The organism is Microcoleus sp. Pol14D4 (genome assembly GCF_036701245.1).
Classification (GTDB): domain Bacteria; phylum Cyanobacteriota; class Cyanobacteriia; order Cyanobacteriales; family Microcoleaceae; genus Microcoleus.
Genome location: NZ_JAUBQM010000007.1, coordinates 57672 through 115342, shown reverse-complemented (window position 1 = coordinate 115342; position 57671 = coordinate 57672). Strand labels below are relative to the sequence as shown.

Below are 57671 nucleotides of genomic sequence, written 5' to 3'. Positions count from 1 at the left end.
CGAAATTTTAAGGCGATATACATCAGGAGAACTAGATTTTCAAGGTATGAATCTCCGAGGCGTATACCTGAGCGGTGCCGATTTAATTGGCGTCAATTTAAGCAGTGCTGACCTCTGCGGTGCAAACCTAGCGATGTCATATCTAAGCCGAATTAACCTTCAGCGCGCAAATTTAACTAAGGCAAAGCTGTGCGGTGCTAACTTAAATCAAGCCAACTTGAGCGGAGCAAATTTGTCCGATGCAGACTTCCACGGAGCGACTTTGCAAGGTGCAGACTTTCGCAAAGCCAACATATCTTTGGCAGTTTTTATTGATGCAAATTTGAGCGATGCAGATATGCGAGGTGTGAATTTGCAAGGTGCAGATTTGCGCGGTGCGTGCTTGCGGGGTGCAAATTTGCGGAAGGAGCTGCGGCTTTTTGAGGGTGCAAATTTGCGGGGTACAAATTTGCAAGGTGCAGATTTGCGGGGCGTCAATTTGCAAGGTGCAGATTTGACTAAAGCTAATCTGAGTCACGCTAATTTGACTGAAGCATTTCTGGGAGAAGCAAATCTGAGTCAGGCAAATTTGAGCGAAGCTATTTTAGATGGCGTATTTTTGACTGAAGCAACTTTGGTAGAAACAAATTTTTCCTGGGCTGTAATGGCCAATGCTAAGTTGGAAAGAGCTGTGTTACTTGATGCTGAATTGGCTGGCGCTAATTTGCGCGGTGCATTTATGACTGATGTTAAGTTGAGCAATGCTAATTTAATCATGGCTGACTTAAGTCGAGCTAATTTGGTGCGAGCTGATTTGAGTCGAGCTAATTTTAATCAGGCAAATTTGAGTGAAGCTGATATGACTGATGCTTACCTGGCTAGAACAGATTTGCGGGAGGCAATTTTGCACCGCACAACTTTGATTAGAGCAGATTTGAGCACTGCTAATTTATCAGGTGCTCAGTGGCGCGGTACAATTATGCCGAATGGAGAAATGCACGGGTAATTACTTCTAGTAGGAATTTAAGGCTGTCACTAAAAGAGTTAATCTCCGCCCCTGTGATTTAACAATTATGAGTAAAAATGAGCTGGGTAGGAGAGCAGTCATTAATTTAATAGTTAAGGCCATTTTGTAGCATTCACAACAGGAGGGCAATGCTGTGTTAGATACAGGAAAAATTTTACAAGAACGTTATCAATTGCAACAGCGTTTAGGACGCACAGCGGCCGGTCATCAAACTTGGCTAGCAGTGGATTTAGAGTCTCAAGAACAGGTGACGCTGAAAATGTTAGCTTTTAGCCCGGAAATGCACTGGGAAGAACTCAAGCTTTTTGAAAGAGAAGCACAAGTTTTGCAGGCGCTGAATCATCCCCGCATTCCTTGCTATCGAGATTATTTTTCCCTAGAGCGGGAAGCCGGAGCAGGATTGCCTTGGTTTGGATTAGTGCAAGATTATATTCCGGGATTTTCACTTCAGGAATTGTTAGAAAAAGGCCAGAGATTTTCAGAAAAACAAGTACGAAAAATTGCCACTGAAGTGCTGGAAATTTTAATTTATTTGCATGAATTAAGCCCCCCAGTTTTGCACCGAGATATTAAGCCGAGTAATTTAATTTTGGGGGAAGATCGGCACGTTTATCTAGTAGATTTTGGTGCGGTACAAGCTCAAGCGGCGGTGACAGGTGTAACGTTTACAGTGGTAGGAACGAGTGGCTATGCACCCTTAGAACAGTTTTGGGGGCGGGCGGTGGCGGCTTCGGATTTGTATGCTTTGGGAGCTACTTTAATTCATTTGTTAACGGGGATGACTCCTGCGGATTTGCCACAGAAAGATTCTCGGATTCAGTTTAGCGATCGCGTGAGTGTGAATCCCACTTTAGTAAGCTGGATTGAGAAGATGACGGAAATCGCGTTAGAAAAGCGTTTCAGTAATGCTAGAGAGGCTTTAGCAGCTTTGAAATCGGGAAAAATACAAGGGGCTAATCTTCAAATTCCGACTGTTTGGAAAATTGCTAAACCGCGTCACTGTCGCATTCAAGTTAGCAAATCAGCGATGGAGTTAAACATTAAAATTCCCTCTAGTTTAGTCAGAAAGCCTTTTTCAGTTGCTGTTGGAGGAATATTATTTTTACTGCTAACGGGGCCAATAATTTTAGTATTTTCTCTAACAGTAAATTTACCTATTGGATTAGGATTGTTTACGATTCTAGCAAGTTTCTTAGGTAAGATTTTGGGCAAGGGTAATAAAATTACATTTAATCGGAACTACTTTAAACTGGAACATCAGATATTTGGTTGGAGTTATTTACAACAAACTGGGGAAATTTCGGAAATTTTGGGTACTTTTATATATACCCTGGCTGAGGGAAATCAAATCAGGATTCGTTCAGGTAACGAGAGGGGAACTTACTTTTATACTTTAGCAACAAATGTGACAGAGGTTGAGGCGGCTTGGTTAGCGCAAGAAATTCAAGATTGGTTAAATTTAAGATAAATTTTTATAGGGCGAAGCCTTGGTGATTAATTTTTTTGTATAATAGACATCTCGCAACTAAAAATCGGTCACGCACTCACCTATAGGGGGTCTAAAATACAGCATATTCCAGGTTCATTAAGTACAGTAGCAACAGCTTGTAAACCTGACTGCTCGATCAAAAAAATGATTCTACTTTAAAAGAGTTATGCCAACGCTTTCAAAAAAAGACCCCAATCAAAGTCAGTATATCTTATTACGCGATCGCCCAAAAAACATTTAATTTTAATTAAAATTTATCCCTTCACAGGCAAAACGATCGCAAACTCAGTCCCCACTCCAGGCTCCGCATCCACCTCGATGCTTCCGCCATGTTTTTCTACCGCAATCTGATGGACAATTGCCAACCCCAATCCAGTTCCTTTGCCGACACCTTTCGTCGTGAACAAATGGTCGAATATCTGCTGTTTCACTTCCTCTTTCATCCCGATACCGTTATCAGCAATTTTAATTTTAATGTGTCCTTCGCCCAGTACATCAGTGCCAATCGTGATGCGGTTTGGATTTGCGACAACTTCACTAAAACTGCGTCCTAAATTTGACTCTTCTAAGGCATCAATCGCATTGGCGAGCAGGTTCATGAAAACTTGATTTAATTGACCCGGAAAACATTCGATTTTAGGGAGATTGCCGTATTTAGTTATTACTTCGATCTGCGGGCGGTGTTCGTTTGCTTTCAGGCGATGTTTCAAAATTAAAACAGCGCTATCAATGCCTTCGTGAATATTAAAAGGAACTTTGTAGTCTTTGTCGCCTCGGGAGAAGGTACGCAAACTGTTGCTGATGCTGCAAATGCGCTCGCAGCCCAGTTGCATTGAATCAATCATCTTCGGTAAATCTTCCAAAAGATAATCGAGGTCTATCTCTTCGGCGTGGTCTGCTATTTCCGATTGCGATGCAGCGGAGCGATACAATTCTAAGTGTTCTATAACATCTTCTAAACTTCTTTTACCTTCGCTCAAATTCCCAGAAATAAACCCTATCGGATTGTTGATTTCGTGGGCGACTCCGGCGACTAAATTGCCCAAAGCCGACATTTTTTCGTTTTGCACGAGTTGCAGTTGCGCTTGCTGTAAATCTTTTAAAGTTTGTTCTAGCTGTTGGTTTTGCTCTTGCAAAAGTTCCGCTGCTCGCTTGCGATCGGTGGCATCAACACCCAAACCAATAATCCCGATCGTCTCACCTTGGCAATTTTTTAGCTGCACTTTCGTGACTTCTAAATAGTGTAGTTTACCGTCAACAAATCTGAGAGATTCGCTGGAGTAATGCGGCAAATCTTGGGCAAGGCAGGCGGCATCTGAAAGCAGACACCCCGCTGCATCCTCTCCCAGTATATCTTTGTAATGATCGACAGCTAGGAAAGCGCTCACAGGCACGCCCACATTTTGAGAAAAGGTTTTGTTCAAAAACTGTACTTTACCACTGGGATTAACCATCCAAATCCAAATCGGAGCGACATCAAGAATTGCTTGGAGCATTTTTTTCTGATCGGCAAGCTGAGCTTCGGTTCGGCTAATTTGTACTAGCGATCGCTCTAATTGTTGGTTGTAATCCTGATATTTTTTATATAGCAGAGCATTTTGCAAACAGATGGCTGCCTGGGAACACAGGAGATTGAGAAGTTGGAGGCGATCGCGGGTAAAAACTTTTGCGGTTAAGCGATTTTCCAGATACAAAATGCCAACTAAGTTTCCTCTATCGAGAATCGGCCAACACAACAGGCTCTGAGGTTGGTATTTGAGGATGTAGGAGTCGGAATCCCAATCACGTTGTTGAGCGAGATCCCGAACAATCACAGGTTTCAATAAATTTTTAACGCAGTCAACAATTTTGAGGGGCAAGATATCGCTATTTTCATTGAGTGTTGCCGATGATAAGTCGATCGCCCACTCGACTCCCGAATTGTCGAGCGTGCTGGTAGCCGCGATTTCCCATTGATTGCCGTTTGGCAAAATCAGCGCTCCTCTGTTAGCTCCTGTATTTTTCATAGCCAGTTGCATCAGTTTGGCAATTAGTCGATCGAGTTCTCTTTCACTAGAGAGCGCTTGACAAGCTTTGAGCACTGTTGAAAAATTTCCGAAATCTGAGACGCTCGCCGAAACAGACGGATGAATGGAGGGATGAATGGATTGATGAAGCGATTGATTTTGCCCAGCAGGTGTTGAAAAATTTGCTAATGGATGTTCAGGGAGTTTTGCGGTTTCTAAAATCGGTTTTAATAATTGAGGATAACGTTTTTCTAAGTCATCAATTTTGGATCTATCTCCCCAACGGACATAGCAATCATAGGCATCTATCATGTAGAGTCGGGCAATTTTTTCCCTTCCTAATGACAGGTAAAACTTAGCAGCGAGTTCGCAAGCAAGAGCTTCTTCATTGATATATTCGTTAGCTTTAGCTCCGGTAATAGCTCGATCGTAAAGCTCCATGGCTTCTGCTGTCTGTCCCAAAACACCGAGCAATTCTGCCTCAACCAGATCGAACTTGTGTTGGTAATTGATCGGGGTATGGTGCGCGAATTCTTTGAGTTTTTTCTGACTAGCCCCAACGCGCTTCAAGATTTGTTGGCGCTCCGCCGGTGCGGCATCTGCATAGATTGCCAAATGTGCCAGTGCATCATAAAAGTCGTGCATCATCGTTACTAGCATCAAAACACTATTCCCAAAATAAGGTTTGCCTCCATTTCGCCTGTCGATAGGCTGCGGATTACGGCTCGAATATATCCCGAATCCGTGGCCTCTTTTTGCTAAAACTTATACACCTCCATCTAGCAGGTAACAGGTAAAATCAATTGAAAGATTGGAAGGTTTAAGGTATTTGTAAATAATCGGTCTGCGTTCGAGTTCGTCGAGAATGTCTGTTCGGTTGAGGACTATTTTTACCGATGCAATTAACGGTCGCTAATGCAACTTTTTGGGATTGTGGCAGAACCGCCTCCCGCAAATCCTCCGCCACAATAGCGCAGGTTTGAGAATTTCCGCGGCAGGTTGTCGGTCTTTGTCGCGCATGAACCTATCGATAGCCGATCGAGAATCTGTGTACGATTGAGCGATCGCGCGATAGCCCGGTATTACCGTATTCAAATCCACTGCATTTATTATTGTGTCCATATCGGCTGACCTCAACCCAGACATTAACTTGACAAAACTTAGTCTATATATCTTAGGGCATAAACAGCATAATTTTCGAGATGTAGATCAAAAAATCCCATTATCTGTTAAACAACAACATTTTATACTTTGTCGATCGCGATTAAAGCTTTTTACTTACGTATAAGTTTCTGTTGTTAATCTCAAATGCGATTAAATGAATGCGAAATCCCGTAAAAACACTGCCGTATTATGTCTTAAAAAATACACGTGCTAATTAATTAAATTTAATATAGCTCGATAGCCCAAGTTTCCGCGAAGCCGGTCAAAAAGTTATTATCTTAAAAAATCTAAATATAATGTATAGAAATTATAAAGAATCTGTCGTGAAAAAAGTGGCATTCCAGTCCCCGCTAGAAAAGGACAGGGCCGTTGCATTGTGGTGAAACCCTCCTCCACTCTACTTCCGGCCTAATAACCCTCCCAGGGGTTAAAACCCAATCAAATATTAATAGGCAGTAGTATTCACATGACCGAAAGTATCAAGGATGCAAGCCCCCGGATTCATTCCTTCGCAGACTCAGGACCCAGAAATAAAAAACCTGTATCCGATGAAACTTTCCCCCCGAATTTCTCCGTGGGGTCAAAGCTAAAATCTAAAATCTAAAATCTAAAATCGATTGACTTTACCTACATTCCGACAGGGGTTAAAACCCGTGTCGGAATGTAGCTTCCACAAAAGGAAACAGCGTTATTTGAGATTAGTCGTCTGTCGCTCTTTCTGCCGTTCGTTGAGTTCAGTCAATATCTAGATTCACTGTCTAGCAAATATTGTCTGAGGCATCTTGAGCGTTTTATCTTGCATCTCGTGCTGCATCATTGATATTTTCTTGGCCGCCGCTGGTACCATATCTCAGAGACTCTGTACCCTCTGCTGCTCTTTCTTTTGCTCCCTGCGTGGCTTCTTTAACAATATCTTTTGCTCCCTTCAAGCCTTCGCGAGTGTTTTCTTTAAGATTAGCAAAGCCTTGTTTGGTTTTGTCGCCAAAGTCATCAGCTTTGCGCTGGGCTGTGCGAGCATCGTCCTTCACCTTTTGGCCAACTTGGTCGAGTTTGTCAGGCGCGTCATCCGCTACCCGCCGTACATTTTCGCCTACATTGTTGCTAGATTTAGTGTCAATGCGTTGCTGCGCTTGCTCTTTGAGAAGCTGAGCTTTTGCTTCTGTTGTTGTCATCTTTTTGTTTCTAGGATCGACATCGCTGTAATCGTTCATGCCGCCTTTGTATTGGGAAGTTACAGCCCCGCTTGGTACTTCTTCTCTAACTTGATCGGCTGTTTTTCCTGCGATCATATCAGAACGGCTGCAGGCGGTACTCACTAATACTAAAATGCCTGCCAGAAACACTGTTAAGATTTGTACAGCTCGAATTTTTTTCACAAATGCAGTTAGTCTGTTCATAAAAATGCTCCTTTCTATTGTGAGATGCTCAAATGCCTTGTGGCTTTGTAGATGTCTAGCCTTACCAAATTAGGCACTTAAACACTTTTTTTAGTATACGAATAGAAACCGTAGCTTTTCATCTATCCCAAGTTACATTCCTTAAGTTATAGCAGAACGAAGAAGGAAGAAGGAAGAATAAAGAAGGAAGAATGAAGAAGGAAGAAGAACAAAGGGCAAAGGATAAAGCAATGGACAATCTTCCATCTTATATAAATTATTCAAAGTCGGGACACCCCGCGCCGGACAAGGCAAAGTCCTTTCCCTACATAGCTGTTTGGTTATCCATGCTCGCACTATGTTGAAATGTTTTGCGTGTTCGGCTCAAAAAAAACCTTCTAGTCAGGAACTAGAAGGAAGGTGGTGTATGATCTCAAGTACAACAAGGTCTTTAATCGCAATTGTGGCGGCACGTGCCGATCGCACACATCTGTCTAATGGCTGAAAGTATTTCTACAGTGGCTAAGCATTTTGAATCGCTGTTTTTAGACTCTTGCAGAATTCGCCGATCGCCTCTAAACCCTGTTCTGGAGTACCTTCTGCCAAGCGTTTGACAAAAGCACTGCCAACAATCGCAGCATCTGCACCCCATTCTTTCACTTGGCGAGCGTGTTCGGGTTGCGATATACCAAACCCGACGCCAATGGGTTTGTCGGTGACGGCGCGGAGTTCTTGCAGCAACTCTTTTGCTCTCGTTTCTAAGCCTTCGCGTACTCCCGTAACCCCCGTCACGCTGACTAAGTAAATAAATCCTTGAGACTGACGGGCGATCGCCTCTATACGACTTTTGGGGCTTGTCGGAGCAACTAATAATGTTAGTTCAATCCCTAATTTCTTGGCAGGTTGGATGAGACTGTCCGCTTCTTCTAAGGGCAAGTCTGGGACAACCAATCCCTGAACTCCGGCACTTTTGATTTGCTGCAAAAAGGTTTCTATACCTCGGTACAAAATCGGGTTGTAGTAGGTGAAGAGAATGATGGGCGATCGCAAATTCGGACTAACTTTCGATACCATTTCCAGCACCGAATCTAACCGCGTTCCCCGCTGTAGAGCCCTTGTAGCAGCGGCTTGAATTACCGGCCCGTCAGCTAGCGGGTCAGAATAGGGAACGCCAAGCTCGATCGCATCTGCACCGTTATCATCCAAAATTTGCAGTGCTTTAGCCGTTGTCTCCAAGTCTGGGTCGCCAGCAGTAATAAAAGGAATCAATGCACATTGGTTGCTTTTTCGCAACGTTTCAAAACAATTAGAAATAGTCATTAGTTATTGGGCATTGGGCATTGGGCATTGGTCAGTTGTTATTTGTTATTTGTTATTTGTTATTTGTTATTTGTTATTTGTTGGTTATCATAGCCAATAACTAATAACTAATAACTAATAACTAATAACTAATAACTAATTATCTTTTTCCTGCTCAATTTCGGCTTGAAGTTTGGCTAATTCTTCCGGAGTGAGTTCATCCAGTTGCTTCTGCAAGACAGCTTCTTTGTAGTCTTGCAATTGCTGGCTGTAGGTCATATTTTGAGTCAGCGCTCGAAATAAATAAGTCACCAGCCAGCCAATCAAGCCGGCGACCAAAAACAACTGACTCCAAATCCCTGCATTCATGCTGTCGAGTCCGGCAAATTGCAGTAGCAAGTAGACAAACCCACCTGCTACAAAAAAGCCGACACTGATTCCAATTACGTCAATACGTCGCATTTAGGCTTCTATCTGCCGCCGTTTGGGCCGAAAATTCAAAAATGGAGCTAGGAGAAACATACCTGGGAAGAAGAAGAACATCAAGAAGTACATGAAGCCGCGCTCAAAAGAGGTAGCGACATACCAGCGGCTGTTCAGGTAAGCGTAGGTGGCCGCAGGTACTACCAGGAGGTAGGTTCCTGCCAAGACGGCGTAAAGCAGTAAGGTAATATACATAGATTTGCTTTAGGGGAATAATAACACGGGTAAGTCGATTGACACGCTCTGTTAGCTGGTTAACTATTGTACCGCTTGGGGAGATCCAGCGCGACTTTTGGGAATTTTTTGATTAGGGGTTGCGTAAATTGGGGTTTTGGCTGTAGAATAAAAGGCTGTTGCTCTTAGTGGCTCAAAACCACAGCAGCTTGACCAAAGGGGGGCGTGGCGGAATGGTAGACGCTACGGACTTAAAATCCGTTGACCCGAAACGGTCGTGTGGGTTCAAGTCCCTCCGCCCCCATCCATTTCAATCATTTGTGATATCAATTCTGGTTGCACCGGAATGATTGTTGACTGTTGACTGTTGATATCGTTTCCGGTTGGACGAGCGACATGATATAGAGGACATGGCAGTGTCCTGTCCTCGGTATCATTCCGGTGCAACCGAAAACAATATGATTCAACGGTTTCAGATTTATTGTCACCAATCGTTGTGTTTTTCGCTCAATTTTCGGGCTAATGGTTTTCTAGTATTTCTCAAACCGCCTCTATATCTGCCAACTTCGCCCCGGACTTTTTACGTCAGGCTTTCAACTGGTTGAGCAAATCGGCTGGGTTGGGAAATTCTGCGACGGTGGGAACCGATTTTTTATCTTCATCCCGCCCCGCGTGATATTACGCAGCAACTGGCAAAGTAATCACAAATTCCGTGCCCTGTCCTATTTGAGAATTTACCTCTATTTTGCCTTGATGCTTGGCAAGGATTTGATAGGAAATAGCCAATCCCAATCCAGTACCTTTGCCGATCGACTTTGTAGTAAAAAATGGGTCAAATATCTGTTGGGCACTGGCGGAGGCAATTCCGGGCCCGTTATCCCGAATCTTGACGGTGACAGTATTGTCGGCTGTAAATTCCGTGCTAATCCAAATGGTTGGCGAATAGCCTTTGTCTGCCTTTTTCACTTCCTCCAGCGCATCTATTGCATTGCAAATAATATTCATAAATACTTGATTCAGTTGCGCGGGATAGCACTCAACCGCAGGCAAATTGCCGTATTGTTTAATAACTTGAATACCTTGTTTGAGGCGATGGTTGAGAATGACGAGGGTGCTATCAATTCCTTCGTGAATGTCGGCTAATTTCATTTTTCCGTCGTCCGATCGCGAAAAATTCCGCATGGATACGACAATTTCGCGAATGCGATCGGCTCCCATTTTCATCGAAGAGAGGGTTTTTGGCAAATCTTCTCTGAGAAATTCGAGTTCAATGTCTTCGATGCGTTCTAGAATGGCATCTGGTGGGTTTGGATAGTATTCTTGATAGAGAGTTACCAAACCTGCCAAATCTTCGATGTATTGGTTGGCATAGTCAATGTTGCCACCGATGAAGTTGACGGGATTGTTGATTTCGTGGGCTATCCCTGCAACCATTTGACCGAGAGATGACATTTTTTCGGTCTGAATTAATAGGGATTGAGTTTGTTTGAGTTCTTGTGTATACTCGCTAACTCGCTGAATCAATTGATTGAAAGAAGCGGCTAAAACTCCGATTTCGTCGTCTGTTGTGACAGGTACTTGCAGGTTAAAATTCGATTCGCGAGCAACTTGCTGAGCCACATTAGTAACGGTTTCGAGGGGTTGGGCGATCGCGCGGCTGGTTTTGTCCGCCAGTGTGGCGGCGATGAGTGCTGAAATTAGCATACTTCCGAGAATAATTCGGTTTCGCAAACTTCCAGCTTCTTCTAATGCTTGGGTTCCTTGCTGTTTGTAAATTTCTACTGTAGAAATTAGGTCAGTTAAACTTTGAGCAAGGTTATCTAGTACGATCGCCTCTTGGCCGCTGCTAGTCCTCAACATTTGTAGCTGTGCGGACTCAATGCTGTTGGGCGACAAGTTCCCAACTTCCGCTTCTTTTAACTGCAATTTAATTAGCTGAGCGTAGTAATCAATGACGAGGGCAGATTTCTTCAATATAGCGTGCAATGCTGCCTCTTCTGTCGCTAGTCTATCGGGATGTTCTCGTGCGAAAGATTCCATTTCTGAAATCAGGATTTTCGCCTGATGGATTTGCGCGAAAAACCGATCTTGTTCGTATTTCAGCGCCAAAGTGTTTCCCAAAACGACTGGCAATCTCGCCGCGCGCGATCGGGCTTCAAATACGGTATTTTGCAAATTTTGCAGCAGTTGCTGCTGCTGCCCAGCAACATTCACCTGAACTAAAGCTTGCTTGCGAAAGTAGTCTCCCAATCTCAGTCCCGCACCAGTTCCCAAAATCGCTATGCCGATAGCTAAAGCATAGCCATAGCTAATTTTTTGGCCGATCCGCAAATGGTTGCATTCTGCCTTTAGCCCAGTTAGATTAATAGTTGAAGTTTGTAACAAATGTTTTTGAGCATAGTGCTTTTGCTCTAGTTTGCTATTTTTGGACTGACTGTGGGTAAATAATAACATGGGAAGTTCCTCCCAAACAAATTAGGAGTAATTGAGCGAAGAAAAGCAGAATGCACTTATGCTGAAGGCGGAAAGCTGTTTTGATTGTTTAATTTTGAATTTGGAAATCTTTAACTCAAAACTTAACTCTTCCTCTAGTATCTCTGTTTTTAGACTAGAGTGTTTGTGATCTCTATCAACAATCTATGTGATTATACGCAAATTTACAAAACTTAGGGTTACAGCGATTAGTATTTTTAGTCAGTTGGGACACAAGGCCCAACTACCGGTTCTCCCCGTTTTTCTTTTTCTGCCAGTTCTAGGTTTAATTCCAGCACTTTTGCTAAAATATCGTCGCTGTCAGTAAATCCGTAAGCTTGCATTACTTGGCGATCGAGCTTAGCATGAAGTTTATAAAGTTGACTTGTTGGCTCTTCAAAAAATTTATTGTAAAGTTGAGTAATTCCCCACTGCTTTGCTGACATTTGTTGAGTGCGGTATTGATGCAATTCGACCGCCGTTGCCCGAATTTGCTCTACTGATTGACGAGTCGGTGTCTGGGGAAATGGGAAAGTTTCAAAGCAGGTATTGTGGGTGTAGCGAGTATCACCTTTCAGGGTAGAGCTTTGAGCTTTCACCCAAAGACGATGAACTTTAGATGAAAGAATGCCCAGAATGTAAAAGTCTTCTGAAGCAACAACTGTAGTTGAGTTTCCTGGGAGGCAGGTACAATCAACAGGAATAAAAATAAACCACTTGGAAACTTGCGAAGCATTAAAATAGCAGCAAGACAAAGATGCGATCGCCTTTCTCATTGCAGGTCGCTTTTCCCCATATCTCCACCAATTAACTTTAGTTACTAATCTCCGATTCTGATCCCGTTCTGGCTTTACATTAGCTTTTACGTATTCAAAAGGCAGCACGTATTCACTCGCTTCTTCAATGTTCATATCATTGAAGTCAATAATCCAACGTTCCGGTGTACCGTTAGGATTCTGTGATAAACTTTCCCCGCTTGAATAAAGTTTAAGCACCTCTTGATTTTTGACATTTGCTTTAACCCAATCCTCAACTTGTTGCTGAGTAACAATGAATCCTTTGCCAACAGGAATTACACCTTGAAAGCATTTATTTAAGTTCGCTGACAACCTAGCAGCTTGAGAAACATCAATCGTAGCTTGTAGCGAAGAGTTGATACTGGAAACCACGAGATTATCTAAATAATAAACTTTCGGCTTTTCCTTGCTCCAGTTAATCAAACTAACATGAACCTTAGCTTCCCCCGACCAAGGCTGAGTAGAAACGGCTGCATAAATGTGACCGCCATTTTGCGCCACATAATCTAAAGCAGCAGCACGACTTTTACCTTGACTAATTGAATTAGTAGCAACTAAACCTGCCCTGCCATTTAGTTCTAAATTATTGTGAGCTATGCGAAACCAATAAGCACAAAAATCAACCGAATCTTTCACATCAGGAAAGCGTTTAAACACGCGGTCAATATATTCATCTCCCAGGGCAATCCTCATGTGCTTTCCGCCTAAAAACGGAGGATTCCCGATAATCGCGTCAGCCTTCACCCAATCAGTAAATAAAGCATCCTTACAGACAATATTTTTATCCAAAGTATCTAAAGGCAGAGAAGGTTCTTTCAATCCCAAATTATCGATCGCCACCTTGCGGCCAATCATCAACGTCACCCGCGCCAACTCCACCGCAAACGAGTTAATATCCATGCCGTAAAATTGCTGCGGCGTGACTAAATTCATATAACCTCTTGTACCGTCGAACTCGTTTAGCTTATCTAAAAGTAACTTTTCAACTTGCTTGAGTTCCTGATAAGCTACATACAGAAAATTACCCGAACCGCAAGCCGGATCTAGGACCCGATAGCGACCTAATTCTTGGTGCAGATTTTGCAGTTTGGCTACAGTATTTGCAGCGTTAATTCGCTCTTCCCAGTAATAGCTAATTGTGGGCAGAACAATGCGGCGAATGTCTCCCTCTGTAGTAAAGTGAATCCCGTAAGCGCGGCGCTGTTTTTTATCTGTTTTCAAAGCCGATTCAAAGATATTTCCAAAAATAGAAGGGCGTACCTGACTCCAGTTTTGTTCGGCACAAACTTCTAATATTTTCAACTCTCCCTGTTGCAGTTCAATGGGGTGTATTTCCGAAAATAATCCGCCGTTGAAATACTCGACTCCTTCATAACGTCCTGCGGGCGTGACTCCCTGCTGATTCATTGCTTGAAATAAGCCGCCCAAGACATCGTAAGAACTTGCTCCTTCTAGGCAATCTTTGACGCAGCGAGTAAAGAGTGCCGGCGGCAAAAGTCCCCTATCTTCGGCAAACATTGCTAAGACGCACTGCAACACAAATCGCTGTGCCTGAAACTGATTAAATTTAGCAAATTTGCGCTCTTTGCCGCGATCGATTAGCATCTCCAGCAGCATCCCCATTCTGCTAGCAGCTTTTTCGGTAATCTCGACTTGGTTGTTTTTGAATATGGGGCGGCGGCTGGTAGATTCCATGAAGGCAAAAGCGGGCGATCGCGCGGGCAATTGCTTTAGGGATATAATGTCTACAGGCTGATCCGGCTGAAGGTCGAAATCGTAAATGTGAAACTCGTCAAAATTGCACATCATCACGTAGCGCGGGCGATCGTCTTTTTTGAGGCGAATATAATAGCGTTCTGTTTGGGTGCGGTGTTCTCTTTTAGTCAAGTCTTCACCGCGCTTTTTCATTTCAATCAAAACGTGCTTTTTCCACACCAAATCAGCAAATCCCATTTGACCTTTTTTGCTGCTTTTCTCTATGCGTTCCTCATAGGTTGCGCCTGCTTCTAATGCCCCATCGTGGCCGAAAGCCCGAAAGAAGCGGTCTAAAAATACCTGTGCTTGTCCTTTTTCATCGCCTGTAATGTGTTCTTGGCAGTAGGTAACAAATTTTTGGAGGCTTTCAGGGGTTGCTGGCATGGGAGGATTATTTAAAACGCATATTAATTAGTATAATCTGCTATCTTGTATTATTGTTATCTTTTGTCATAGGCCGCCAGGGAATGAATTCCCTGGCGGAATGTTGGGTAGCAAGTAGTAATACTACGTTTTTGATAATGTGTATTCTTGAATAGTAAAAATCTGTGATTCAAAATTCGACTGACATACCTACAAATAACATTCAAACTGGATGGCACGGTCACCTCAATTTAGTCTATGCCAACCGCACTGGCTCAACTCAAATCATTCACAATCAAATGCAAGCACCCCTCAAGGTGCAGCGCCCGTTTTATCCTGAAGGGCAAGACGTTTGTCACAGCGTCATCTTGCACACGGCTGGGGGAGTTGTCGGGGGCGATCGACTTTCCAGCCATTTTCACCTCCAACCCAACGCCAAAGCCTTGATTACCACGGCCGCCGCTGGTAAAATCTATCGCAGCAGCGGACTAAAATCACAACAAAATATTGACATTCAACTAGATATCGGTGCTAATTTAGAATGGCTGCCACAGGAAACAATAGTTTTTGACGGCGCAATATATCGGCAAAATTTGCGGGTAGAATTAGCACCAACAGCGAGGATTTTACTGTGGGAAATTACTAGGTTTGGACGCAGTGCTAGGGGCGAAAAGTTCTTGTCTGGAGAATGGCGATCGCACACCGAAGTCTGGCAACAAAACAGCCCTTTATGGATTGACAGACAATTGCTCAAAGGTGGAGAAAAAATGCTCGAAAGTCCTCACGGACTCGCAGGAAAACCCGTAGTCGCCACCCTCGCTTGGGTAGGCGAACCAGTCACCACAGAGTTCGTGGAAAAAGTGCGAGATTTGCCATCGGAGGCAACAATTTATCCAGGTAATTCCACCGTCGGCGTGACTCGTATTCCTAACGGTTTGCTGTGCCGATATCGCGGTACATCCACCACCGCAGCGAGAGACTGGTTCGTCAGCATTTGGTACTTGCTGCGCTTATCTTTTTCAGAACGCCCTTGCTGTTTGCCCAGAGTTTGGATAAAATAGGATGATCTTTGAGGTTCAATATATAGTTCCCCTCCTAACTAGATTATTCATCTCTCTCTTCTCTTCCTCTGCGCCCTCTGCGCCCTTTGCGGTTTAATCATTCAGAAACAACCGTAAACGATATCATAACCAAATAATGCGATCGCACTTACAAGAATAAAAATGCAACTCACCCCCCAAGAAAAAGACAAACTGCTAATTTTCACCGCCGCCCTGGTAGCAGAGCGCCGGAAACAAAGAGGTTTAAAATTAAACTATCCAGAAGCATTAGCCTACATTTCTGCAGCCATTTTAGAAGGAGCAAGAGATGGCCTCACCGTCGCCGATTTAATGAGTTATGGAACAACTCTCCTGACGCGAGAAGACGTGATGGAAGGGATACCAGAAATGGTGCATGAAGTCCAGGTAGAGGCGACGTTCCCCGACGGAACTAAGTTGGTAACAGTGCACGATCCGATCCGTTAAAAAAATCAACCACAGAGACTCATAGGAGGAAAAGATGATTCCAGGAGAAATGATTGTTTCAGCAGGCGAAATAGAATTAAATGCCGCTCGCTCTACGGTGCGGTTGCTGGTAGGAAATAAAGGCGATCGACCCATTCAAATTGGTTCACACTATCACTTTCATGAAGCCAACGAATCCTTAGAATTTAATCGAGAACAAGCAAAAGGAATGCGGTTGGATATCCCCGCAGGTACAGCAGTCAGGTTTGAACCGGGAGATGAAAGGGAAGTTCAATTAGTGCCGTTTGTTGGTAGTCGTCAAGTCTACGGATTTAATGGAAAAGTCAACGGTCATCTGGATGCTGAAGTATGAAGCCAGGAGGTAGTTCACGATGGTTGAGTTTTGAATTTGAAACTTTTAAATTTAAAAGTCCTACCAGTTTCTAAACAGAATGCAACTGTAAGCAATCTCCACACTATCATAGTGATCAGTCATCCCAATCCCAAATCCAAAATCGAAAATGGTGTCACTTCCAGCCCTAGGCCGGGAGAGTGATAAAGTAAGCTCGAACCTTTTTCTCTGCCTTCTGTATAACTGCCTTCGGGCTTTTTTTGTTAGTTCACTCTCCTACTTTTGAGCGATTTTAAATCTGCCGTTTGCGGTCTACTGTGGTTGTTAAAACTGCAAAGATATACAGCAAAACTGCGTGATGAACCCAAAATTAGTCGATCAGATCAAACAGACCTTGAAGCAGAGCTTGCTGGCAACATCAAGGCGTGTCTGGAGAACCCCGTTAGACAGGCGCACCAGCATTAAATTGTTAGATGACAGCATCGTTTATAAAAAGCAGCATAAACCCATCAATATACCCGCATTAACCTCGGTAAATAAAGTGCATTCTCGGTTTTTTGCCACGCAAAAAACCGTGTCTTTTGACCCAGATTATGTTTGGAAAATTTCCCGGAATCAAAAAATAAATTCTCTAACTATTTGTACGTCGGGCAACACGCTGCTGAATAACAAGTTGCTTTTAGACTTGGATTTTCGGATTAGCGGTGCGGGCATTCTAGAATGGCCTTACAAACCTAACCAAATTACCTATCCGCTGGTAGTTGCTCCTTGGTCGCATTTGTGGTGCAGTTATTATGATTATGTGATTTTTGTGCTGGCTAAACTTTGTCGAATTGAGGAGGCTTTAGGTAAGGAAATTTGGCAAGAAGCTAAAATTTGTTATCCTTTACGACATACAGATTTTGAGTTGGGCTTTATGACCAAACTCGGTATTCCTGAAAGTTCACTAATCGACACTCGGGCTAGAGATACGAGATATCATGCAGAAAGTCTGGTGGTGGGAAACAATCAAGACTGGTATTTTCCGAGTCCTTACGATATAGAGCTTTTGCGGAAAAAATTCTGTCTTAAGGAAAAGGTAAAGCCTTCTAGAAAACTTTATCTGTCGAGAAGCGGCCGGCGCAAGGTTAAAAATGAAGTACAAGTGAGAGAGGTTTTGAAAGAATTTGATTTTGAAATTTTGGAAGATATCTCGCGCACTGTTGATGAACAAATTCGTCTGTTTGCAGAAGCGGCGGTGGTTGTCGGCCCTCACGGGGCTGGTTTTACAAATTTGCTGTGGTGTCAGCCGGGAACGAAAGTATTGGAATTCTTTTATGGAGGATACACTCCGCCATATTTCTATTACATTTGCCAGCTACTGGGATTAGAATACTCTCGTATGGTTGATGACAACAATGTAGGGGAAGATTGGAGTTTCATTGGCATGGATATGACGGTAGATGTGGAGAGTTTGAAAAGGAAAATCTCTAAAATGCTGGAGGAAAGTTGCCCCTTGATAGCCTGTTAGATTTTAGATTGGCAAGAATTGATGCCTATCGGGGTTTTAAAGCTTGCCTAATGTTGTATTTTTTTTACTGTTGCAGATTGAGGAACTCGTCACATACTATAATTCAAGTGGGTCTCAACTGCTAACTAAAAATTTATTAATATTAGGAGCAAGCATGAGTTACAGAATGGATCGCCGCGCTTACGCGGAAACCTTCGGGCCGACTGTGGGCGATCGCGTCCGGTTAGCCGATACAGAATTATTCATAGAAGTTGAAAAAGACTTCACAACCTACGGGGATGAAGTTAAATTTGGCGGCGGCAAAGTCATTCGCGACGGCATGGGACAGTCGCCTATTTCTAATACCGACGGCGCTGTTGACACGGTGATTACTAATGCTTTAATATTAGACTGGTGGGGAATTGTTAAAGCAGATGTCGGCATTAAAGACGGCAAAATTTATAAAATTGGTAAAGCCGGAAATCCTTATATTCAAGATAGGGTAGATATTATTATCGGGCCTGGTAGTGAAGTAATTGCGGGTGAAGGAATGATTCTCACCGCTGGGGGAATTGACACTCACATTCACTTTATTTGTCCGCAGCAAATTGAAGTGGCGATCGCCTCTGGAATCACGACAATGATCGGCGGCGGCACAGGCCCTGCAACGGGTACAAACGCCACAACTTGCACTCCGGGGCCTTGGCATATGTACCGAATGCTGCAAGCTGCTGACGCTTTCCCCGTAAATCTAGGGTTTTTAGGTAAAGGAAATAGCAGTCAACCTCAAGGATTAGTCGAACAAATTTTTGCCGGTGCAATGGGTTTGAAACTCCACGAAGATTGGGGAACTACACCAGCAACGATCGACACTTGTTTGAGTGTCGCTGACGAGTACGATGTCCAAGTTGCAATTCACACGGATACTCTCAATGAAGCGGGATTTGTGGAAGCTACAATTGCCGCTTTCAAAAATCGCGCTATTCACACCTACCACACTGAAGGTGCTGGCGGCGGACACGCACCGGATATTATTAAAGTGTGCGGACAAGCTAATGTTTTGCCTTCGTCAACTAACCCGACTCGCCCTTACACTGTCAATACTTTAGAAGAACATTTAGATATGTTGATGGTTTGCCACCATTTGGATCGAGGTATTCCTGAAGATGTGGCTTTTGCTGAATCGAGAATTAGAAGGGAAACTATTGCTGCTGAGGATATTTTGCACGATTTAGGTGCATTTAGTATGATTTCTTCGGACTCGCAGGCGATGGGAAGAGTTGGGGAAGTGATTATTCGGACTTGGCAAACGGCACATAAAATGAAAGTGCAGCGGGGACATTTACCCCCCCTAACCCCCCCTTACCAAGGGGGGGAAACAGAGGAAATTAACGATAATTTTAGGGCGAAGCGGTACATTGCCAAATATACAATTAATCCGGCGATTACTCACGGAATTAGTCAGTATGTGGGTTCGGTGGAAGAGGGGAAATTGGCGGATTTGTGTTTGTGGCGCCCGGCTTTTTTTGGGGTGAAACCGGAGTTGGTAATTAAAGGAGGGGCGATCGCCTACGGGCAGATGGGAGATGCTAACGCCAGCATTCCGACGCCGCAGCCAGTGCATATGAGGCCGATGTTTGGGAGTTTTGGCGGTGCGATTGGGGCGACTTGTCTGACGTTCGTTTCCCAAGCTGCGCGCGATCGAGATATTGCCGCACAGCTAGGTTTGCAAAAGCCCACTGTAGCAGTTTCCGGCACCCGACAAATTAGTAAAAGAGATATGAAACTCAACGATTATTTGCCACAAATGGAAGTCGATCCAGAAACTTATGAAGTTAGGGCGGATGGGGAATTGTTAACTTGCGAACCGGCAACAGTTTTGCCAATGGCGCAGCGATACTTTTTGTTTTAACTGGTATCTTGCACCATTTTCAGCAACAGGCAAGATGCCTGTTCCACAAGAAAATTTATATTTTGTGCAACAGGCATCTTGCCTGTTCATAAAAGGCTAATTTAAAATGGTGCAGTATCTCTTTTTTAACCGATTATACAATCATGTTGGGGCGGGTTTTACAAACAATATTTTCCAAAAATAGACAATCTCAAAAACCCGCCCCAACCCAACGGCCAATCTTCATACAGCATATTCCACGCAAATAGAGTACACCTTAATCCCAAACACTTACCAAAATGGTTGACAAACCCTTGCAACCGTACTCCATAAACCTGGAAATTGCTGTATTACTTCATTCAAGATTTGATTTACTGTTAGAAAAATTGAGCGATCGCACTATCAAACCCTGACACAAAAACCAAAAATAAAGTGCAATATTAATCCCGCTCAACAGCTTCGGTATTCCCTCCAGCAAGCTCGAAATTATCTCGTTTTTTAAAGGCAGCGCTTCTGCAAAAAAGGCAACAAATAACAAGCCAACGCCACTCAGCATTAAAGGATAGGGAGTCGAGCGAATTTGTCTCCGAAAAGCTAATCCGTATGCAATTGCCAGCACCGCGTAAAATATGACAATTGTCACTTTCGGAAAACCTGCACGTCCCAGATGAACGTGGGTGCGAAAAACTTCATTGAACAGAAAGCAACCTGCCAACAGTGCCGAATATAAAATAAATCTATTTTCTGGGCGATCGGGTTGAATAATTCTCAGCAATCCAAAGGTAAAAGCGCACACCATTACTGATAAATAAAATAACATTTGAAACGCCAAGAAAAAGAAACCTGCACCCGGATACGTGGCAGAGCAAGGCGGCAAAAATAACCCTTTTACCGAAGAACCAAATAAACTCAGACACGCCGTCACTAGCCCAACTAGCACTAAAGTTAAACTATTGAACAACAATACAGTTCTGTAATTTGCCATAATTAATAACTAAAAGCCAACAACAGTATATTGCGCGTCAAACCATTTTTTGCTAGGGCTTGCAGACGGGAATTAAGAAACCGGGTTTTTTAGGAAAATACTGCGTCGTGACCCGCCAATTCGGTAAAAAACCCGGTTTCTCTGTCGGAGTTCGTAAGTCGCGATCGCGTTCTTTGAGTAAAGGTGAGATATTCGGTGAAAGGACACAGCAAACAATTGAGCATCGGCAGATATCTAAACAGACACGAAATCTTCAGGGCCAATGAAATTGGGAGCAACGCCTGTCAAAGCAGCTAAAACTTCACCGCTGCTGGCTACTCTAATTAATGTGCTGTTAGTTCCAGGAGAAATTGATAGCTGTCCAAAGGTCAAGCCGTTGATTAATTGAATGGTATCTTGATAGTTGCCGAAATCAGAGATTGTATCAACTCCCAATCCCGCACCTAAAACAAATACATCGTTGCCCGCGCCGCCGACTAGAATATCGTTGCCCAAACCGCCGTTGAGGGTGTCAAAACCTTTGCCCCCAGACAGGTTATCGCTGCCGTCGCCACCATTGATGATATCGTTGCCCCGCAAACCACTCAGCACGTCATCGCCTGCCAAACCGTTGATGGTGTCGTTGCCGGGAGTGCCAGTGAGGTTCTCGTTGCCGGGAGTGCCGTTGATGACGTTTGCAGAGTTATTGTTGCCACCTGGAGTGCTGGTTAAGTCAACAACAAAGATGTCACCGCTATTGTTGGTATCCCCCGGCACGAGGTTGGCGGCCTGAGAATAAAACGCCACAAACCGCCCGTCGGCTGAGATCGAGGGAGATAAGGAGTAGCCGTTCCCCCGATCGCCAGCCCCTGAAACAGAAACGAGAGTGGTGGTTTTGGCGATCGTGTCGCGCATGAAGATGTCCTCGTAATAGTTAGTGTCTCCCGGCACGAGGTTGATGGCATCAGATGAAAAGGCCACAAATCGTCCATCTGGCGAGATGGATGGAGCTCTGGAACCTGGGAAGAAATCGAAACCGATCGCCCGATCGCCGCTGGAACTGACTGAGACGAGGGTAGTGGTGTTGGCGAGCGTGTCGCGCACGAAGATGTCTTTGCGATTGTTAGTGTCCCCCGGCACGAGGTTGGTGGCATCAGATTCAAACGCCACAAACCGCCCGTCGGCTGAGATGGAGGGGCGGTAGGAGTCATTGTTCCCCCGATCGCCTGCTGAGTCAACAGAGACGGGGGTGGTGGTATTGGCGAGCGTGTCGCGCACGAAGATGTCGAAGTTATAGTTGTCCCCCGGCACGAGGTTGGTGGCATTAGAATAAAACGCCACAAACCTCCCGTCGGCTGAGATGGAGGGAGATAAGGAGTAGTTGTTCCCCCGATTGCCTGCTGAGTCAACAGAGACGAGGGTGGTGGTATTGGTTGACAAGTCGCGCGCGAAGATGGCTCCGTAAGAGTTAGTGTCCCCCGGCACGAGGTTGGTGGCATTAGATTCAAATGCCACAAACCTCCCGTCGGCGGAGATGGAGGGAGAGAAGGAACCTGGGAAGAACCCCACACCCATCGCCCGATTACCTGCTGAGTCAACAGAGACGGGGGTGGTAGTATTGGTTGATAAGTCGCGCACGAAGATGTCGCCGCTACCGCTAGCGCCCGCCGGTACGAGGCTGGTGCCATATGCAAACGCGACAAACCGGCCATCGGCGGAGATGGAGGAGCCGACTGAGAAGCGGATGGCCCGATCGCCTGCTGAGTCAACAGAGACGCGAGTAATGGTCATAAGTCCTCACACTAAAATTGCAAATTTGCTAAATTTACGAGTGTTTTGTCGATCGCCCCAAGCTTCTGACAAAACAGATTCGCGCGGTTGTAGGGCGATCGACTAATGTTTCTGAATAGTTGCTGCCTATTTTTTCTAGGCTATTATCTCATTTGGGTTGGCTGTTGAAGTCAAAATTTGCTCAACTTGAGCCGGAGTTAGATTCGGATTGGCATTCAAAACTAAAGCCGCTACACCCGCTACGTGAGGGGCTGCCATCGATGTGCCGCTGTAGGTTTTGTAGGTGTTATCGGGAGTTGTAGAAAAGATATCTACTCCCGGTGCAACTACGTAATCCAAAGGTCGGGAACCTGCACGGTTAAATAATTGATCCATCCTGCCATTTATATCAATTCCTCCCACAGCAATTCCGAAGCGCTCGGCATATCTAGCTGGATAACCTGGTTCGCTAAAACCATCATTTCCTGCTGACATGACGACAACAACTCCTTTGTCTGTTGCATACTTAATTGCGTCATCAATTTCCCTGCTAGGAAACCAGCCGCCCGCACTATAGTTAATTACATTAGCTCCATTATCAGCAGCATAGCGAATTCCAGCAGCAATATTAATCGGATTACCGAAACCAACTGTCGGCAAAACTCTCACAGGCATAATCTTGGAATTCGGGGCAACTCCTGTGATGTGAAAACCATTGCGTTCGGCCGCGATCGCACCTGCTACGTGAGTCCCGTGACCGAAAAGCTGACCATTTCTTAAAAACTTCTCGTCCATCGGGTTGTTATCACCAGACGCAAAATCCCAACCCCGAATATCATCAATATATCCGTTGCGATCGTCGTCAATTCGGTTATTGGGAATCTCATCCGCATTCTGCCAAATATTGCCATCTAAATCGAGATGGGTGTAGTCAACGCCGGTATCGACGACAGCTACAACAATCCCATTTCCGGTAATTCCCCCCTGCCAAACTTCCGGCGCATTTACCATGTCTCTTGCCCAATCATTCCCGCCCAAATTAGGAACTTCGGGGAACTTAACTGGACTGTTAAAAGCGCGGGCTACTGCTGCATTTGCATCCACTAAACCGTATCCGTAATTGCTGCTAAAACCAGTAGCAGGCGTTGCAGCCAGATTCAGGTTGTAATTCTTATAGTCAAAGTAACTATAAACTGCGACATAGTAATCTCCAGGAGTCAGGTTGAATAAATTTATCTCGCCGGATGCACCGGGTGAGGCATAATCGCTGCCAAGAAGTTCATCATAATCAGCCTCGCCGTTGCGATTCTTATCTTGAATCAACTCGATTCCTGCTCCATTCAAAACATCGATACGCAAGCTTACATCGCTATTGTTGTTAATAGTAAAGCGATAATAATCCTCGTTATCGTCAACTCCGACAAAATCATTGAAGGTGAGGCGATTGTTATCAGCAACACCAATATTGCGTGCAGTGGCTAAGGAGTTGCCTGAGTCTGCTAAATCCAACTGAGAAGGCGTTCTCATTCCCGTTAGCGGATCTGTGCCGGCAGTCATGGCTTCTGAATTCGATTTTTGTTGAACGGGAGATGTACTGCTAGTGGCTCGATCGCTGCCTGAGTAACTGAAAATCTCGCTATTTTGAGATACTATAAAATTTGCTATTTGTTGTGGTTCGTTGCTGCCGATCCCTGTCAAATTATCAGCGTCAAAGCCTTTGCCGGGAACGCTACCGTTAAATTGACTGGAGGCAGTGAAAAAATTAAGCTGACCGCTATTACCAAAGGTTGTTAATGCTGGTGTGAGCTGCTGTTCGCGATCGATTGCAAGTAGACCGAGCGTACTTTCCATAAATTCACTCCTGATAATTTGAGATTCACTGGTGTTTAGGGGAAACAATGCTGGATTTTAAATTAATTAAGATTATTCCCGATGCGAGATGATAAGTCTATTCATAAATTCATTGCTTGAATTCAGAAAAGTCATAACCCTAATTTCATAAAAGTCATATTTTTCGGGAAGTTATGCCGTTTCAAGCTGAAGCTGTTGTTTTTGCGTCAAAACCATCGCTATGTGTTTTTCGTAATAGGCAGCTTCGTTAATGAATACAGGGAAAACAGTAGATTCTCCTTGATAGGGGAGTGATTCTCCCGCAAATGTGAGAAACATCGGTTCACCGGGATGTAAGGGTTCATAGTCTTTGAACTGAAGTTGGGGATGGATCGCAGCTTGCAGTTCACCTACTGAATTTCTGGGATAGTCTACCGAGCCGATCGCCTGATATACAGTTAAATGTGATGGTATAGGAAGTGGCTTTCCCCGATTTTGTGCGTCGAGATAATCCAGAATGGCGTGAACCAGCATTTCGGTTTGCTGAAGCTGACGGGCGTTAATGACTCCCTGGGCGATGGGCCCAACTTCTACGGTGCCACCGAAAGCAGACAGCGATCGAAGCATTGGGGCATCCTCACCAGACTGCTCTCCCACACAAACTCGCAGTGAGGGCTCGATCTCACTCAAATAAGCTAATAATTGCAAATTGAATGGATGTTTGCTAGATGGTAAAATTGTCAGCCCCATGTTGGCCGTTGTGCTGTGAAGGTCAACGATCGCATCAGCCCCATGTTCGTCTTTCGGACATAGTTGGGCGGAGATTTCTTTAGCACGTCTGTTCTCGTAACCCATCAAATCTGGGTTAGACAAATCTTCCTCGGCAAAGCAACGGTTCAAATCGCGATCGACATAACGCCGATTGGACTTTACCGCTTGAGGATTAGCTAATAGAGTAACCACCTCAAAGCTCGATCGTTTCAGTAAGTCTGGGAATTGTTGAAACTTCTTAATCAGATAAACCCCAGTCAACTCGTTTCCGTGGGTTCCTCCCACAACTGCAACTCGTCGAATTACTTGCGAAATCATGAATAATCCTCATTAAGCAATACTTAAATGGGTATTTCGTGCCGAAAGTTATAACTATTACTTTCAAGATAAAGAAGTTAGTTCTATATGTCAAATACTATTTTTTATATAAAAATATACTTAAAAAATATAGTATTTAATCCCCGTTACAAAAGAGAATGTAACTGTAGGCTCTTGCTCCAAACCATCATAGTAATCATTCATTCCCAATCGTTCAAATCTAAAATCTAAAATCTAAAATCGTATAACCTATGGAACTTCGCCATCTTCGTTACTTCATTGCAGTGGCAGACGAACTGAGCTTTAGTCGCGCCGCAAAGCGATTGCACATTGCCCAACCCCCCCTAAGTCAACAAATTAAAGATTTAGAGGCTGAACTGGGTGTGAAGCTATTCGATCGCAAAAGTCACCCGATTCAGCTAACCCCAGCAGGACAGGCGTTTTTAGAAGAAGCTCGCGCAACTTTGGTACATTTAGAACAAGCGGTACATAAAACCCAGCGCATCGATCAGGGTGAATTGGGTTATTTGACGGTGGGTTTTCCCAGTTCGATCGCGAATGGTGTCTTTCCAGAGATTCTGCGAACTTTTCGACAGCAATATCCAGAGGTACAACTGATTTTGCAGGAAGAACACAGTGCTTTCTTAATTCAGAGGTTGCGCGATCGCCAGACTGATATCATTTTTCTCTATCTCTACCACGATATTTCTGAAGCCAATGATTTAGAAACGATGTCTCTCACGCAAGAACCACTTGTCGTCGTTTTACCCAAAAACCATCCGCTTACAGCCCAATCCAAAATTTCGCTTTCCGACCTAAAGGATCAAGAATTTGTAATGCCACTTCATCAGATTGTGGCTGGCTTATCTGAGGAAATTTACCATGTATGTTCGCAAGCAGGGTTTGTTCCTAAAGTTGCTCAAACAGCCGTCTTTATGGTCACAATTTTGGGATTAGTCGCAGGCGAAACAGGTATCAGCATTCTGCCATCTCACGTACAGAATCTTCAACGCGAAGGAGTGGTCTATCGTCAGATTCAGGAACAAACGACAACCACTCAATTAACTGCTGTTTGGCGGCCTAATCATTCGTCCACCATTTTGCAGCAATTCCTCAATATTATTAAACCCCTCTCAATTTATAGCAATCCTAAATAATTTCTGAGAAAGCGAAAGTAGAAAACAGGTTAAATTTTGTAACTCTCCACGCTTGTCATGTCTGCGCGCCAGCAAAAAGACAGTACCTAGTTATGCTTTTATCGCTGTCAACATAACTTTGCCAACTTCATGCAGCAACTGTTGGATACTAGCCTGGAAAATCCCTTGGTATAGGACTTACTTGCGAGCTCATGTTCCATCCTATTTGCTTGCTAAAATTTTGAATTTCACCTTCACAAGTTCGACAACTAGAACCGCCGAGTTTCTGCCAAACTTCTAACTGCGAAGTCAATCCATATTTGCCATTGCTGGATTGCATCCACATCCCATCCGCGCGGAGGTTCGGACAAAACAGATTCGCGCGGTTGTATGGCGATCGACTAATGTTTATGAAGAGTTGCTGCCTATTCTTTCTAGGCTATTATCCGATTTGGTTTGGCTGTTGTCGTGAAGATATACTCAACTTGGGCCGGAGTAAGATTCGGATTGGCATTCAAAACCAAAGCCGCTACACCCGCTACGGAGAGTCTTAATCGCTTGGTAAACTCAATTTTAATACCTGTCCAACTGATACCTCGTGCTTGTGCGTCGCTACTACCACGGCACCTTCTAATCGCGGATCGTAACATCCAACCCAAGCCGCAGGATGACATTCGTGTACTAAATACCCGTACAGCCAAATTGCTCCTCTACCTTCAATGACAATTCCTTGGCTCAATTGAACGTGTTGAGGAAGTTTCAAACCTTGTAAATCATTTGGCGTGATGATACCGTCTTGAGTTGTAATACGCAAGCGCAAATGTTGGTAAGCTAAACCGTCTTGAGTTTGATGGGGAATTATTTTTAATTCAATAGGATTCATTGGATGCACAAATGTTTAAGGCTGCGATAAAATCATATACCTTTTAGGGTAAATTGGGAATCCGATCGCCAACTTTCAGTCCCAATTGGGCCGCCCTTCCGCCTCTTAGTTCGATCACTCCGTCAACGGGAACATCCGGGCCGTAGTTGGGGCAGGTTTCGCTCAAACACGGCGGTACGTTAGGAATTATCGCCTGCACTACGCCTTCCCGCAGAAAAACCATATCGAGCTCAATAAACACGTTTTTCATCCAAAAACGCACATTTCGCGCGGGTTCGATCGGGAAAAACATTCCTCTGTCATCCGGTAATTCTGTCCGAAACATTAAACCTGTGGCTTGTTCTTGGGGAGTTTGCGCCACTTCCAGTCCGATCGCGCGATCGGCTATAATCGTGTTAACCGAAATTGGCAAAAGCTGACCTCTATCTAGTCCGCCAAACAGCGAAATAAAGTTGGATTCAGTCAGATTATAATTTCCCGAAACAACTCCTAAATATTTGCCAGAATCTTTATCTTTCATAATAGTTTGGTTGTCAGAAACAGAAAGCTCTAAATCGCTAAACTTCATGCCTTCTGTCAAGACAATTTTATCATTGCCGTTGCCAAAATCTGTAATTATATCGGCTTCAGTAATAGTAGATGCGGCGGAGGTTCTTTCAATCACAAATAAATCCTCCCCCCCGCCTCCTGTCAAGATATCCCCGCCTTCGCCACCTATTAGCAAATCGTTACCCCGATCGCCAAATATCCAATCCGAATTTTGTCCTCCATAGATTGTATCGCTTCCCTGACCGCCAGACAGCGTATCAGCGCCTTCATTTCCGGCCAGCAAATCATTTTCCCGATCGCCAAAAATCCGGTCGTTTCCCCCCAAACCTTGAACAGTATCATTACCCGCAAATCCTCTAATCGTATCGTTGCTGAGAGTTCCCAGAAGAAAATCGAAGCCGAAACTACCGTCGATGTTAACCATTTTGCGTTTAATGATGCGTTTAATAAAATGAAGATTTGGCGATCGGCATCCGCCAACCGGTACCAAAAGCTCGATCGCTAATTTTCAAACCCGGGGCTGCTTGCCGCCGTTTAAACTCCGCTTGCCTCACTAATTTTACTACACGTTTAACCACGGCTTCATCGTGTCCCGCAGCCACAATTTGTTGCGCTGATTCGTGATTTTCTATCAACCGCTGCAAGATGTCATCCAAAACATCGTAATCCGGCAAAGAATCTTGGTCTATTTGACCCGGTTTCAGTTCAGCACTCGGCGGCTTAGTAATAATATTAACCGGAATAATTGCCTTTCCCAAGTCAGCCTGATTTTTAATTTTCTCACTCCCAGAATTCAGCCACCGACAAAGCGAATACACGCGAGTTTTCGGGACATCAGAAATCACCGCCAATCCCCCATTCATATCGCCGTAGAGAGTGCAGTAACCCACCGCCATTTCCGACTTATTCCCAGTCGAAAGCAGCAAATGTCCGAACTTATTAGAAATTGCCATCAACAGATTGCCTCGAATCCGCGATTGAATATTTTCCTCAGCAATCCCGAAAGTTGTATTGATAAACAAATCGGCGAGAGTGCGATCGTAAGTTTTCATCAAATCGCCGATCGACAATAGTTCGATCGCGATGCCCAGATTGCGGGCTAATTCCAAAGCATCATTAACCGAATGATCTGAACTGTAAGGAGAAGGCATCAGCACCCCTAGAACATTTTCGTGCCCGATCGCGCAACTGGCGATCGCCGCCACCAAAGCCGAATCTATCCCCCCACTCAAACCGAGTACAACCTTAGAAAAACCGCACTTGCGGACATAATCTCGCACTCCTAAAACCAAAGCAGCCCAAATTTCTGCATCTCCTTCTGCCGGATGAAAACTCAACGGCGCAGCCTCACTTCCTGCTGCACTTTGCTGATTGCTGCCAACTAAATCTTGTTTAGCGGCGTCATATTCCAGCACCGCAAAATCCGTTTCAAAAGAAGCTAATACCTGAATCAAATCACCCTTTCGATTCACAGCAAAACTGCTGCCGTCAAAAATAATATCGTCATTTCCCCCTACCTGATTAGCGTAAATAATCGGTATCGCGCAGCGGATGACGCTGTGCTGCAACATCGCCGATCGCACTCCCCGCTTCCCCGCACAGTAAGGCGATGCCGACAAATTCACCACTAAATCTACCCCCAATTTTGCCAGATCGGAAACAGGATCGCCTGCGTAACTGCGTTTACCCCAAAATTCCTCATTGTTCCACAAATCTTCACAAATTGTCACGCCAATTTTGACTTCGCCAATAGAAAAGTAATTGCTGTTTTCTCCAGGTTCAAAATATCTATCTTCATCAAATACATCATAAGTAGGCAACAAGCGTTTATGAAAAACTTGTTTGACAACGCCATTTTGCAACAAAACAGCGCTATTAAACAATGATTTTCCACCGAGTTTAACAGCCTTAGCATTAGGTAAGGCTGTGCCTACTATAACTGCCAACTTTCGTGGCAAAGCTTGCGCCAGTTGCTGCAACTGTGCACCTGCATCTGCAATGAAACTCGGATTAATTAACAAATCGCGCGGCGGATAACCGATCAGGGAAAGTTCCGGTGTTAGCAATAAGTTTGCGCCCTCAACCTCAGCTTTTTTCGCAGCCTCCAGAATTAGGTTGGAGTTGCCCAAGATATCACCAATAGTAGGATTGAGTTGTGCGATCGCAATTTTCATATCACCAAATCACTTAATAAATATTGCTAACAGTCCGCCCGGGCGGACTCACTTTCCTATAGTCCTAGATTTGAATGTAGCGAAAGATTACTCAGATTTGTAATGTTTCAACTCTTCCTCAATATAATAATTTACCAAATCCCGGTAAATATTTTCTACCACATCAGGATTCAAACCCGATTCTTTAGCCCACTCGCGCCGCTGCTGTAACATAGCCTGAAAGCGATCCGACGATCGAACGCTAGCTTCACTCGTTTTGAACCTTGCTGCCGCGATGACGTATTGAAATCTCTTGCTCAAAGCATCGATCACTTCTCGATCGATGATATCAATTTCCTCCCGAACTTCGTGAATATTAGCGCATTCATCAGGGTCTTTCATCGTCTGCACTCCTTAATAGCTTCTATTCTAATGTTACTAAATTGCTCCCAGAATGTCATCCAAGGAACAGCTAGATAAACACCAGCGGCTTATTTTTGAAAGGAGCAAAAGCGGCCGCATCAAAGCGGTACAAACTAGCAGGGCGGCCCGCCCCCCGCGAAACCTTAACACCGGTATCGCACAAAAAACCCAATTTCAACAATCGAGCTCTAAAATTAGAATAATCAGAAAAATTTTCCCCCAAAATAGTTGTATAAAGTTGATACAAATCGCTCAAAGTAAAAAGTTCCGGCAAAACTTCAAAAGCTACCGGACTGTATTCAAGTTTGTTACGCAGTCGCCGATATCCGTATTCGAGAATTTGATTGTGATCGAAGGCCAGCTTAGGAACTTGTTGCACGGGATACCAAGCAATACCCCCGACACGGTGGCCGACACCCGCAACTACACTCCCAGCAATTAACTCAGCTTCCTCAAACCGAACCAAAGCAAAATAACTAACCGAAAGATAACGATCGCCCCTGGTAACTTCCCGAGGATCGCGCCCCGGTTCTCCGAAAGTATACAATTGCTCCAAATACAAATTTTTTACCCGAATTTTCTCAGACAAAATTCGGTAAGCCGCATTTTCAAGAGACTCGCCCTGACGCACCAAAGTACCGGGAAGACTCCAAGAATCGATAAACGGTTCGTCTTGCCGCATTACCAACAGCACCAACAAGCGGTTCTGCACGGTATCGACGGAAAAAATAACATTATCTACTCCTACTTTAAAGTCAGCTAATGAGCAACCCTCGCTCTTTTTTGTGCCTCGTGCCATGCGTACAAATGCTCCCTATGGATGTAATCTTCGATGGTCGGAGTCAGAGCTTCCCTGTCTCCTGTTTCCCGATAGGAAGTAGAAGAAACATTGGGAGCACTCAAAGATGCGATCGCCACGTCTGCACCCATGCGCCTCAACTGCCACAAATCTAATTGCTCTGATGGATAACCGGGTCGCGGTACTATCAGCAAGTCCACTTCTTTTAACAATTGTTCAAATTTGTACCAGCGAGACAGTTGCCCCACCAAGTCGGAACCTATTACCAGTGTCAAATCTGCATCCGGCCACAGCAATCTTGCTTGTTCCACAGTTTCTAGAGTCCTCGGACTGCTGAGCTCTGGATGCAAGCAAAGATTGTGTCTCGGCGAATTAATTTCTTGAATCATTAACAGCAGCATTGCCGATCGGTGTTCTAGAGAAGTTTGGTGCGACTTAAAAGGATTGTCCGACGCCCAAACGGCTACCCAGTCAAAATGTTGCGAAAGCCAACTCAGAATTGTTTTATGTCCTGCTGTGGGCGGATCGGCACTGGTTCCAAAAAGAGCAATTTTCTGCATAGGTAATCGGTAATATCGTTAATAGTTAATGGGGAATTGGGAATGGGGAATTGAACTACATACTAATGACCAAAGCGTGTCAAATTAATATCAAACGAGTTCCAGCCTGCTGTTTGATAATTAACCCCTCGATCCCCCCTAACCCCCCTTAAAAAGGGGGGGACTGGAGCGATCGAAGTCTCCCTTCAAAAAAGAGGGGACTGTCAGCTCTCAAAGTCCCCCTTCTTAAGGGGGATTTAGGGGGATCGAGGCTAAGCTAGAAACGAGATTTATCATGGATTTTAGTCTTAAGTTAACACCAATAACCACTGACTACTAACTAATGACTCTTTTTCGTTTTTTGGGTGAGACTCTGCAAATCGGTAGAAATTTCCACCGACGGCGAAATCGGGTTGTCAAGTTGGCGAGTTTCGGGTCGAAGACTGGCGACTGAAGCAGCAGTGCGTTTGGCGATCTCCTCCAAAGTTTCCGGGTTCTGGACTCGTTTGCCATCCTTGACAACCAAGTTCATTAATGGTAAGCAAGAATCGCAATTGTGAATATTTTCTCCCGACAATCCCAAACAATCTCCGAGAATTTGCCCATTTTCAATATGTCTAAAAATTTGCTTTCTTCCTGGATATGTTACCTTGCCGCTTGCCTCTTTCATCACCGGAATTCCGTCAATTTCCACCAACTTATAAACACCGTTCACAGGGGAACCGCTGACCAACTTGGTTCCCAAACCGTAACCGTCAATGCAAGCGCCGCTACTTTTTAATTTAGCAATTTCTCGATCGTCCAAATCGCCGCTAGCAAAAATTGGAACCCCAGGCAGGATCGATCGCACTTCCCGAGACAGCACCGCCAAATCGCCCGAATCCAGCCGCACGCCTTCCAACTGCATTTCACCGCTGTTTACTCGATCGGCCAACATCCGCGCTGCCGCCACAGTATCGTAAGTATCGATCAGCAGCGGCGCCCCCGGAAAGTAGCGGTGAAAAGCTGCAAACGCCTGATTCTCGCTGCCTTCGAGGGCAGCCACAGCCATTACCAAAGCATGGGCGATCGTACCGACAGGCTTGCGGCCCAACTTCAAAGCAGCCAAAACATTAGAAGTTCCATCGAACCCCGCAGCCAGGGCCGCCCTAGCAGCCCAAACAGCAGCTTGAGGCCCAAAAGCCCTGCGCGTCCCGAATTCCAGCAACATAGCCTCCGGGCCCGCCACATCCCGCAGCCGCGCTGCCCGCGTCGCAATCAAAGTTTGATAATTTATGGCATTCAATAAATAAGTTTCCACCAACTGAGCCTGCCACAGAGGAGCCTCAATTCGCAGCAGTGGCTCATTGGCAAACACCGCCGTCCCCTCCGGCACCGCCCAAACATCGCCACTAAAGCGGGCTGTGGCGAGTAAAGTCCAAAATCGCTCCGGGGCGCCGGCAAAAATCCCAGTGGACTGCAAAGCCTCAATTTGCGCCGGCGAAAACCGAAATTTTTCCAAATAATCGATAACTTGAGCCAAACCCATCGCGATCGCGTAGCCAAAACCCTCTGGCAGCCTGCGCGCAAACAACTCAAAACTCGCGGCCCGCCCGTCGAGTCCTTCCCCGACGTAACAAGCGGCCATCGTTAGCTGGTAGAGATCGGTCAAAAGGCTGTAATCTGCTGAAGAAACCGTCAGTTCCCGGTCTTCTAATATTTCTTCAAAACCTGTGAGCTGCAGGCTTTCTGTCGCAGTTTCCATAAGAAAAACCCCGGACAAACTTCTTTTTTTTAATTATAGTGAATAATACCATATCTGTTTGTAAAATTTTGATAAAGATTGCAAATATTGTGGAATAAATTCGCTGATTATGCCCTTTAATAACGGATTTAGGTTAATTGATACATTAATATTATGGTAAAATCAATATAAATACTTACTTTAACAAACTCAGGAATTAAGCACAAACACTCAAGCGTTCCCGATTTTTTACGAACATATTTGGTTCCAGCCCTTGGAAATATGTAGAAAACCGGGTTTCTGAGCGTCGGGATGGCGATCGCCACTGATTGAGTTGAGCAAGGAAAAATCTACCAGCAAAAGGTCGATCGTCCAACAATGCGTAATTCCTAAAACCTTCAGCTTGCTTCAATGTTGCAGACCAATAAGTAATTCAAATAAATATTGCTAAACTCATCCACAGCCAAAAAATCAGAGTAATATTAAAAGTATCAGAACCCAGACAAGAGAGGCAGATTCTATGAATCTTTCTAAATCTTTGGCAAACGCGATGCGTTACGTCTCGGAAGCAGCGGTGCGGATTTTTAGCCCCAGCGATGACAACTATCCAAATAGTGGAGTTCAACCTTTTGAGGGTAAGCTCTCCAAAAGTTCTAAATCGAGAGAATGAACAGCCATTCAGGCATTTTCTAGCGAGTTCGGCACAGGCATTCCGTTTAACAGTCAACAGTTAACAATTAACGGTTGACTGTTAGCTTTTGACTTGTGACTTTGACTGTTAATAGTAATTGTAGGTGGGGTTTCTCTTCCTTCTACCCCACCTACAATTACCAATCACCAATTACACTGAACTTCCCAAATTGACAAAAAGCCTATTCAGTGTAGAGTAAGCTTTTGAAATAAAGATTTTTGCCCCCGGTTTACTGCGTATAAATTAGAGAAACACCAAGCAAAACTAGAACCTTTTGTTGCACTGGGGTTGGTTCAGTAACCTTATCAACAATCAAACTATATAGCAATCCTTAGCAGCACATTTTAAGTTGCTACTTGGATACCTTAGAGTAATTCTACTCATTGACAAAAGTGTTTTTAACTTAACTGATGACCAATGTGTAGGCACTGGCTGCGGGCGATACCTAGCCGAAAGTTCGGGTCATTCCCCCGTCGGAAGATCGGCTGCAAGCTGGTCTTTTTGTTAGCTGAAAACTCTACTGTTAGTTAGGTCTTACGAGGGTTAATTGTCGTAAAGTGATTTTACAGGCAAGCTGCAAACAGGAGTGAGAAGATTCAAGTAATTGGACGGAAGCTTTGAACGTTTGTTGGGAAATTGTTTGTGCCTCCATTGACTTGCAAAGAATTTTCCCTTCAAATACACCCCTGCTGACAGCGCGATCGCACTCTCGAAAGGAATAGCTGATGCAGGTAAAACAAAACAAACTTTTCACTACCGAAGCGATCGATCGCTTATCTTCACCGGAACGCCTCGACGAAATGATGCAGGTGGTTAGTCCTCGATCGTGGCTGCCACTAACTGCAATTGGCTGTTTAGTTGCTGCTGCGGGAGTTTGGAGTGCGATCGGGCGAATTCCGCTGACTGTTTCCGGTCAAGGCGTGTTGCTTCTGCCCCGCCGAGTCGTGCAATTTCAAGCTGCTAGTTCCGGTCAATTAGTAAAGCTAAATATCAAGCCCGGAGATGTTGTCAAACGGGGTCAAGAAATCGGCAGAATTGATAAACTAGACCTCAAGCAGCAGCTAGAGCAAGAAACAGTGAAATTAGCTGAACTGCAAGGGCAAAAGCAAGATACTAATAAGCTGCAAAAACAGCAGATTGCCCTGGAATTAAAAACCCTCGAACAGCAGCAAAAAGACCTTCAAGAAAGCTTGAATAGAGAGTCAGTTGCACCGATACTGCACCAGCAAAGTATGGCGGCATTAGAGCAAAAACGCCAAAGTTTGGAAGAAAGTTTGCGCCGCGAACAAATTGCCCCGGTACTGCGGCAGCAAACTCTGACAGCATTAGCAGAAAAACGCCAAAGTTTGGAAGAAAGTTTGCGGCGGGAACAAGTTGCGCCGATATTGCGGCAGCAAACTCTGGCCGCGATCGCCAAAAAACGCGACAGTCTTTTGCAGCGAAAACAGCACATCACTTCTTTGGTGGAAACTTTGCAGCAGCGGTTTGAAACTCGTCGCGTTCTTTACGAACAAGAGAGGGCGATCGGCGAAGATGTAATGCTGCAAGCGAGACAGGAATTCGCGGACTCTCAGATGCAATTGGCGGATATTGAAACGCAGTTAAAGGAACTCGACGTTCAGAAAACTAATAGCGATCGCGAATTCCTGCAAAATCTCAATAAAATTGACGACCTCAAAAACAGCCGGCAGCAACTCAAGGTAGAAGCTACCAATACCGAACGAGAGTACCTGCAAAATCTCAACCGCCTTAACGAAATTAAAAACAATCTCCAAGAACTTAAAGTTCAGAAAAGTAACACCGAACGGGAATACCTGCAAAACCTTAACAAAATTGACGAAATCAAAACTAAGATTAAAGACATGGAAACCCAAGCGGTCAAACTAGCTCAACAAGATTTAGAGAAGTCGATCGCCCAAACAAATCAAATTCAGGAAGTTAAACGCAAGATTGCCCACTTGCAGAATCAGTTGACGGCCGACAGCAAAATTACCAGCCAATACGACGGCCGCGTTTTAGAAGTTAGCGCCGTTGCAGGTCAAATGCTGAACATCGGTACAAGAATCGGGACAGTTGAATCTGATAATTCTCGCGAAAAAATGGTCAGTCTTGTCTATTTTGCTGACAGAGACGGCAAGCAAATTAAACCGGGAATGACCGTACAAGTTACCCCTAGCGTCGTCAAGCGAGAACGCTACGGTGGCATTGTCGGCAAAGTCACCCAAGTTTCTCCTTTTCCAGTTACTAATCAAGATATGTCGGCAATTATCGGCAATGAAAATTTGGCTGACAGCATCGCCAAAAGCATCGCTGGCGGCGGTGCTCCCGTGCAAATCTTTGTGGAATTGCAACAAGATCCGAACACTATCAGCGGTTACAAATGGTCTTCCTCGAACGGGCCTCCTCTCAAGATTTCGCCCGGTACTACGGCGCTAGTTCGGGTTCAAATCGGGCAGTTAGCGCCGATTTCTTACGTGATTCCTATTTTTAGGTCTTTGACTGGGGTTTACTAACCGTTATTAGCCAGTTTTTTTTCGTCCCTAGGGAGAGATAATTGCTGACAACAAATAGGTTACACCGACCGTTTCTCTTGTTTATATCGAAGTCTCGATCCCCCCTAACCCCCCTTAAGAAGGGGGGGACAAGAGCAGTCAAAGTCCCCCTTGTTAAGGGGGATTTAGGGCGATCTAGATTGAACTACAAGCAAAATTTATGATTGATTTTAGCTTTACTAACCCATGAAAATACCCTGGATTCACAAGTTTTTTACACCGCGCAACTTAAGGCGAGTTCGTACTCCGACACTGCTGCAAATGGAAGCAGTAGAATGCGGTGCTGCTGCTTTAGGAATTATTTTGAGTTACTGGGAACACCCGGTACCTTTAGCCCAATTGCGGAGCGAGTGCGGCGTTTCTCGCGATGGCAGTAAAGCTTCTAATATCCTGAAAGCAGCCCGAATTTACGGCTTAGATGCTAAAGGATTTAAAAAAACTGTTGAAGAGTTGAAAACTGTACCGCCGCCTTTTATTGTTTTTTGGAATTTCAATCACTTTTTGGTGGTTGAGGGGATTAAGAAAAAGCGCGTTTACCTCAACGACCCCGCATCGGGACCGAGGACTGTTTCTCTAGAAGAATTTAAGTCTGCTTACACTGGCGTTGTTTTGACTTTTGAGCCTGGGGGGGAGTTTAAAAAGGGCGGGAAAAAACCGACTATTGCCAGTGCTTTAGATTCCCGATTGCAAAGTTCCCGTTGGGCGATCGCATTTTGTTTAATTGCTGGTTTATTACTGACTGTTCCCCGTTTGGCTGGCGCGGCATTTACCCAAATTTTTGTAGATGAAATTCTCGTCGAAAACCGTCACGAGTGGCTGCGACCTTTAATATTGGGAATGCTGTTTGCGGCGGTCGTTCAAGGGCTGCTAGCGCGGATGCGGCTTTTCTATTTGCGGCGGCTGGCCAACAAGCTGGCGATTTCGATGTCGGGACAGTTTCTCTGGCATACTTTACGCTTGCCTGTGGGATTTTACGCCCAGCGGTTTGCCGGTGAAATTAGCAGCCGCTGCCAAGTTAATGATAAGGTTGCTGAAATTTTATCGGGGAAACTTGCTGCAACTGCGATCGACGCGGTGATGATGGTTTTCTATGCAATAATTATGGTTATGTACGACTGGGTATTGACCAGTGTTGCTGCTTTTTTTGCAGCCTTAAACTTTTTGGCACTGCAATCTTTATCCCGCAGCCGCGTCGATGCTAACACCAGATTAGCTCAGGAAACAGGTAAGGTTGGCGGTGCTGCAATTGCAGGCATTCAATCTATTGAAACTGTCAAAGCTAGCGGCTTAGAATTCGATTTATTTTCTAAGTTTGCCGGGTACTATGCCAAAATGAGCAACGCCCAGCAAGAATTGGCTTTGCCCACTCAAATATTGTCAATATTACCAGCATTTTTAACGGCATTAGCTGCAACTGCTATCTTAGTTGTCGGCGGCTTGCGGGTGATGAACGGCGGTTTGAGTATCGGGATGTTAATTGCCTATCAAAGTCTCACTCAACAATTCCTCCGACCAGTCAACAATCTAGTCAATTTTGGCAGCACTATGCAAGAATTAGAAGCCGATTTAAACCGACTTGATGACGTTCTGCAAAACCCGATCGACCCCGAAGCAGACCGCGATTCTTTTAATAGTAAAAACGGTCGCGCCGCCCTTGCACCCGATTCTTTTCACCTGCAAGGAAGCATTGAATTGCGCGGTGTTAGTTTTGGCTACAGCCGCTTGGAAGCGCCGCTAATTGACAACTTGAACTTAACCGTAAAACCCGGTCAGCGGGTAGCGTTAGTGGGGGGCAGCGGTTCTGGCAAATCTACTATTGCCAAACTTGTGACCGGTCTTTACGAACCAATGAATGGCGAAATTTTATTTGACGGAGTTCCACGCAATTTGATTCCCCGTTCTATCCTAGCAAATTCCCTGGCAATGGTCGAACAAGATATCTTTCTATTTGCCGGCACAGTTCGGGAAAATCTGACGCTTTGGGACCCGACAGTACCGGAATCAGATTTAGTGCAAGCGTGCATTGATGCGGCAATTCACGAACTTATTTTGAATATGCCTGGAGGATACGATGCTCAACTAAATGAAGGGGGGACAAATATGAGCGGCGGACAGCGGCAGCGTTTGGAAATTGCCAGGGCGTTAGTGAGAAATCCGGCGGTGTTGGTGTTGGATGAAGCAACGAGTGCTCTGGATGCTGAAACAGAGTTAATTATCGATCGCAATTTGAGGCGTCGCGGTACTTCTTGTATTGTGGTTGCTCACCGTTTGAGTACGATTCGAGATTGCGATGAAATTATTATGCTCGCCGGGGGAAAAGTTGTTCAAAGAGGCACTCATGAGGAGTTGCAAAAGCTGGGAGGAGCTTATGCTCTTTTGGTTGGAAACGAACAATAAATAGCAGAAATACAGTAGCCAGACCGACAGTCCGCCAGGGAATGAATTCCCTGTCTAATAGCGCAAGTCCTCTCAAGAGGACTGAAATGAGCGATGGTTTGATTTGGCTATTCAGTGTTCGCTATAGAGTCTTAGCTATTCAGTCGGTTAAAACCGACTTTAGCTATGAGACGGGGATTTTAATCACTCCTAGGATCTGTGGATTAGCCCGATCGATTCGATCGCACAGTCTTTTTTGAGGCAAGGCTTTAAACCCCTGCGCGACTTGATATTACTAATCGCAAATTACTAACTATGCTCGATCTAAATCCTGTTAAGAAACTGCACCGAATTAAAGGAAATGAACCGCTGCTGCTGAATGACCCGCATCAGGTATGGATTGTTCGATCGGGCGCGATCGCACTTTTTGCAGCCAAGATACAAAGTGAGAAAACTGCCAGCAACCGCCATTACCTGTTCAGCGTCGGTGCAGGCGAAGCTTTGTTCGGCGCTGCTACCCCCCCCAACCAGGGCGGGCACGGGGGCACCGCCCCTACAAGGGGGGGAGAAATTTCAAAACCTGGTTGGGGGCTTCTGGCGATCGCGATCGCCGAAACGGAACTGGAACCGATCGCGATCGCAGATTGTGCCGCTTTAGTTGCTGCTGGTGACGGCAAAATGAGATCGCTTGTGGAAGGGTGGATACAGCATTTGGGAGAACGGGCGATTCCCTACGGGATAGATGCGCTTCACGCCCCCGACGAAAAAGTTGCGGAAACTTCCGTTGTAGCAGCGTCGCAGCAGATATCGCTGCAAAAAGGTCAAATGCTGCGATCGCCCCCGGTAACAGTTGTCTGCGTGCGCGTCTCGTCGGGCGATGCGAGTGTCGGGGAATTGCAGTTAAATTCCGCTTCCCCAGCATTTCCTTTGGCTGGGAATATGCTGCTGGTGGCCTGCGGGGAAGTTGAGGTGCAAATTTTCTCAACAGCAGAGGTGGAAAATGCCGACTGGCTGCCCGCGAGTTTAGCTTTGCTGCACGAGTATTTCTGCTGCTGCTTGAATTTGCTGGTTTCCCGGCAAAAAGCCGAGGAATTCCGGCGATTTCAGGAACGCGAACAGCTAAACCGCCAAGTAACTCAGACAGCTTTGGGAGATTTAACCGAGGTTTTGCATCCCCGGAAAACAGCTTTGTCTGAGGAAGGAACGCCGCTGTTAATCGCTGCTGGGGCTGTAGGTAAGGTACAAGGGATAACAGTCAATCCGCCGGCGGGTTCCGAAGATTTCAGCCGCGTTAAAGATCCGATGGAGGCGATCGCGCGATCGTCCCAATTTCGCACCCGCCGCGTGTTGCTGGCAGGAGATTGGTGGCGGCAGAACTGCGGCCCGCTGTTGGCTTATACAAAGTCCGACAATCGACCTGTAGCTTTGTTGCCCGGTAAGGGATCTCGCTATACTTTGTTCGATCCGATCGATCGCACTCGCAAACGGGTAACTAAAGCAGTAGCCCAAGAGTTGTCGTCAGAAACTCTCATGTTTTACCGGCCGCTGCCGCTATTAGTTCGCAACGCTGCGGAACTGTTTCGCTTCGGGACGAAGGGCTACGAAAAAGACACGATCGCTGCTTTCGGGCTGGGGATATTGGGAACGCTGCTGGGGATGGTGACGCCGCAAGCTACCTCGATTTTGGTCAATGATGCTATTCCTGACAGCGATCGTTTGTTATTGTGGCAGTTAGGGCTGGTATTGTTAGTTGCGGCGATCGGACGGGCTGTATTTAGCATCGCCCAAACAATTCTGACGCTGCGGATCGAAAATGCTGCCAGCGGCACTCTTCAGCCGGCAGTTTGGGATCGATTGCTGAGATTAAAACCGGCATTTTTTCGCAGCTATTCTTCTGGCGACTTGCTGACTCGCTTATTAGCAGTTAATCAAATTCGCGCCCAACTCAGCGGCGCGACGCAGCGGACACTTTTGAGCGCGATATTTTCCCTGCTGAATTTGGGGCTGATGTTTGTTTACAGCCTGCCACTAACTTTAGTCGCAATTGGTTTAACTCTTATTGCGGTTATAGTAACAGTCACATCGAGCTTGCTCTTAATCCCAAAAGAGCGGCAGATGGAAACAGGAGAAGGCGACATTAACGGGCTGACAGTAGAACTGATTAACGGAGTATCAAAGTTGCGGGTAGCGGCCGCCGAAGGGCGAGCCTTTGCAGCTTGGGCGAAAAAATACAGCCAACAAATTAAACTAAGAACTGGCATTAAACGAATTGACGACAGCGTTTCTGTATTTAACGAAGCGCTGCCGTTAGTAAGTTCTATTCTGATGTTTTGGTTTGCAATTGTGTTTATGCAAACCTCTCAAACAGAAGGTGGCGGACTGAATATGGGGACGTTTCTCGCTTTTAATTCCGCCTTCGGAACCTTTCTTTCCGGCGTCACAGATTTGAGCAATACTCTAACTGATATTTTAGGCATTGTACCGCTGTGGGAGCGAGCCAAACCGATCGTCCAGGGAATCCCGGAATCTGACCCGACAAAAGCCGATCCCGGTCGCTTGAAAGGTCAAATTACGATCGATCGCGCCACTTTCCGCTACCGCGATGACGGGCCGCCAATTTTAGATGATGTCAGCATCAATATTCAACCGGGGGAATTTATCGCGATCGTCGGGCCGTCGGGTAGTGGCAAATCAACTTTATTTCGGCTGTTATTGGGATTTGAAATAGCACAAAGCGGTACTGTTTATTACGACAATCAAGATTTAGCAGGCCTCGACGTTCAAGCTGTGCGGCGGCAGTTAGGAGTAGTGCTGCAAAACGGCAGAATTAATGCTGGTTCGATGTTTGACAATATTACCTGCGGGGCGATGGTAACGCAGGAGGAAGCTTGGGAAGCCGCGCAAATGGCCGGTTTAGCCGCCGATATCGAACAAATGCCGATGGGAATGCACACGGTTGTCAGCGAGGGCGGCACGAATCTTTCGGGAGGACAGCGGCAGAGATTGTTAATTGCCCGCGCAATGGTTGTCAAACCAAAGGTTATCCTGATGGATGAAGCTACGAGTGCTTTGGACAACCGCACGCAGGCGATCGTTACTGAGAGTTTGGATAAGTTGAATGTGACGCGAGTTGTCATCGCCCACCGCCTGAGTACGATTCGCAATGCCGATCGCATTTATGTAATTGAAGCCGGCCGTTTGGTAGAAGTTGGTTCCTTTGAGAAATTGGTAAAACAGGGAGGATTGTTTGCTCGATTAGTGGCGCGGCAGTTAGAGTAGGGATTCAAGGTAAAACCATTTTCAAGAACGGGCAAGATGCCCGTTCCACAAGAAATTCACTCTTTGTGGAACGGGCATCTTGCCCGTTCATAAAAGTTGTAGGGTGCGTCGCCGATAAATATTCGATTTGTTTAAAAGATTGTGGAAGCGACGCACCTTGCAGTGTCTCATGCGATCGAGCAGGATGATGCTTATTCTTTTGTCAGTAAATCGGGCAACCACAACAAAATTAGCAATAGCAAGCAGAGGATAACTAAGCCAATGCTAAATATTGTTCTATTGCCCATATCGGAGGCTTGCTGCATCAGGTATACTGGCTGTAATCTCGTCATCTTTGATAACGATATCCCCATATTGTTTTAATCCATAAGAGACAAAGAAACATTTTTTAAATGCAATTCTTTGTCCCTCTATGTTGCCGGAATCATTTAAGAGCTACAACTTTCTACCAAGTATTTACTGTTTGCTCTGTGCCGAAAGTTACCAAGCATTAGGATTAAACCTGTTAAAAAAGGCCTTATTCCAGTCAACCTTAGATTTTTGTTCCTGCCAATCAGCTCCATTGGTCGCTGTGTAAATATGATAGCCACCCGCGAGCGCATCTAATTCCAATTCGTTCAATTCTTCATCTATTGAGTTGTCTCGCTCGGATGGAGAAGGTAATTCTTGAAGGGTTCTCTCGTTAGTTTCCATCGCTGTTTGCTCCTTTAATTTGTATTAGGAAAACAAGTCAAAAATTTTGGTAGGGATTGTCAGACGAAATTTGGGCTTTTCACCGCTGACTGTGATAGTACGCATACCGCCCGCGATCGCATCGAGTTCCAAGTCGCTCAATTCTTCATCGGTTGAGTTGTCCGGTGCGGATGCTGTGATTGCGGGCGACTCGGAGGGTACTTCTTGCAAAAATTGATTGTTGCTTTCCATCAGATGTTTTCTCCTTCGATAATTAGTGAATTTTGCTTCCAAAAGCGATCGAACCTACTCCTAGTAAAGTTGCCTCCTATCCAGCCTTTTTACCCGCGACTGAGTTAAAATTATCTGTATCTAAACGCCAGTAACCAAGCTGACCGAACAGAAAACCGCCTGCGATCGCATCTAATTCCGTATCGTTCAATTCTTCAGCAACAGAATTGGCTGGCGACTGTTGCTGTTACACGACAGAATCTCGATCGACTTCTGCGGAAAACTGATTAGTGCTGTCCATCTGATTGCTCCTTTTGATTTCGGTGTTGGATTCAACAAAAGATTACTTATGCTCCAGGAGTAAGGAGACCGACGACACCCCCAGCAACAGCTCCTTCTGCCATTTTCTCACCGATCTCATCGAATTTTCCTGTCACAAGAGCGCTGAAAAATCCACCTATACCACCTGCCAAAAATCCTATAGCACCCCCAACAGGTCCAGCGCCAGCAACAGCCTCCAATTCACTGTCAGACAACTCGCCTGAAGTATCTGACTGACTATGATGCTGGGCAGTCATCGACTCCAGCCACTCTGAAACTTCTGTTGGGGAGAAAGTGTAGCTTTTTTCTTTGCCAAGCTCCACTACTTTATTCACTAAGCTGGGACGATCCGTTATCGATCGGAACTGTAGCTGGAGTTCGGGATCTTGCGAGACTTCTTGAAAAAAATGATTGACGCTTTCAAACTCAAAAGACATGAGATTTGCTCCTTTATTTGTTTTTTCCAGCTAAGCTAGTGCTGGTCTTTGCGTAAATTTAGTTTATAAAATTACCCCGCCGAAGTCGCTAGCTCTAAGTTGAGTTTTGCACCTATAAAAAAATACCTATTTTACCTAAGCTTTAGTGGAGGATATTACCTGAACTTTTGGCTAGGTATCGAATCTCGCACGTAAGTATATACTCGAAGCTGTTGAGTTAAATTTACAAAAGTTGCGCGTTAAGCCTAAAAAAACCGGGTTTTTTAATCGAGATTCAGGATTTTAAGCAAATATTTCGTTAAAAACCCGGTTTCTGACAACCCGTGCGCTGAAAATCTAAAATCTAAAATCCACTAATGGCTCACGCACCTCTGGTGTGAGGAGCAAATTTATGCTATGTTCTACTGCAAAGTTGACAGCGGTATGAATATGCTGACTCTTCCGGGCGTTGAAATCACAGAGCTCATCTACGAAAGCGCAAACTCCCTGGTTTACCGAGCATTCCGACAACCCGACAGTCTCCCCGTTGTCCTCAAAATCCTCAAAGAAAATTATCCCACGCCCCAAGAACTCGCCCGCTATCGCACAGAGTATAAAATTACACAATCTCTGAATCTGAGTGGCTGTATAAAAGCCTATGATTTGCAGCCATATCAAAACACCCTGGTGATGTTTGTCGAGGATTTTGGTGGCGAATCCTTGAAAATTTGGATGCAGCAGCAAAAATTTAGTATTGCAGAATTCTTGGGAATTGCGATCGCAACCATAGAAAGTTTACAACAAATTCACAGCGCCAACATCATTCACAAAGACATTAACCCTTCAAATATTGTCTTCAATCCAGCTAGCGGAGAACTCAAAATCATCGACTTTGGGATTTCGACGCAGTTGACGCGGGAGAATAACACCCTAAAAAATCCCAACATTTTAGAGGGAACTCTTGCTTATATGTCGCCGGAACAAACCGGCAGAATGAATAGAAGTTTAGATTACCGCACAGATTTTTATTCCCTGGGCGCTACCTTTTACGAACTGCTGACATACCAACTGCCTTTTGACACCCATGATGTGCTGGAATTAGTACACAGTCATCTCGCTAAACAGCCCTTGTCTCCATCTCAGGTGAATCCTGAAATTCCGCAAATTATTTCCGATATTGTCATGAAGTTGATGGCAAAAAACGCTGAGGAGCGCTATCAAAGTGCGATCGGAATAAAAGCGGATTTAGAAGAATGTTTAAATCAACTGCACAGCCACAACAATATATCAGTTTTTACCCTAGGGAGTCAAGATATTTCTAACCGTTTTCAAATTCCACAAAAACTTTATGGCAGAGAGCGAGAAATTGATAGCTTGCTGACAGCTTTTGCACAAGTCAGCCAACAAGGCAAAGATGTCTGTGGCACAAGTTCACTGATGCTGATTTCGGGATATTCGGGGATCGGCAAATCAGCTTTGGTGCAAGAATTATACAAGCCGATTACTCAACAGCGCGGTTATTTTATATCGGGCAAATTTGACCAATATCAGCGCAACATTCCCTACAGCGCAATTGTCAGCGCTTTTCAGGATTTAGCCAAACAACTGTTAACAGAAAGCGAAGCGCAACTTAAAGAATGGCGGGAAAAATTATTAGACGCATTGGGAATCAACGCTCAAGTCATTATTGACGTAATTCCCGAAATTGAATTAATTATCGGCAAGCAACCCGCGCCGCCTGAATTGGGTGCGGCAGAAGCGGAAAACCGTTTTAACTTTGTGTTTCAAAACTTCATTAAAGTTTTTACTAAACCCCAACATCCTCTGACAATATTTATCGATGATTTGCAGTGGGCTGACGGGGCATCTCTGAAACTGATGCAACTGCTGCTCGGCGCTTCGTCAACGGGACTGTTTTTAATTGGGGCCTATCGGGATAACGAAGTTTCTGCGGCTCATCCGTTAATGCTAACGATTGCAGAGATTATCAAAACAGGGGCAAATGTCGATCGCATTTTCCTGTCACCTTTAGATTTAGCCTCTGTTACTCAACTAATTTCCGATGCCCTGAATTGCCAGGAAGCAAGAGTCAACTCCCTTGCGGAGTTAGTCTTTTTCAAAACGGGTGGGAATCCTTTCTTTATGAATGAATTTCTCAAATCCCTTTATACAGAAGGGCTATTACAATTCGACTTTACCCCCAGGGCTGTTTCATTCTCACAAAAACCATGGTTTTGTAAGGGCGGTGCCCCCGTGCCCCCCCAGCCGATAGACGAGGGCGATTCCCTACGGGATAGCTTCGCCGCGCGTGGGGAGATTGCCCCTACAGGGCTTTCAGATATTGCGGCAACCACGGGGGGATTGCCCCTACAAGAGAATGAAACAGACCAGTCTTACCAAGAGGGGAGCCAGGGGAGTTGGCAGTGGGATTTAGATAAAATTCAAGCGAGAAATTTCACTGATAATGTTGTCGAATTGATGGCTGGCAAAATTAAACAACTGTCACAGAATACGCAGGAAACGTTAAAAATAGCAGCCTGCATTGGCAATCAATTCGATCTGAAAACCCTCGCCTCACTTTGCGGAAAATCTGTGGGACAAACGGCGGATGAGTTGTACGCCGCCGTTGCTGAAAATTTAGTCGTGTTGCTGGGGAACATGGGAGATGTGGAATTAGAAATTGCAGGGAAATTACCCAAGTCCCAATTCCTAGAATTCAAATTTGTCCATGACAGAATTCAGCAAGCGGCGTATTCGCTAATTTCCGAACATGGTAAGCCAATTTTGCATCAAAAAATTGGGCGATTTTTGCTGCAAAATAGCCTCGTAGATGACAGTCCAGATGCCTATCCTACAGAAGAGAAAATTTTTGAAATTGTCAATCAACTAAATTTTGGTTGCGAGCTAATTTCCGATCAGCGAGAAAGAGATGAACTGGCTCAGTTAAACCTGATAGCAGGTCAAAAGGCTAAAGCATCAACTGCTTATGAAGCAGCGTTTGAGCATTTTAATGTTGGCCTAAAAATGTTGAGTACAGATAGTTGGAAAAACTCCTATAACTTAACTTTGTGCCTTTATGAAGAAGCAGTAGAGACAGCTTATCTAACAGGTAATTTTATCATAATGAATCAGTTATCAGAGATTGCATTAAAATCTACCGTAACAGTAATTTCTAAAGCAAAAATTTACGATGTGATTATTCAAGCTCATATGTCTCAAGGCAACTTTAAAGAAGGAGTGAAAACCGGTTTATTTTTTCTTAAGTTGTTAGGAATTGATTTACCAGAACAGCCAAAAACTGAGGATATTAAAAAGGGTTTTGAAGAAACAAATACCCTGTTAAAGGGACGGGAAATAAAAGAATTATTTGAGTTGCCTGAAATGACGCAACCAGAAGCTCGAACCGCTTTATTTATTTGTTCAAGAATGATAGGTACTACCTATTTAACTAATCCTGATTTAATGACACTAATTGTTTTAGCTAATGTCAATTTATCCATCAAATACGGAAATTCAATCTGGTCTGCTTTTGCTTATGCAGCCTACGGCGTTGTTTTGTGTGGAATTGTTGTAGATATTGAGGCAGGTTATGAATTCTCCCAGCTAGCCTTAAAGTTAATAGAACGCTTTAATGCTCGCCAAGTTAAGGCTAGAGTTTTAGATGCTTTTGGCAATCACATTATACATTGGAAAAAGCATCTAAAAGAAAGTAGAGAAATTTTACTTGAAGCTTATTATAGTGCAGTGGAAACAGGAGATTTTGAATTTATTGGTTATGCTTTATTCGATCGCTGCTTTAATTCATATTCAATGGGTTATGAACTTGTTGCACTAGAACAGGAAATAATAAATTATTGTGAAATTCTGAGCAAAACTCGACAAAAAAGTAGCTTTAATTGGGTAGTAATGTATTTACAAATAGTTCGCAATTTACAAAAAAAAATGACGAACACTCTTGATTTAAATAGTGATGATTATAATGAAAACGAATTTTTATCTATACATCAAGCTACTCAAGACAAACAAGGTTTAGCTTTATTTTATTTAAATAAATTAATTTTATGCTATTTATTTGATGAAGCTCATCAGGCAGCAGATAATGCAGTAACTGCCGAACAGTATTTAATTGGTATGACAGGAATGGTTGCTGTTCCTGTTTTTTATTTTTATGACTCTCTCGCGCATTTAACTATATTAAAGAAATCTGCAAAATCGGAACGAAATGCTATACTAAATCGCGTGAATAGCAGCCAAGAGAAAATGCGTACTTGGGCGCATCATGCTCCCATGAATCACTTGCATAAATTTTATTTAGTAGAGGCACTTCGGAGTGAAGTTTTGGGTCAAGTTGTGGAAGCAATCGACTATTACGATCGCGCCATCTCCCTCGCCAAAGAAAACGAGTACATCCACGAAGCCGCTCTCGCTTACGAACTCGCTGCTAAGTTCTATTTATCCAGGGGGAAAGAATTAACAGCCAAAGCTTATATGCAGGAATCCTGTTACTGCTATCAACTCTGGGGTGCGGCGGCTAAAGTTAAAGATTTAGAAACGCGATATCCGCAATTATTTACGATTGATCGACCTGTCAGTAAAAAAAGTTCAACTACATCTACTACGAACAGCCGTTCTAGTTCTTCCTTGGATATCGCTACAGTCATGAAAGCTTCTGAAGCAATTGCTGGGGAAATTGTACAGGATAAATTACTGTCCAGATTGATGAAAATTTTGATTGAAAATGTCGGTGCTCAAAAAGGATATTTACTTTTAGAAAGTCAAGGCAAATTGCTGATTGAAGCTGAAGGTGCAGTGAACGACGAACGGATAACGGTATTGCAATCTGAACCAGTTGAAAATTGCCAGAAACTTTCTGAAACAATTATCAATTATGTCGCCCGAACCAAAGAAAATGTGGTTTTAAATAATGCCCCTCGTGAAGGCAATTTTACGAATGATTCTTACATCAAAGCTCGTCAGCCCAAATCTATTTTGTGTGCTGCTTTGATGAATCAAGGTCAACTGGCTGCTATTGTTTATCTCGAAAATAACCTCACGACACAAGCTTTTACTCCCGAACGTTTAGAAGTTTTGCAATTGCTATCGGGACAAGCGGCGATCGCACTTACCAATGCTAAACTTTATGCAGAAGTAAAAGAACGCGAAAATCGCCTTACTCAATTTATCAATGCGATGCCGATTGGAGTAACAGTAATTGACAGCGCCGGACAAATTTCCTACGCAAATCCCACAGCTTCCCAACTCAGTGGCATCAATTATATACCCGAATTAAATGCCGCTCAATTTGCCGAAATCGGTCAAGCTTATTTAGCAGGAACTAACGAGTTATATCCCACCACAGAAATGCCAATAGTGCGTTCTTTGACGGGTGAAACTGTCAAAGTAGATGATATGGAGTTCCGCCGACCTGATAAGATTGTTTCCTTGGAAGTTTCCAGCACACCAATTATGGATGAAACTGGCAAGATTAATTATGCGATCGCCACATTTCAAGATATCACCGATCGCAAACAAGCCGAAAAAGTTTTAGCCGACTACAACCGCACTTTAGAACAGCAAGTGAGCGATCGCACTCTCGAACTCCAGCGAGAAATTATCGAGCGACAACGAGCCGAACACGCAGCACAAGAAGCCAACCGAGCAAAAAGCATATTCCTCGCAAATATGAGCCACGAATTGCGGACTCCCCTCAATGCAATTCTGGGTTTTTCCCAACTGTTGAATCGCGGTTCTAACCTATTGCAGGAACAGCAAGAACACCTGGATATTATCACCCGCAGCGGAGAACATTTGCTCGGACTGATTAACCAAGTATTAGATTTATCCAAAATAGAAGCGGGGCGCACGACGCTCAACCCGACAAATTTTGACCTCCACCGCCTACTGGACGACATCGAAAATATGTTCCAACTGCCGGCAGAAAATAAGGGATTGCAGTTCTTAGTCGAGCGGATGTCAGACGTTCCCCAATATGTCCGAACGGATGAAATTAAATTGCGCCAAATTTTGATTAACCTGCTTTCTAACGCGATTAAATTCACATCGGAAGGTGGCATTTATGTGAAAATTAAAAATCAGAATCTTGCTCAGCAAATCTGCTTTGAGATAGAAGACACGGGAGAGGGAATTGATGGTAGTGAATTAAACAAGCTTTTTGAAGCTTTTGTGCAAACTAAAACTGGAGAAGAATCGCAACAAGGAACAGGATTAGGTTTAGCGATCGCACGTTCTTTTGTACAGTTAATGGGCGGTGAAATGACAGTCAGTTCTCGTGCTGGAGGCGGTACTATCTTCAAATTTGACATTAAATTTAATGTAGTTGAAAGTACCGATCGCCAACGGGAACAGCCAACTAGACGAGTTATTGCGATCGCACCCAATCAACCCCGCTATCGAATTCTCGTTGCAGACGACGCTTTTGACAACCGCCAACTGCTGGTTAAACTGCTTTCCGCGATCGGTTTTGAAGTCTACGAAGCCAAAAATGGGATGGAAGCAATAGAAAAGTGGGAGCAATATTCACCGCATTTAATCTTTATGGATATGCGGATGCCGGTGATGGATGGGTATGAAGCCACCAAACAAATTAAAGCCAAATCATCATCTACTTCCCCCCTTGTTAAAGGTGGCGAAGATGTGAGCGAAACTCAAGCTACAGCAATTGTTGCCATAACAGCAAGTAGTTTTGAGGAAGAAAAAGCCGTTGTTCTTTCTACCGGATGCGATGATTTTGTTCGCAAACCATTTAGAGAAGCAAACATATTTGATGTTCTGCACAAACATATGGGGGTGCAATTCGTTTTTGAAGAACTAAATGCTGCCCCCAGTTTCCCAGAAAATGAAGTAAATGTATTGACAAAAACCGCATTTTCTGAATTGCCTCCTGAGTTGGTAGCCAATCTGCAGCAAGCTATTAGCAATCTCGATTTGGAACAGATGCAAACAGTAATCAGTCAAATTCGCGAAATCAATCAGCCCTTAGCTAGGGCGAGCGCAGCTTGCATTAAAAATTTTCAGTACGAACAGTTGCTAAATTTAATACACACATTGAAAGATGAGACATGAACAAAAACCTCAGTTTTACCCGCGAAGAAAGTATTTTAGTGATTGATGATTGTCCTGAGAACTTAAAACTTTTAAGTGGCATACTATCTGTCGCTGGGTATAAAGTTTACCTAGCTCCCAGTGGCCAATTAGCTCTAAACTTTATCAAGGCAAACTTACCAGACTTAATTTTACTGGATATTATGATGCCTCAAATGGATGGCTACGAAATCTGCGAGCAGATCAAAGCTACTCCAAAAACTCAAGATATCCCAATAATTTTTATCAGCGCTTTGCAAGAAGTTTTCGATAAGGTAAAAGCATTTTCTCTGGGGGGAGTAGACTATATTACAAAACCTTTTCAACAACAAGAAGTTTTAGTGCGCGTCGAAAATCAATTGCGTCTGAGAAGGATGTCTAAACAACTCATAGACCAAAATATTCTAGAAGAGCGCAACCGCATGGCGCGGGAAATTCACGACACTTTAGCACAAACTTTTGCAGGCATTATCATACATTTGGGAGCTGCAGAACGGGTAATATCAGCCAATCCAGAACAAGCACAAGCACATATGAAAACAGTCTGCGAACTGGCTCGCTCTGGACTTGCTGAAGCGCGGCGATCCGTAGAATCTTTGCGCCCGCAACTTTTAGAATATGGCGACTTGTATAGCGCTTTCAACCAAATTGCTCAACAAATGTCATCAGATACTGATACGCGCACTATTATTGAAATGGTTGGCACGCCATATTCCCTACCATTAGAGGTAGAAAATAATCTGTTGCGGATCGGGCAGGAAGCATTAACAAATACTTTTAAATATGCCAAAGCTACAGCGATCAAAATTGAGTTTGTTTACGAAACAGCCAAGTTTATTTTGCGGGTGCAAGACAACGGACAGGGATTTAATACGGAAAGTATCGGTTTGAGCAATGGCTTTGGTTTATTGGGGATGAGAGAACGCGCCGATCGCATTAACGCGCAGCTAACTGTAAACAGCAGCCCTGGAAACGGAACAGAAGTTATAGTTTCAGTTAATCGCCAGTAAAGTAAGGTGCACATTTCGTACCATACATAGTAAGTTTGTAGTGATATTTTCGTTTTTTTTGATAAAATTTACAGGGTAAACATGATTAACCAATCAAATATTATTCGCGTTTTAATTGCCGACGATCATTATATTGTGCGGCAAGGTTTAGTGGCGCTGCTGGAGCAGGAATCAGATGTTAAAGTTGTGGCGCAAGCAAGCAACGGCGAAGAAGCTGTGACAATGTTCCGCCAACATCAGCCCGATGTAACGCTGATGGATTGGCGGATGCCGGTGATGGATGGAGTCGCCGCCATTGCTGCGATTTGTGCGGAGTTTCCCAGCGCCCGGATTGTGGTGCTGACGACTTATGACGGCGATGAAAACATCTATCGCGGATTGCAAGCTGGTGCTAAGGGCTATCTGCTGAAGGATGCGGAACCAGAGGAGCTTTTAGCAGCAATTCGGGCTGTTTTTGAGGGTAAAAAGTACATTCCGCTGGCAGTGGGTGTTAAGTTAGCCGATCGCCTGAGTGGGCCTGAATTGAGCGATCGCGAATTAGAAGTCATCCGCCTCATAGTCGCTGGTAAAAGCAACAACGAGATTAGTGAAGTTCTGCACATCAGCGAAAGCACCGTCAAGTTTCACATCAACAATATTTTGAGCAAGATGGGAGTTAGCGATCGCACGCAGGCCGCGATTTCCGCATTAAAACGGGGTATTGTCAGCCTGTAGTTTAATGAGGGGTATTTTTGTTACTGATAAATATGACTATTATGACCGCAAATAATGATAAATAAGACCTTAAGTTTTATGTAAAAACTTTTTAGTAAGGCTAAGCTGGAACTCCTAGGACAAATTAGCCCCGATCAAAAAAATGCTTTATTCATTTTTGTCCAAATCTCAAGTCAAAGTCCGCGTTTTAAAACAGTTTGCAGCGGCTGTTTCGGCGTCTTTAGCCCTCAGTGCAATAACCAGTTTGAAACCCTCGCCAGTATTAGCGGCTAGCAATATCCCCCCCGCAAATCAAACCTCGACTCAGTTAGTCGCAAAATCAGATTCTAGCTTGCAGTTAGGGCAGTTACGCACCACTGTTCCCGTGCAGACAATGCAGCTCGGTCCGGGTGGATTTATCCCGATCGCGATCGGCGGTATGATAATTATTCTGGTGCTGCCGCTATTTTTTGGCGGATTGGTGGTAATTGGCGATCGTGAAGTCGGAATTGTCAGTAAAAAGTTTAGCTTCGGCGGCAAGTCTTTACCCCCCGGAGATTTAATTGCCTTAAACGGAGAAGCTGGATATCAAGCTGATACTTTGCCCCCCGGTTGGCACTGGGGTTATTGGCCTTTGCAGTACAACGTTCGCAAAGAGTCTCTAACTGTGGTTCCCCAAGGTGAAATTGCTTTAATTATCGCCGCCGCCGGCGAGTCGATTCCGCCGCAGCGCATCCTAGGCAAAATCACAGAATGCGACAATTTTCAAGATGCTCGCAAATTTCTTAAAAGCGGTGGAGAAAAAGGTCGCCAACTCGGCCTTCTGACGGGCGGTAGCTATCGGATAAATACGGCATTATTTACGGTAATTACAGCAGCTAATGCTCCCAAACACGGGATGACAGCGGAACAGTTGAAACTGTACAAAATTGCTCCCGATAAAGTGGGAGTCGTGACAACTTATGACGGCGTTCCGATCCAAGATGGAGAAATTGCAGGACCGATTATTCCGAATCACGACAACTTCCAAAACGCCCAGAAATTTATCAGTGGCGGCGGGCGGCGCGGCTTGCAGGAACAGGTTTTGCTTTCAGGTTCTTGGAACTTAAATCCTTGGTTTGTCGGGGTGGAACAAGTGCCGATGACGGAAATCCCGATCGGCTATGTCGGCGCGGTTATTTCTTATGTAGGCAAAACCTCAGAAGATGTGAGTGGCGCTGCTTTCACTCACGGAAATTTAGTAAATGTCGGCAATAAAGGCGTGTGGGTGACTCCTCTTTATCCGGGGAAACATCCGCTGAACACTCGCATTTTGAAAGTAGAGTTAGTGCCGACTACTAATATAGTATTGAATTGGTCGGGCAAAACAGAAAGGCACAGTTACGATTCTAAACTTTCGTCTTTAACAGTGCGTTCTCAAGACGGTTTTGCCTTTGATTTAGAAGTAGCTCAAATTATTCACGTCGGCGCTTTGGATGCTCCGAAAGTCATCTCCCGCGTCGGTTCGATGCAGAATTTAGTAGACCACGTTTTGCAGCCGACAATTGGGAATTATTTCCGCAATTCTGCTCAAGCTTATTCTGTATTAGATTTTCTCTCGGCAAGAAGCGGCAGGCAAGCCGAAGCCGCCGAGTATATCAAAGCAGCTTTGCGTACCTACGACGTGCAGGCAATTGATACTTTAATCGGGGATATTTTGCCGCCAGCAGAGTTGATGCAAACTCAAACAGATCGCAAAATTGCTGAGGAACAGTGCAAGACTTATGAGGTGCAGCAATTAGCACAAACTCAGCGGCAACAATTGGTGCGGGAAACGGCGCTGGCTGAGATTCAACAAGAGATGGTCAAATCCGAACAAGGCGTGAAAATTTCTGAGTTGAAAGCGAATTCTCAGGTTAAACAAGCTCAAGGCGAAGCTGAGTCGATTCGGGTGAAAGGAAATGCTCAAGCTGAAGCTTATCGCGCGGGTGTTGTTGCTTTGGGAGGTTCGGGTTATACGGCTTTGCAGTTAATGCAAATTATCGGCGATCGCAAAGTGCGAGTTGTGCCGGATGTTGCGGTAACAGGCAACGGTAGCGGTGGCGGTTTGGTTGATGGTTTGCTGGGAATGATGTTGTGGAATCAAACGGGCAAAAATGGAGAAAATGGCGGGGAGTTGCCGGTAGTTAACCTACAGAAATCGGAATCTGCGACAAAGTTACCAGTAGCAAAGGTGCATTCAGCAAAGCCGCCGGCATCTCGCGCTAATTCCCCTGTTGCGAATTCTGAGGCTGAGATTGATTCGCAGTTTGATGAATTGCCTTTTGACGATCGATCTTTTAGTTAGGTAGTTTTTGGCAAGTTAAATGATTCGTATTTGATCATTCGTAGGGTGCGCAATGCGCACCTTCTACTACACCAGATTTGTAGGGTTCGCATTGCGCACCTTACACGGAATTTAGTCTTTTTTATTTCAGTCCGCGAAGGCGGACTTTGTTTGTGCGGACGCGAATTCTATCCGCCGTAAATTTTATGTTTGTGTAGACGCCATTTTTATTCATTGCGAGTTATTAGGTGTTGGATGCAGTGGAAAGAAAACAGCCGACGAGACACTGAAAAAGCCTGCAATCTTTTGTATATGTTCTGTTGTAAGTTGACGCTTTTCATGAAGGATATCTGAGACAATAGACTCGGTTTTTAAAATAGAAACTAGGTCTTTTTGTCTAAGGCTAAATTCTTATATCAAAGCTTTTAACAGTTCTATTCCATAAATGTCAGGTATGGGTTCTCAAGTATGCTCGCATTCATAAACTAGAGTTCTAAGTACGTTTAGATAGTCGCGTTCGTCTGAAGTCAGTTCGCCTTTGTCCCACAGAGAATCGATCGCTTTTTGAGTTACAATTAATTCCTACTCAGCAGTTATGCGTCGGGGAGGAAATGTTTTGAGTAGTTCGATATAAGCGCTAGAGTTGTTCATGTGAGTACCCTCTATTGAGAAAGTAATATTTTATCATTGTAGTTGAATGATTGGATTTTTTACCGCAGATGAACGCCGATTAACGCGGATATAATTTAGTTAGTTGTCACGGATAAATCTTGAGGCAATTCATCGCGGTTGAAAACTTTGTACCGATCGCAGTACAATCGATCGATATTGCATCTGAGGAATCTCCCATGTCAGAACCGTTTTCCACTGAGATTAGCGATCGCATCTGCACTCACATGAACGAAGACCACGCGAGTGCTGTCGTGCTATATGCTCAAGCATTTGGCGACCAACCGCAGGCAACGGAAGCTCAAATGCTCGCTATTGATGCCAACGGTATGGATTTAAGCGCTAAAGTCAACGACGAAACAGTGCCTGTTAGAGTAAATTTTGATCGCACTTTAAAAGACGCCGAAGATGCTCACCACACTCTCATTGAAATGGTTAAACAAGCTCGAAAAGTTGCTAAGTAGTCAATTGCGTACTATTCTGTTATAGTTTTAACATTTGCAGTACGGACTTTAGTCTGGTTCAATAGTTGTTAAGGACTCAAGTCCTTATGGAAAACCTTTAGTTGTGTTAATTTTATTTAAAAGACTAAAATACATACATACTGCAAAAAAAATTAATAAAGTTTAATTTTACTCTAAAATACCAAATAAAATGACCGATACTTACCCCAAATCCAAAGAATTAGAGGCTGTCAATGGCAGTAAAAATAACCATTTCGACCCACTGGTAAAGCGACTAGATTTGATGATTCGCGCCCGCTATTCGCTGCTGTACATTGTCAGCGCGGAGGAGGAACCGGTCGAAGCCGTAATTGCCCAAGTAGCACTGCAAGTAACTCCCGCGCGCCGGGTGTTGTTCTGGGATCTTGTGCGCGGCTGGGAGGATAACGGTTCTGGGAAAGGTTCGGTAATGGCGGCGCTCGATCGCGTCAGCAAAACTGCTGTTGAAGAATATACCATATTTGTACTGCGGGATTTGCACCCAATTTTGAAATATCCCTACAGCGAAAAAAGCGCGGCGGTAGTGCGAGAATTGCGGAATTTAACGCGAGAATTGAAGCGCAGCAAAAAAACTATAGTTCTTACTTCTCACACGCTGGAATTGCCGGAGGAATTGAAAGAAGAAGTAACAGTAATTGATTTTCCTTTGCCCAACGTCCAAGAAATCGACAGTTTAATTTCCCACGTTGTGGAAAAGCCACAACAGTTGCAAGTTAGCGGGTTAGCAAGAGAACAGTTGGTTAAAGCTTGTCAGGGTTTGAGCCGCGCTAGAATCGAGCGGGTTTTAGCTAAAGCTTTGGCTGCAAAACAGCAAATTAACGAGTCAGATATTGACGGAGTTTTGGAGGAAAAACAGCAAGCAATTCGCCAAACGGGAATTTTGGAGTTTTTCAACTCCAGAGAATCCCTAAAAAGTGTGGGCGGCTTGGAAAATTTGAAACAGTGGGTAAAAATGCGGCAAGATGCTTTTACTGACGAAGCGCGTCGCTACGGAATACCCAATCCGAAAGGCGTTTTGTTAGTAGGAATTCAAGGAACGGGCAAATCTTTATCTGCGAAAACAATAGCCTCAGAATGGCGTTTGCCGCTGTTGCGGTTGGATACTGGGAGATTGTTTGGCGGCGTGGTCGGGGAAAGCGAAAGCCGCGTCAGGCAAATGATACAATTAGCAGAGGCGATCGCACCTTGCGTTTTGTGGATAGATGAAATAGATAAAGCCTTCGGCAACATTATCAGCGGTAGCGACGGCGATTCGGGAACTTCGCGGCGGGTATTCGGCAGTTTGATAACTTGGATGCAGGAAAAAACCAGTCCGGTATTTATTGTCGCAACTGCAAATAACGTCAGGATTTTGCCGGCAGAGTTGCTGAGAA

At 44.5% G+C, this 57671-nt stretch carries 42 protein-coding genes and 1 tRNA gene (2 of these 43 cut by a window edge); 19 read left to right on the top strand and 24 right to left on the bottom strand.

Going from position 1 to position 57671, the window contains the following annotated elements:
- Together QUA33_RS05585 and QUA33_RS05580 are read left to right on the top strand one after the other, a co-directional pair.
- On the top strand, nucleotides 1-985 hold the 3' portion of the coding sequence (locus QUA33_RS05585; RefSeq protein WP_333147133.1) for a pentapeptide repeat-containing protein. It extends 11 nt beyond the left edge of the window; 985 of the gene's 996 nt are visible here — the last part of the coding sequence; its start codon lies beyond the left edge, outside the window; its stop codon occupies nucleotides 983-985.
- A 154-nt stretch (nucleotides 986-1139) separates the two neighbouring features.
- Nucleotides 1140-2474, top strand: coding sequence for a serine/threonine-protein kinase (locus QUA33_RS05580; protein WP_333147131.1), 1335 nt, complete (start codon nucleotides 1140-1142; stop codon nucleotides 2472-2474).
- 275 nt (nucleotides 2475-2749) lie between these two features.
- Here QUA33_RS05580 and QUA33_RS05575 read toward each other — a convergent pair whose 3' ends face one another.
- The 6 genes from QUA33_RS05575 to ndhL form a co-directional block, all read right to left on the bottom strand.
- Entirely contained in the window at nucleotides 2750-5161 is a 2412-nt protein-coding gene (locus QUA33_RS05575; RefSeq protein ID WP_333147174.1) for an ATP-binding protein, read from the bottom strand.
- A 252-nt stretch (nucleotides 5162-5413) separates the two neighbouring features.
- Complete coding sequence (locus QUA33_RS05570; protein WP_333147129.1) at nucleotides 5414-5623, bottom strand: hypothetical protein; 210 nt, start codon at nucleotides 5621-5623, stop codon at nucleotides 5414-5416.
- A gap of 833 nt (nucleotides 5624-6456) precedes the next feature.
- Nucleotides 6457-7062 carry a DUF6658 family protein gene (locus QUA33_RS05565; protein ID WP_333147127.1) on the bottom strand — a complete coding sequence of 202 codons (606 nt, stop codon included), beginning with the start codon at nucleotides 7060-7062 and terminating at the stop codon, nucleotides 6457-6459.
- Between the two features lie 501 nt (nucleotides 7063-7563).
- Entirely contained in the window at nucleotides 7564-8361 is a 798-nt protein-coding gene (gene trpA / locus QUA33_RS05560) for a tryptophan synthase subunit alpha (protein WP_333147125.1), read from the bottom strand.
- A 135-nt stretch (nucleotides 8362-8496) separates the two neighbouring features.
- Nucleotides 8497-8802: a DUF3007 family protein gene (locus QUA33_RS05555; RefSeq protein WP_333083757.1), complete on the bottom strand. Its 306-nt coding sequence runs from the start codon at nucleotides 8800-8802 to the stop codon at nucleotides 8497-8499.
- Nucleotides 8803-9018, bottom strand: a complete 216-nt coding sequence (gene ndhL / locus QUA33_RS05550) for an NAD(P)H-quinone oxidoreductase subunit L (protein ID WP_015179358.1) — start codon at nucleotides 9016-9018, stop codon at nucleotides 8803-8805. It abuts the gene before it with no gap.
- A 198-nt stretch (nucleotides 9019-9216) separates the two neighbouring features.
- On the opposite strand from ndhL, the gene QUA33_RS05545 reads away from it, so the two are divergent.
- A tRNA-Leu gene (locus QUA33_RS05545) sits at nucleotides 9217-9301 on the top strand.
- Between the two features lie 374 nt (nucleotides 9302-9675).
- Here the strand turns inward: QUA33_RS05545 and QUA33_RS05540 are convergent.
- Both QUA33_RS05540 and QUA33_RS05535 read right to left on the bottom strand, forming a co-directional pair.
- On the bottom strand, nucleotides 9676-11451 hold the full coding sequence (locus QUA33_RS05540; protein WP_333147123.1) for an ATP-binding protein: 1776 nt from the start codon (nucleotides 11449-11451) through the stop codon (nucleotides 9676-9678).
- Between the two features lie 236 nt (nucleotides 11452-11687).
- Complete coding sequence (locus QUA33_RS05535; RefSeq protein WP_333147121.1) at nucleotides 11688-14405, bottom strand: DNA methyltransferase; 2718 nt, start codon at nucleotides 14403-14405, stop codon at nucleotides 11688-11690.
- Nucleotides 14406-14569: 164 nt separating this feature from the next.
- On the opposite strand from QUA33_RS05535, the gene QUA33_RS05530 reads away from it, so the two are divergent.
- The 5 genes from QUA33_RS05530 (at nucleotide 14570) to ureC (ending at nucleotide 19642) form a co-directional block, all read left to right on the top strand.
- Nucleotides 14570-15445, top strand: coding sequence for an urease accessory protein UreD (locus QUA33_RS05530; RefSeq protein WP_333147119.1), 876 nt, complete (start codon nucleotides 14570-14572; stop codon nucleotides 15443-15445).
- 162 nt (nucleotides 15446-15607) lie between these two features.
- On the top strand, nucleotides 15608-15910 hold the full coding sequence (gene ureA, locus QUA33_RS05525) for an urease subunit gamma (protein ID WP_015179363.1): 303 nt from the start codon (nucleotides 15608-15610) through the stop codon (nucleotides 15908-15910).
- Nucleotides 15911-15944: 34 nt separating this feature from the next.
- A complete protein-coding gene (locus QUA33_RS05520; protein WP_333147117.1) occupies nucleotides 15945-16262 on the top strand; it encodes an urease subunit beta in 318 nt (105 codons plus the stop codon).
- Nucleotides 16263-16599: 337 nt separating this feature from the next.
- Complete coding sequence (locus QUA33_RS05515; protein ID WP_333147115.1) at nucleotides 16600-17751, top strand: glycosyltransferase family 61 protein; 1152 nt, start codon at nucleotides 16600-16602, stop codon at nucleotides 17749-17751.
- Nucleotides 17752-17905: 154 nt separating this feature from the next.
- Nucleotides 17906-19642 (top strand): urease subunit alpha, encoded by a 1737-nt coding sequence (gene ureC / locus QUA33_RS05510; protein WP_333147113.1) that lies wholly within the window; start codon nucleotides 17906-17908, stop codon nucleotides 19640-19642.
- A gap of 334 nt (nucleotides 19643-19976) precedes the next feature.
- On the opposite strand, the gene QUA33_RS05505 is transcribed toward ureC, so the two are convergent.
- The 4 genes from QUA33_RS05505 to QUA33_RS05490 all read right to left on the bottom strand — a co-directional run bounded on the left by QUA33_RS05505 (nucleotide 19977) and on the right by QUA33_RS05490 (nucleotide 25274).
- Nucleotides 19977-20606, bottom strand: coding sequence for a hypothetical protein (locus QUA33_RS05505; RefSeq protein ID WP_333147111.1), 630 nt, complete (start codon nucleotides 20604-20606; stop codon nucleotides 19977-19979).
- Nucleotides 20607-20840: 234 nt separating this feature from the next.
- Nucleotides 20841-22376 carry a calcium-binding protein gene (locus QUA33_RS05500; RefSeq protein WP_333147109.1) on the bottom strand — a complete coding sequence of 512 codons (1536 nt, stop codon included), beginning with the start codon at nucleotides 22374-22376 and terminating at the stop codon, nucleotides 20841-20843.
- A 135-nt stretch (nucleotides 22377-22511) separates the two neighbouring features.
- Nucleotides 22512-24206, bottom strand: a complete 1695-nt coding sequence (locus QUA33_RS05495; protein ID WP_333147107.1) for a S8 family peptidase — start codon at nucleotides 24204-24206, stop codon at nucleotides 22512-22514.
- 171 nt (nucleotides 24207-24377) lie between these two features.
- On the bottom strand, nucleotides 24378-25274 hold the full coding sequence (locus tag QUA33_RS05490) for an aspartoacylase (protein WP_333147106.1): 897 nt from the start codon (nucleotides 25272-25274) through the stop codon (nucleotides 24378-24380).
- 251 nt (nucleotides 25275-25525) lie between these two features.
- Here QUA33_RS05490 and QUA33_RS05485 point away from each other — a divergent pair, with 251 nt between their 5' ends.
- Nucleotides 25526-26431: a LysR substrate-binding domain-containing protein gene (locus tag QUA33_RS05485; RefSeq protein ID WP_333147104.1), complete on the top strand. Its 906-nt coding sequence runs from the start codon at nucleotides 25526-25528 to the stop codon at nucleotides 26429-26431.
- 148 nt (nucleotides 26432-26579) lie between these two features.
- On the opposite strand, the gene QUA33_RS28180 is transcribed toward QUA33_RS05485, so the two are convergent.
- The 9 genes from QUA33_RS28180 to QUA33_RS05445 all read right to left on the bottom strand — a co-directional run bounded on the left by QUA33_RS28180 (nucleotide 26580) and on the right by QUA33_RS05445 (nucleotide 33891).
- Nucleotides 26580-26756, bottom strand: coding sequence for a GUN4 domain-containing protein (locus tag QUA33_RS28180; protein WP_333234209.1), 177 nt, complete (start codon nucleotides 26754-26756; stop codon nucleotides 26580-26582).
- Between the two features lie 204 nt (nucleotides 26757-26960).
- On the bottom strand, nucleotides 26961-27293 hold the full coding sequence (gene crn3 / locus QUA33_RS05480) for a CRISPR-associated ring nuclease Crn3/Csx3 (RefSeq protein ID WP_333147103.1): 333 nt from the start codon (nucleotides 27291-27293) through the stop codon (nucleotides 26961-26963).
- 43 nt (nucleotides 27294-27336) lie between these two features.
- The gene (locus QUA33_RS05475) at nucleotides 27337-28266 is read right to left on the bottom strand and encodes a DUF192 domain-containing protein (RefSeq protein ID WP_333147101.1); all 930 of its coding nucleotides are present in this window, start codon (nucleotides 28264-28266) and stop codon (nucleotides 27337-27339) included.
- 19 nt (nucleotides 28267-28285) lie between these two features.
- Complete coding sequence (locus QUA33_RS05470) at nucleotides 28286-30016, bottom strand: NAD+ synthase (protein ID WP_333147099.1); 1731 nt, start codon at nucleotides 30014-30016, stop codon at nucleotides 28286-28288.
- Between the two features lie 87 nt (nucleotides 30017-30103).
- A complete protein-coding gene (locus tag QUA33_RS05465) occupies nucleotides 30104-30397 on the bottom strand; it encodes an isochorismate lyase (RefSeq protein WP_333040236.1) in 294 nt (97 codons plus the stop codon).
- A gap of 70 nt (nucleotides 30398-30467) precedes the next feature.
- A complete protein-coding gene (locus tag QUA33_RS05460) occupies nucleotides 30468-31217 on the bottom strand; it encodes an NrtR DNA-binding winged helix domain-containing protein (protein ID WP_333040239.1) in 750 nt (249 codons plus the stop codon).
- Nucleotides 31178-31777 carry a nicotinate-nucleotide adenylyltransferase gene (locus QUA33_RS05455; protein ID WP_333097301.1) on the bottom strand — a complete coding sequence of 200 codons (600 nt, stop codon included), beginning with the start codon at nucleotides 31775-31777 and terminating at the stop codon, nucleotides 31178-31180. The genes QUA33_RS05460 and QUA33_RS05455 overlap by 40 nt, the downstream gene beginning before the upstream one ends.
- Nucleotides 31778-32096: 319 nt before the next feature.
- The gene (locus tag QUA33_RS05450) at nucleotides 32097-33500 is read right to left on the bottom strand and encodes a nicotinate phosphoribosyltransferase (protein WP_333147097.1); all 1404 of its coding nucleotides are present in this window, start codon (nucleotides 33498-33500) and stop codon (nucleotides 32097-32099) included.
- A 196-nt stretch (nucleotides 33501-33696) separates the two neighbouring features.
- The gene (locus tag QUA33_RS05445; RefSeq protein WP_333147095.1) at nucleotides 33697-33891 is read right to left on the bottom strand and encodes a hypothetical protein; all 195 of its coding nucleotides are present in this window, start codon (nucleotides 33889-33891) and stop codon (nucleotides 33697-33699) included.
- A gap of 108 nt (nucleotides 33892-33999) precedes the next feature.
- Here QUA33_RS05445 and QUA33_RS05440 point away from each other — a divergent pair, with 108 nt between their 5' ends.
- The 4 genes from QUA33_RS05440 (at nucleotide 34000) to QUA33_RS05425 (ending at nucleotide 42377) form a co-directional block, all read left to right on the top strand.
- Nucleotides 34000-34149 (top strand): isochorismate synthase, encoded by a 150-nt coding sequence (locus QUA33_RS05440; RefSeq protein WP_333049849.1) that lies wholly within the window; start codon nucleotides 34000-34002, stop codon nucleotides 34147-34149.
- 746 nt (nucleotides 34150-34895) lie between these two features.
- Nucleotides 34896-36683 carry an NHLP bacteriocin system secretion protein gene (locus QUA33_RS05435; protein WP_333147093.1) on the top strand — a complete coding sequence of 596 codons (1788 nt, stop codon included), beginning with the start codon at nucleotides 34896-34898 and terminating at the stop codon, nucleotides 36681-36683.
- A gap of 225 nt (nucleotides 36684-36908) precedes the next feature.
- Nucleotides 36909-39119, top strand: a complete 2211-nt coding sequence (locus tag QUA33_RS05430) for an NHLP family bacteriocin export ABC transporter peptidase/permease/ATPase subunit (RefSeq protein ID WP_333147091.1) — start codon at nucleotides 36909-36911, stop codon at nucleotides 39117-39119.
- 294 nt (nucleotides 39120-39413) lie between these two features.
- Entirely contained in the window at nucleotides 39414-42377 is a 2964-nt protein-coding gene (locus tag QUA33_RS05425; RefSeq protein WP_333147089.1) for an NHLP bacteriocin export ABC transporter permease/ATPase subunit, read from the top strand.
- A gap of 480 nt (nucleotides 42378-42857) precedes the next feature.
- On the opposite strand, the gene QUA33_RS05420 is transcribed toward QUA33_RS05425, so the two are convergent.
- From QUA33_RS05420 to QUA33_RS05410, 3 genes are all read right to left on the bottom strand, one after another.
- Nucleotides 42858-43070, bottom strand: a complete 213-nt coding sequence (locus QUA33_RS05420; protein ID WP_333147088.1) for a hypothetical protein — start codon at nucleotides 43068-43070, stop codon at nucleotides 42858-42860.
- A gap of 24 nt (nucleotides 43071-43094) precedes the next feature.
- Entirely contained in the window at nucleotides 43095-43301 is a 207-nt protein-coding gene (locus tag QUA33_RS05415) for a hypothetical protein (RefSeq protein WP_333147086.1), read from the bottom strand.
- A gap of 326 nt (nucleotides 43302-43627) precedes the next feature.
- Nucleotides 43628-44038, bottom strand: a complete 411-nt coding sequence (locus QUA33_RS05410) for a Nif11-like leader peptide family natural product precursor (protein WP_333147084.1) — start codon at nucleotides 44036-44038, stop codon at nucleotides 43628-43630.
- 429 nt (nucleotides 44039-44467) lie between these two features.
- Here QUA33_RS05410 and QUA33_RS05405 point away from each other — a divergent pair, with 429 nt between their 5' ends.
- The 6 genes from QUA33_RS05405 to QUA33_RS05380 all read left to right on the top strand — a co-directional run.
- Nucleotides 44468-51100 (top strand): AAA family ATPase, encoded by a 6633-nt coding sequence (locus QUA33_RS05405; RefSeq protein WP_333147172.1) that lies wholly within the window; start codon nucleotides 44468-44470, stop codon nucleotides 51098-51100.
- Nucleotides 51097-52128, top strand: a complete 1032-nt coding sequence (locus QUA33_RS05400; protein WP_333147082.1) for a response regulator — start codon at nucleotides 51097-51099, stop codon at nucleotides 52126-52128. Before QUA33_RS05405 ends, QUA33_RS05400 begins: the two co-directional genes overlap by 4 nt.
- Nucleotides 52129-52212: 84 nt before the next feature.
- Nucleotides 52213-52842, top strand: coding sequence for a response regulator transcription factor (locus QUA33_RS05395; protein ID WP_333147170.1), 630 nt, complete (start codon nucleotides 52213-52215; stop codon nucleotides 52840-52842).
- Nucleotides 52843-52984: 142 nt separating this feature from the next.
- Nucleotides 52985-55147 (top strand): flotillin family protein, encoded by a 2163-nt coding sequence (locus QUA33_RS05390; protein WP_333095415.1) that lies wholly within the window; start codon nucleotides 52985-52987, stop codon nucleotides 55145-55147.
- 749 nt (nucleotides 55148-55896) lie between these two features.
- On the top strand, nucleotides 55897-56259 hold the full coding sequence (locus QUA33_RS05385) for a DUF2470 domain-containing protein (RefSeq protein ID WP_333095413.1): 363 nt from the start codon (nucleotides 55897-55899) through the stop codon (nucleotides 56257-56259).
- Between the two features lie 190 nt (nucleotides 56260-56449).
- Nucleotides 56450-57671, top strand: the 5' portion of a protein-coding gene (locus QUA33_RS05380) for an AAA family ATPase (RefSeq protein ID WP_333147080.1). 416 nt of this gene lie beyond the right edge of the window; the window shows 1222 of its 1638 coding nt (coding positions 1-1222); its start codon is at nucleotides 56450-56452; its stop codon lies beyond the right edge, outside the window.

Coding starts and splice junctions, on each gene's coding strand:
- QUA33_RS05575 (WP_333147174.1), bottom strand. CDS start 5,161: ATGCTAGTAACGATGATGCACGACTTTTATGATGCACTGGCACATTTG.
- QUA33_RS05570 (WP_333147129.1), bottom strand. CDS start 5,623: ATGGACACAATAATAAATGCAGTGGATTTGAATACGGTAATACCGGGC.
- QUA33_RS05565 (WP_333147127.1), bottom strand. CDS start 7,062: ATGAACAGACTAACTGCATTTGTGAAAAAAATTCGAGCTGTACAAATC.
- trpA (WP_333147125.1), bottom strand. CDS start 8,361: ATGACTATTTCTAATTGTTTTGAAACGTTGCGAAAAAGCAACCAATGT.
- QUA33_RS05555 (WP_333083757.1), bottom strand. CDS start 8,802: ATGCGACGTATTGACGTAATTGGAATCAGTGTCGGCTTTTTTGTAGCA.
- ndhL (WP_015179358.1), bottom strand. CDS start 9,018: ATGTATATTACCTTACTGCTTTACGCCGTCTTGGCAGGAACCTACCTC.
- QUA33_RS05540 (WP_333147123.1), bottom strand. CDS start 11,451: ATGTTATTATTTACCCACAGTCAGTCCAAAAATAGCAAACTAGAGCAA.
- QUA33_RS05535 (WP_333147121.1), bottom strand. CDS start 14,405: ATGCCAGCAACCCCTGAAAGCCTCCAAAAATTTGTTACCTACTGCCAA.
- ureA (WP_015179363.1), top strand. CDS start 15,608: ATGCAACTCACCCCCCAAGAAAAAGACAAACTGCTAATTTTCACCGCC.
- QUA33_RS05520 (WP_333147117.1), top strand. CDS start 15,945: ATGATTCCAGGAGAAATGATTGTTTCAGCAGGCGAAATAGAATTAAAT.
- QUA33_RS05515 (WP_333147115.1), top strand. CDS start 16,600: ATGAACCCAAAATTAGTCGATCAGATCAAACAGACCTTGAAGCAGAGC.
- ureC (WP_333147113.1), top strand. CDS start 17,906: ATGAGTTACAGAATGGATCGCCGCGCTTACGCGGAAACCTTCGGGCCG.
- QUA33_RS05505 (WP_333147111.1), bottom strand. CDS start 20,606: ATGGCAAATTACAGAACTGTATTGTTGTTCAATAGTTTAACTTTAGTG.
- QUA33_RS05500 (WP_333147109.1), bottom strand. CDS start 22,376: ATGACCATTACTCGCGTCTCTGTTGACTCAGCAGGCGATCGGGCCATC.
- QUA33_RS05495 (WP_333147107.1), bottom strand. CDS start 24,206: ATGGAAAGTACGCTCGGTCTACTTGCAATCGATCGCGAACAGCAGCTC.
- QUA33_RS05490 (WP_333147106.1), bottom strand. CDS start 25,274: ATGATTTCGCAAGTAATTCGACGAGTTGCAGTTGTGGGAGGAACCCAC.
- QUA33_RS05485 (WP_333147104.1), top strand. CDS start 25,526: ATGGAACTTCGCCATCTTCGTTACTTCATTGCAGTGGCAGACGAACTG.
- QUA33_RS28180 (WP_333234209.1), bottom strand. CDS start 26,756: ATGTGGATGCAATCCAGCAATGGCAAATATGGATTGACTTCGCAGTTA.
- crn3 (WP_333147103.1), bottom strand. CDS start 27,293: ATGAATCCTATTGAATTAAAAATAATTCCCCATCAAACTCAAGACGGT.
- QUA33_RS05475 (WP_333147101.1), bottom strand. CDS start 28,266: ATGGTTAACATCGACGGTAGTTTCGGCTTCGATTTTCTTCTGGGAACT.
- QUA33_RS05470 (WP_333147099.1), bottom strand. CDS start 30,016: ATGAAAATTGCGATCGCACAACTCAATCCTACTATTGGTGATATCTTG.
- QUA33_RS05465 (WP_333040236.1), bottom strand. CDS start 30,397: ATGAAAGACCCTGATGAATGCGCTAATATTCACGAAGTTCGGGAGGAA.
- QUA33_RS05460 (WP_333040239.1), bottom strand. CDS start 31,217: ATGGCACGAGGCACAAAAAAGAGCGAGGGTTGCTCATTAGCTGACTTT.
- QUA33_RS05455 (WP_333097301.1), bottom strand. CDS start 31,777: ATGCAGAAAATTGCTCTTTTTGGAACCAGTGCCGATCCGCCCACAGCA.
- QUA33_RS05450 (WP_333147097.1), bottom strand. CDS start 33,500: ATGGAAACTGCGACAGAAAGCCTGCAGCTCACAGGTTTTGAAGAAATA.
- QUA33_RS05440 (WP_333049849.1), top strand. CDS start 34,000: ATGAATCTTTCTAAATCTTTGGCAAACGCGATGCGTTACGTCTCGGAA.
- QUA33_RS05435 (WP_333147093.1), top strand. CDS start 34,896: ATGCAGGTAAAACAAAACAAACTTTTCACTACCGAAGCGATCGATCGC.
- QUA33_RS05430 (WP_333147091.1), top strand. CDS start 36,909: ATGAAAATACCCTGGATTCACAAGTTTTTTACACCGCGCAACTTAAGG.
- QUA33_RS05425 (WP_333147089.1), top strand. CDS start 39,414: ATGCTCGATCTAAATCCTGTTAAGAAACTGCACCGAATTAAAGGAAAT.
- QUA33_RS05420 (WP_333147088.1), bottom strand. CDS start 43,070: ATGGAAACTAACGAGAGAACCCTTCAAGAATTACCTTCTCCATCCGAG.
- QUA33_RS05415 (WP_333147086.1), bottom strand. CDS start 43,301: ATGGAAAGCAACAATCAATTTTTGCAAGAAGTACCCTCCGAGTCGCCC.
- QUA33_RS05410 (WP_333147084.1), bottom strand. CDS start 44,038: ATGTCTTTTGAGTTTGAAAGCGTCAATCATTTTTTTCAAGAAGTCTCG.
- QUA33_RS05405 (WP_333147172.1), top strand. CDS start 44,468: ATGCTGACTCTTCCGGGCGTTGAAATCACAGAGCTCATCTACGAAAGC.
- QUA33_RS05400 (WP_333147082.1), top strand. CDS start 51,097: ATGAACAAAAACCTCAGTTTTACCCGCGAAGAAAGTATTTTAGTGATT.
- QUA33_RS05390 (WP_333095415.1), top strand. CDS start 52,985: ATGCTTTATTCATTTTTGTCCAAATCTCAAGTCAAAGTCCGCGTTTTA.